This is a genomic window from Kitasatospora sp. NPDC057965 (genome assembly GCF_042887135.1).
Taxonomy (GTDB): Bacteria; Actinomycetota; Actinomycetes; order Streptomycetales; family Streptomycetaceae; genus Kitasatospora.
In genome coordinates this window covers 115,343-170,088 of the sequence record NZ_JBHVPZ010000021.1, presented here as the reverse complement: position 1 = coordinate 170,088, position 54,746 = coordinate 115,343, and the positions used below count along the sequence as shown (strand labels likewise).

Below are 54,746 nucleotides of genomic sequence, written 5' to 3'. Positions count from 1 at the left end.
GCGCGCACACCGCGCCGCCCGGGACCCGACGGGCCGCCAGGGCCCGTCCCGTGACCAGCCGCCAACCCGCGTCGTTGACCCGGCAGGAGGTGCGGTAGCGTCGCCGACACCTCCCGAATGGCGGTCGATAACGCGGAATCCGAAGCCCGTGCCGTCAGGATGGGGAGAGTCCCGTCCGTCTCGATCCGCCGGGGGATCTCCGTCATGCAACCGCGAGCCTTCGCGATCCTCACCGCCCTGCTGCTCGGGGTGCTCGGCCTGGGGTCGGTCGCCGTCACCGACTGGACGCCCGAGCCGGTCACCGCCGCGGTGGCCGAGCAGCCGGCCGCCCCCGGGGCCGGCACCGCGCAGCCGGCCGGCGGAGCCACCGCCGTCGGCGCCACGGCGACCGGGGACCCGGCGGTGTGGACCCGCTCGACGCTGCGCAACAAGCTGATGGCCGAGATGGACGCCAGCGACCCCGGCGTCGCGCTGGCCGACCTCGACCGGATCACCAAGCAGCTGCCCTACACCGTCCGGTTCTGCCACCCGATCGCCCACGAGCTCGGGCACGCGGCCGTCAAGCGGTTCAACGCCGACTTCCAGAAGGTCATCTCCTACCCGCACGAGACCTGCGCGGCCGGCTACCTGCACGGCGCCGTCGAGGAGATGCTCAACGCCTCCCCCCAGCCCGAGACCGACCTGGTCAAACTGTGCGCGCCCAAGAACAGCGGCCCCTGCATCCACGGCGTCGGCCACGGCACGATGTTCGTCGCCAAGCAGGACGTCGCCAAGGCCCGCGAGCTGTGCAACAAGTTCACCACCGACCAGAACCGGATCCGCTGCTCCGAGGGCCTGTTCATGCAGCTCTTCGGCCCCGACGAGGAGGACGAGAAGGCGAAGGCCAACCTCCCCGCCGACAAGCTCGCCCAGGACCCGCTCTACCCGTGCAAGGACCAGCCGTCGCTGTTCCAGTCCGCCTGCTACTTCTACGCGCCCACCTTCTACCTCTCCTCGCACGACTACCCGAACCACCCCGAGGTGTACGCCGAGGCCCTGAAGTGGTGCCTCAACGGCAAGGCCTCCGGCGGGGCGGTGGACTGCAGCCGGGGGGTGGGCTCGCGCACCATGAAGTACAACCTGGACCGTGAGGACTGGGCCGCCCAGCAGTGCGCGACCGCCGCGGACGGCTGGCAGCGCAAGGCCTGCGCGGAGGGCCTGGTCAGCTACTACACGGTCAACTACACCGACGCGGGGGCGGCCGGCCGGCTCTGCGCCAAGTTCACCGACAAGGAGATGCAGGGCTACTGCCGCTCGGCGAGCGGGCTCTCCGCCTCGCTCGACTGACCGCCGCCCGTCCTGCCTTTCGGGCCCGCGCCGCACGGCGCGGGCCCGTTTCCGTAGGATCACGGGGATTCGGGTGCGCCGAGGACGCCGCGCCACCAGGCCCGCACCACCCCCGGAGCCGCACATGACCTCCGACGCCCCCCGCACCGACGCCGCCGACACCGCCGACGACTTCCGCGCCGCCGCGCACACCGCCGCCGACCTGGCCGCCGACCACCTCGCCGGGCTGGCCGCCCGCCCGGTCTGGCAGCCGATGGACGACGCCGCCCGCCGCGCCCTGCTGGACGCCCCGCTGCCCGCGGCCGGCCGCCCGCTCGCCGAGCTGCTGGAGACCGTCGGCCGCGACGTGCTGCCGTACCCGATGGGCAACGGCCATCCCCGGTTCTTCGGCTGGGTGAACTCCGCCCCCGCCCCGGCGGGCGTGCTCGCCACCCTGGCCGCCGCCGCGATGAACCCCAGCTCGGCCGGCGGCGACCACGCCGACGTCCACCTGGAGCGGGCCGTGGTCCGCTGGATCGCCGAGCTGGTCGGCTTCCCGCACCCGCCCGGCGGCGGACTGCTCACCTCCGGCACCTCGATGGCGACCATCGTCTGCCTCGCCGCCGCCCGCGACCGGGCCGCGCGCGCCGGCGGGTGGGACGTCCGCGAGGACGGCCTGGCCGGGATGCCGCCGCTGGTCGGCTACGTCACCGGCGAGACCCACTCCTGCGTGCGCAAGGCCGCCGAGCTGCTGGGCCTCGGCAGCCGCTACCTGCGCACCGTGGCCACCGGCCCGGACGGCCGCCTCGACCCGGCCGACCTGCGCGCCGCCGTCGCCCGCGACCGGGCCGACGGACTGCTGCCCTTCCTGGTCGTCGCCTCGGCCGGCACCGTCGGCACCGGCGCGGTGGACGCCTTCCACCCGCTCGCCGACCTCTGCGCCGAGGAGCGCCTGTGGCTGCACGTGGACGGCGCCTACGGCGCGTTCGGCGTGCTCGACCCGGTGATCGCGCACCGCTACGCCGGGCTGGAGCGGGCCGACTCGCTCGCCCTCGACCCGCACAAGTGGCTCGGCGTCCCGGTCGACTGCGGCTGCGCGCTGGTCCGCGACCCCGAGGGGCTGCGCGCCGCCTTCAGCCTCGTCCCCTCCTACCTGCGCGACGAGACGGCCGGCGAGCTCGGCTGGTTCTCCGAGTACGGCACCGAGCAGACCCGCCCGTTCCGCGCCCTTAAGGTGTGGGCCACCATCGCCCACCGCGGCCGCGACGGCCTCGCCCGGGACGTCGCCCGTACCACCGCCCTCGCCCGCCGGCTCGGCGAACTCGTCTCCGCCGACCCCGATCTGGAGCTGCTCGCCGAGGTGCAGACCTCCATCGTCGCGTTCCGCCTCCGCCCGCCCGGCCTGACCGAGGCCGACCTGGACGCGCTCAACCGCGAGCTGCCCGCCGCCGTCCAGCGCCGCGGCCGCGCCTTCGTCACCGGCGCCCGGCTGGCCGGCCGCGAGATCCTGCGCGCCTGCCTGCTCAACCCGGCCACCACCGAAACGGACCTGCTGATCCTGCTCGACGAAGTGAAGGCTTCCGGTCGTGGGCCGGGCGATGCACGGCACCATTAACCGTCAGGTCACGGGGGATTCGTGATCGTGAAACACCGAAGCGGCAGATTGATGGCATGGAGCACCTGGAGAAGCCGAAGCCCGAGAACGTCCAGTCCCCGAACCCCTCCCGTGCCCAGCGCCGCGGCGGCCGTACCCACCGGTGGCGGCGCGACGCGGTGGAGCTCGCCGCCGTCTTCGTCTCGGTGACCACCGCCGACCTGGTGGCCAAGCTCGTGGTGCACGGGCCCGACGGACCGGTGGTGCTGGCCGCGTCCGCCACCGCCCTGCTCGCCACGGCGCTGTTCCACACCTGGTGGTCGCACCACCACCGGCTGCACGGACCGCCCGCACCGGACGCGCCCGCGCCACCGGCCGGGCCGGCCGTGCAGGTCGCGCCGGCCGCACAGGCCTCGCAGGCCTCGCAGGCCGAGCCGTTGAAGGGGCCGCTGCACGACTTCGAGGAGACCGCGCTGTGGCGGCTGCGCACCACGGTGCGGGACTCCCCCGGCAGCCTGGCCCGGATCTGCGCGGCCTTCGCGGCGCGGCAGGTGAACATCGTCTCGATGCAGTCCCACCCGCTGCCGTCCGGCGCGGTGGACGAGTTCTTCGTGCGCGCCCCGCGCTCGCTGGCCCGGGCCGACCTGGCCGCGCTGGTCGCCGGGGCCGGCGGCGACGACATCTGGACCGGCCCGGCCGACGCCCACGACCTGGTGGACCTGCCGACCCACGTCCTGGGGCTGGCCACCCGGACCGCGCTGGACGCCGCCGAGCTGCCGATCGCGCTGCGCCGGCTGTTCGGGCAGTGCGGCATCCGGCAGTACCCGGGCGCCGCCGCGCGGGCCGCCGCCGGGGTGGACGGGCACGTGATGCGGCTGCCGGTGCCCTCCGGGGACCTCGTCGAGCTCACCCGCCCGCAGCTGCCGTTCACCCCGACCGAGTTCGCCCGGGCGCAGGCGCTGGTCGAGCTGGACGCCCTGCTCGGGCCCCGGGTGCCGGACGTCCGGGCCCGGCTGAGCCTGCCGGCCGGCGCCGACCTGACCGTGCGGCGCGCCGACGCGGCGGACAAGGAGGCGGCGCTGGCGATGCACCACCGCTGCTCCCCCGACACGCTGCGCAAGCGGTACCACGGACCGGTCCGGGACGCCGACCGCTACCTGGACCACCTGCTGGACGCCCGGCACGGCCAGACCCTGGCCGTGGAGACGGCCGACGGTCGGATCGTCGCCCTCGGACACCTGATGTGGGACGACGAGGGCGCCGAGGTGGCGGTGTTGGTCGAGGACGCCTGGCAGCGGCGCGGGCTGGGCCTGGACCTGATGCGGCGGATGTCCGCGCTGGCCCTGGAGGCCGGGGTGGACACGGTGTACGCGGTCACCCAGTCCTCCAACTCCGGGCTGATCGCCACCATGCGGCGGCTGGCGGCGCCGCTGGACCACCAGGTGGAGGACGGGACCCTGGTCATCACCGCGCACCTGGCGGAGGCGGCCGAGGAGCTCCCGGTGCCCTGGCAGACCCGCCCGGGCCGGTAATCATCTGGTCATTTCTTCACCACACCCTCACCAAGGGCTCCTCCCGCCCCGGCGGCCGGAACCGCCGCACCCCGGCGGTGCGTCCCCGACGGCGAACGGCCCCTCCGTACACCGCCGGCCCCGACCCCGTGTCAGGACCGCCCGGACGGGCTCTCCGGGCGCTCCACAGCAGGCGGCACGGGGTCCGGGGCGCCGAGCCGGGCAGCGGAGTCGGTAGGCTGATCCCGTCCCCGCCGCCCGACGGCCCGTAGTCCGGCCCCGGGCGGTGCCGCAGCAAGGAGGAACCACTGAGCATGGCAGGCACCGAATCGGAGCCCACAGGCGCACGCGACGCCTCGCTGCCGGCGCGCGCGAAGATCGCGGTGACCGCCGGCAAGGTGGCCGCCGCCGTCTCCCGCAAGGCCGGGCGCGGCAGCGGATCGGTGATCGGCGGCAAGGTCGCCCTGAGGCTCGACCCCGATCTGCTCGCCACCCTCGCCGAGAACCTCGACGTGGTGCTGGTCAGCGCCACCAACGGCAAGACCACGACCACCCGTCTGATCGCCGAGGCGCTGCGCGCCGCCGGCCCGGTCGTCTCCAACGCGCTCGGCGCCAACATGCCGGCCGGCATCACCTCCGCCCTGGCCGGCGGCTCCGAGGCCCGCTTCGGCGTCATCGAGGTCGACGAGAAGTACCTGGCGATGGTGGCCCGGGACACCCGCCCCAAGGCGATCGCCCTGCTCAACCTCTCCCGCGACCAGCTCGACCGCGCCGCCGAGACCCGCATGATGGCGGAGAAGTGGCGCGAGGGCCTGCAGGACACCGAGGCCGTGGTGATCGCCAACGCCGACGACCCGCTGGTGACCTGGGCCGCGTCCTCCTGCAAGAAGGTGGTCTGGGTGGCCGCCGGACAGGCGTGGAAGGAGGACGCCTGGTCCTGCCCGGCCTGCGGCGGCGTGATGCAGCGCCCCGGCGACGACTGGTTCTGCCAGGAGTGCGGCTTCCGGCGCCCCAACCCGCACTGGGCCCTGCAGGGCACCCACGTCATCGACCCGCAGCGCGGCGCCTGGCCGATCCAGCTCCAGCTGCCCGGCCGGGCCAACCTGGCCAACGCCACCAGCTCGGCCGCCGTCGCCGCCGTGTTCGGCGTCTCCCCGCAGGTCGCGCTGGAGCGGATGCGCTCCGTCACCGCGGTGGCCGGCCGCTACGACGTCGTCCAGTACCAGGGCCGCGACATCCGGCTGCTGCTGGCCAAGAACCCGGCCGGCTGGCTGGAGACCTTCTCGCTGATCGACGGCCCGCCGACCCCGGTGGTGCTCTCGGTCAACGCCCTGGACGCCGACGGCACCGACACCTCGTGGCTGTGGGACGTGGACTACGAGCGGCTCGCCGGGCACCCGGTGTTCGTGCTGGGCCAGCGCAAGCTGGACCTGGCGGTGCGCCTGGAGGTCGCCGGCCTGCAGTTCCACGTCGTGGACTCGCTGGAGCAGGCCGTCCGGATGGCGCCGCCCGGCCGGATCGAGGCGATCGCCAACTACACCGCCTTCCAGCAGCTGCGGAAGGTCGTGGCCGGCTGATGCCGGCCACCCGCCCAGCAGCCCCAGCAGCCCACCGCACGTACGTCATGGAAGGCCTTCGAGGATGAGTGAGAGCAGCCTGCGCGTGGTCTGGGTCTACCCCGACCTGCTCAGCACCTACGGCGACCGCGGCAACGCCCTGGTCGTGGAGCGCCGGGCCCGGCAGCGCCACCTCAACGTGACCCGGATCGACGTCCGCTCCGACCAGGCGGTGCCCACCAGCGGCGACATCTACCTGATCGGCGGCGGCGAGGACCGTCCGCAGCGGCTCGCCGCCGAGCGGCTGCGCAACGACTCCGGGCTGGTGCGGGCCTCCGAGAACGGCGCGATCATCTTCGCGGTCTGCGCCGGCTACCAGATCCTCGGCCACGAGTTCATCAACGACCTCGGCCAGCGCGAGCCGGGCCTCGGCCTGCTGGACGTGTGGACCAGCCGCGGCGAGGGCGAGCGCTGCGTCGGCGACGTGCTGGCCGACGTCGACCCGGCCCTCGGCCTGCCGCAGCTGACCGGGTTCGAGAACCACCAGGGCGTGACCCACCTCGGCCAGGGCGTCAAGCCGCTGGCCCGGGTCACCGCCGGCCGGGGCAACGGCACCGGCGACGGCACCGAGGGCGCCTGGCGGGACACCGTCTTCGGCACCTACCTGCACGGCCCGGTGATGGCGCGCAACCCCGCCGTCGCCGACATGCTGATCAAGCTGGCGCTGGACGTGAACGCCCTGCCGCCGGCCGACACCACCTGGTACGACGCGCTGCGCTCCGAGCGCATCGCGGCCACGACGCGCCCCGCGTAGCACGTCCCGGGCCCGTCCGACCGGGTGCCCGCGATGCGGTCACCCGGCCCACGGGCGGGCCGGAACGTACGACAATGGGGCTGCCCCTTCCCGGGGCTGCCGGCTGCACACCCTCCTCGGCAGCAGGCTGCACTTCCACGCGGGGGCGCCGACGGCGCCGCTCCCGCGTCGGCTCCTGCCCGGCCGGACGCAGGGGCCGTATGCTCGACACCCACGGCCGGTTTCGGATGTTCTGTCCGAATCGGCCGGTCCTTCACCCGGCGGCCATCTCCGCGTCAACCCGGCGCGGGAACGGCTCGCTACGGTGGCGGTCCGTCGTCCCAGCCTGTAGTCCGGCCGTTCCTCGGTTCTGCTCGGGAGTTGCAAAGCAATGCGTATTGGAGTGCTGACCAGCGGCGGTGACTGCCCCGGCCTGAACGCGGTGATCCGCTCCGTGGTCCACCGGGGGGTGGTCGACCACGGCGACGAGATCATCGGGTTCGAGGACGGCTGGCGCGGTTTCCTGGAGGGGCACCACCGGCCCCTGACCCTCGACTCGGTGAGCGGGATCCTCGCCCAGGGCGGCACCATCCTCGGTTCCTCCCGGGTCCAGCCCAGCCACCTGCGCGACGGCGTCGAGCGCGCCAAGCAGTACTGCGCGGACCTCGGCCTGGACGCGGTGATCCCGATCGGCGGCGAGGGCACCCTGAAGGCCGCCAAGCTGATGAGCGACGCGGGCCTGCCGATCGTCGGCGTGCCGAAGACCATCGACAACGACATCGCCTGCACCGACGTCACCTTCGGCTTCGACACCGCCGTGTCGGTCGCCACCGAGGCGCTGGACCGGCTGAAGACCACCGCCGAGTCGCACCAGCGCGTCATGGTCGTCGAGGTCATGGGCCGTCACACCGGCTGGATCGCGCTGAACGCGGGCATGGCCGCCGGTGCGCACGCGATCGTCGTCCCGGAGCGCCCGTTCCACATCGAGAAGCTCACCGCCGTCGTCCGGGAGCGCTTCGACCGGCAGAAGAAGTTCGCGATCGTGGTCTGCGCCGAGGGCGCCAAGCCCGAGCCCGGCACCATGCACTGGGAGGAGGGCACCAAGGACATCTACGGCCACGAGCGCTTCACCGGCATCGCGACCCAGCTCTCCCGCGAGCTGGAGCACCGCCTCGGCAAGGAGGCCCGCCCGGTGATCCTCGGCCACACCCAGCGCGGCGGCACCCCGACCGCCTACGACCGGGTGCTCGCCACCCGGTTCGGCTGGCACGCCGTGGAGGCCGTCCACCAGGGCGCCTTCGGGCACATCACCGCCCTGCAGGGCACCGACATCAACCTGGTGCCGCTGGGCGAGGCGGTGGCCGAGCTGAAGACCGTGCCGGCCGACCGCTACCTGGAGGCCGAGACGGTCATCTGACCGCCTCGCTCCCCCGCTTCGCCGTTCACCACTTCACCGCGGAGCCCCGCCCCCCGAGCGCGCGAGCCTCGGGGGGCCGGAGCCGTTCTCGGCAGCCGCCCTGCCGGGAGCGGGACCGCCGGATCAGAAGCCGGTGTTCGGAGTCGGTCATCTTTGCTTGGTCTTGATCAGTGGGCCAGAGTGGACGACACCGTGGACCGGCCCCCCAACGGAAGGACACCAAGGCGATGGAGATCCTCGCGTACGGCGTGCAGGCGGATGAGCGGCCGCTGATGGAGGAAGCGTTCGCGGGCCGGTACGGGCTGCGCTGCCTGTCCGTCTTCCTCAACCGCGACACCGCCCCGCTGGCCGCCGGCTACCCCGCCGTCAGCAGCAGCGTCAACGACGTCCTGGACGCCGGGACCCTCGCCGTCCTCGCCGCCGGCGGCACGAAGCTGATCGCCCAGCGCTCCACCGGCTTCAACAACATCGACCTGGACGCCGCCGCCGAACTCGGTCTCACCGTCGCCCGGGTCTCCCACTACAGCCCGTACTCAGTTGCCGAACACGCCTGGACCCTGGCCCTCGCCGTCAACCGGCGCCTCACCCGCGCCGCCAACCGCTCCCGCGAGTTCGACTTCCGCCTCGACGGCCTGCTCGGCCGCGACATCCACGGCATGACCGTCGGCGTCATCGGCACCGGCAAGATCGGCGAGTGCTTCGCCCGCATCGCCGCCGGCTTCGGCACCCACCTCCTCGGCTGGGACATCACCCGCAACCCCGCCTGCCTCGACCTCGGCATGGCCTACACCGAACTCCCCGAACTGCTCACCCGCGCCGACCTCATCAGCCTCCACGTTCCCCTCCTCCCCGCCACCCACCACCTGATCGACAGCGCCGCCCTCGCCCGCATGAAGGACGACGCGATCCTCGTCAACTCCAGCCGCGGCGGCCTCATCGACAGCGCCGCCCTGGTCGAGACCCTGCGCGCCGGACGCCTCTCCGGCGTCGGCCTCGACGTCTACGAGGAGGAGACCGGCGTCTTCTTCACCGACCGCTCCATCCACGGCATCACCGACGACACCCTCGCCCGCCTCGTCACCTTCCCCCAGGTCCTGGTCACCAGCCACCAGGCCTACTTCACCCACACCGCCGTCGGCCAGATCATCGACGCCACCGTCCGCAACATCGACGACCACGCCAAGGGCCGCACCAACGAGAACACCCTCGTCCCCAGGAGCTGACGACCGTGCTCCCGCTTCTCACGGGCCTACGGGCGGTGTGACGGTCGGGGTGACGGGCAGTCGGCGTCTTGGGCGGGGAGGACGCCGTCGAGGAGGTAGCGGTCGACTGCGGCGTCCACGCAGGTGTCACGCGGGGCGAACAGGCCCGCGTAGACGGTGTGGCGGAAAGCGCCGCGCAGGGTCACCAGGCGGGAGCCGGTCAGCGCGCGGTGGGCGGAGAGCTGGCCGGGGTAGGTGGCGGCCGGGTCGCCGTCGGCGCCGACCAGCAGGACCGGGACGGCGTTGCGCACCCGGGTGGGCGGCTCAGCGGGGTCCGTGGGCCAGTAGGTGCAGGGCGTGAGATTGCGGGTGAGCGGGCCGAACAGCGGCTCGTCGGCGCGGTGGGCCCGGATGTCCCGGTAGTAGGCGAGCGGGTCGCGCGAGGCGGCGCGGTCCGCGCACATGATCGCGGTCTGCACGGCGGCGTAGCCGCCGGTGTCGGGGGCCTCCAGTCCGGCCAGTACCGCCTCCAGCAGTGCGGTCGGCGGGGTCGGCCGGCCGTCGGCGACGTCGGCCAGGACGTGCACCAGGGCGGAGAACTCCTCGTAGGCGGCGTCGTCGTCGCCGGCCGACACCGTCCACAGCACCTGCGGCAGGGCCCGGGCGTCGACCCGGTGGGCACCGACCGCCAGCGGGGCGCGCTCGGCGGCCAGGCGCACCCGCTCGACCGAGGCCAGCACCTCGGCGGTGGTCACGCCCAGGTGGTGGCGGTCGTCGTGGCCGGCCGCCCAGGCGGCCCAGGCGGTGAGCGCGGCCCCCATCGCGGGGCCCTGGGTGGCGGTCAGGTCGGGGCCGAAGCGGTCCGGGTCCATGGCCGCGTCGAACACCGCCCGCCCGACCCGGTCGGGGAACATCTGGAGGTAGACCTCGCCGAGGTAGCTCCCGTAGGACGAACCGAGATAGGCGACCGTCGGCTCGCCGAGGACGGCGCGCACCAGGTCCATGTCCCGGGCGGTGTTGCGGGTGGAGGCGTGCGGCAGCAGGGCGCGGTACGGGGCGCAGCGGGCCGCGAGGTCCTTGGCGACCTCGGCGGCCCGGTCGAAGCCCAGCCGGTCGGGGCCGGCCGAGCCGGGGCCGGCCGTCGGCCAGCCGCAGTCGAGGGGGGTGCTGGCACCGACGAAGCGCGGGTCCATGCCGACGATGTCGTACCGGGCGCCGACGGCGGGGGCGGCCTGGCGCAGGGCGAGGGCGAGCCCGCGGGCGGGGACGCCTGGGCCACCGGGGTTGTAGAACAGGGTGCCCAGCCGGTGGGCGGGGTCGGTGGCGGGCAGCCGGGAGAGGGCGACGCCGATCGTCCTTCCCTCGGGACGGCGGTAGTCGAGGGGGACGGTCACCTCGGTGCAGCGGGCGCCGGCGGCGTCGAGTTCGGCGCCGGCGGCGTCCTCCGGGCCGGTCGCGCAGGGGTGCCAGACCGGCTGCCGGCCGCGCAGCGCGGCGAGCGGGTCGGCGGCGGCCGGCGCGGTGACGCCGAGTGCCGATGCCGGTACGGCCGACGCGGTGAGGACGGACAGGGCCAGCGCCGCCACAGCGGCGGCCGACTTGGCGGCGCGGATCACGGTGTTTCCCCTCGGGTGCCTCGGTGGACCGTCGGGGCGACCGTAGGCGCCCGCGACGGCCGGGCGCGTCCACCACCGGTACCGGCCTCCCCCGCCGAAGTGCCGCTACGGATCTGCTACTTCAGGACCATCCGCGGCCGCGCGCCAGGCGCGGTGCACCGCCGGGCGGAGGTCGTTTCCGGACGAAGGGCACAGCCGCGGGCGCGGTTCCTCGCCGATCGAACCCGTACTGGCGAGCGGCTCGGCGGACGGCCCGGCGGACGGCCCGGCGGGCGGCGGTCCCACCCGACCGGGGGGACGGAACGGGGGCCGGGGAACCGGCCGGGGTAAGGCCCGCCTAGGCTGTATGCCGAAGCAAAACGGGCGAACCGGACCCGTCCAGGGTCCGGGACGAGGGAAAGCGGGACTCGCCGATGGGCGACGGAATGTCAGGCATGCACCACCACGGCGGGATGACCGAACTCGGCCCCTTCTCGCTCTCCAACGTGCTCACCTGGTCTCCCGACTGGGTGTTCCTGATCGGCAGCCTGGCCGCGCTCGCGCTGTACCTCACCGGCGTGGTCCGGCTGCGGCGGCGCGGCGACAGCTGGCCGATCGGACGCACGGTGGCCTGGGTGCTGGGCGTCGGCTCGGTGATCCTGGTCACCTGCACCGGGCTGAACGACTACGGCATGGTGCTGTTCAGCGCGCACATGATGCAGCACATGGTGCTCTCCATGCTGTCGCCGATCCTGCTGCTGCTCGGCGGGCCGATCACCCTGGCGCTGCGCGCACTGCGGCCGGCCGGCAAGGGACGTCCGCGCGGACCGCGCGAGCTGCTGGTGGCGCTGCTGCACTCGACCTACATCAAGGTGGTCTCGCACCCGGCCTTCACCATCCCGCTGTTCATCGCGAGCCTCTACGGGGTCTACTTCACCCCGCTGTTCGACTTCCTCATGCAGTACCGGCTCGGGCACATCTTCATGATGGTGCACTTCCTGGCGACCGGCCTGGTGTTCTTCTGGCCGATCATGGGCGTGGACCCGGGCCCGCACCGGCCGGGCCACGTGATGCGGATCATCGAGCTGTTCATGGGCATGCCGTTCCACGCCTTCTTCGGCGTCGCGGTGATGATGGCCAACCACCAGCTGGTGAACACCTTCACCACCGAGATGGCGCCACCCGGCACCGATCTGCTGGCCGACCAGAAGCTCGCCGGCGGCATCACCTGGGCGTTCGGCGAGATCCCGACCGCGATCGTGCTGATCGCGCTGGTCTACCAGTGGATGGGCTCGGAACAGCGGCTCTCGCGCCGCCGCGACCGCGCCGAGGACCGCAGCGGTGACGCCGAGCTGGCGGCGTACAACGCCTACCTGGCCTCGCTGGACCAGCGCAGCCGGCGCCCCGCGGCCGACGCCGGCTGAGCCCCGGCGGCAGCGCCGAAGGAGCCCCCGTCCGATCCGGACGGGGGCTCCGGCGTTTCCGGAAACGTTTCCAGGAGCGTTCGCGGGAGCGTTCGCGGGAGCGTTCGCGGGAGCATTTCCGGAAGCGCTCCCGCCCGGGCGCCCGGGCCCCGCGGGGAAACGCCGGGAGGCCCCGGAGGTCCGCTGTCGGACCTCCGGGGCCTCCCGGGTTCAACCCCTGTGCCCCCGGGCTCAGCCGAGGTTGGCGAGCGCCTCGTTGAGGGTCTTCGACGGGCGCATCACGGCCGCGGCCTTGGCCGGGTCCGGCTGGTAGTAGCCGCCCAGGTCGACCGGGGAGCCCTGCACCGCGATGAGCTCCTCGACGATCGCCTGCTCCTGCTCGGTGAGCGTCTTGGCCAGGCCCTCGAAGGCCTGGGCGAGCTCGGCGTCCTCGGTCTGGCCGGCCAGCTCCTGGGCCCAGTACGTGGCCAGGTAGAAGTGGCTGCCGCGGTTGTCGATGCCGCCGAGGCGGCGGCTCGGCGACTTGTCCTCGTTGAGGAAGGTGCCGGTGGCGCGGTCCAGCGTGTCGGCCAGCACCTGGGCGCGGGCGTTCCCGGTGGTGCGGGCCAGGTGCTCGAAGCTGGCGGCCAGCGCGAAGAACTCGCCCAGGCTGTCCCAGCGCAGGTAGTTCTCCTTGACCAGCTGCTGGACGTGCTTCGGGGCGGAGCCGCCGGCGCCGGTCTCGAACAGGCCGCCGCCGTTGATCAGCGGGACGACCGACAGCATCTTGGCGCTGGTGCCCAGCTCCAGGATCGGGAACAGGTCGGTCAGGTAGTCGCGCAGCACGTTGCCGGTGACCGAGATGGTGTCCTCGCCGCGGCGGATGCGCTCCAGCGAGAACGTGGTGGCCTCGACCGGGGACTTGATCTCGATCTGCAGGCCGTCGGTGTCGTGCTCCGCGAGGTAGGTCTTCACCTTCTCGATCAGCACGGCGTCGTGGGCGCGGGTCTCGTCCAGCCAGAAGACGGCCGGGGTGCCGGAGACGCGGGCGCGGGTGACGGCCAGCTTCACCCAGTCGCGGATCGGCAGGTCCTTGGTCTGGCAGGAGCGGAAGATGTCGCCCGGCTGGACGGCCTGCTCCAGGACGACGTTGCCCTCGGTGTCGACCAGGCGGACGGTGCCGGCCGCGGCGATCTCGAAGGTCTTGTCGTGGCTGCCGTACTCCTCGGCGGCCTGGGCCATCAGGCCGACGTTCGGGACCGAGCCGATGGTGGCCGGGTCCAGGGCGCCGTGGGCGCGGCAGTCGTCGATGACGGCCTGGTAGACGCCCGCGTAGCTGCTGTCCGGCAGCACGGCGAGGGTGTCGGCCTCCTGGCCGTCCGGGCCCCACATGTGGCCGGAGGTGCGGATCATGGCCGGCATCGAGGCGTCGACGATGACGTCGCTCGGCACGTGCAGGTTGGTGATGCCCTTGTCGGAGTCGACCATGGCCAGGGCCGGGCCCTCGGCCAGCTCGGCCTCGAACGAGGCCTTGATCTCCGCGCCCAGGTGCGGCACGTTCTCCAGGCCGGCCAGGATGCCGCCGAGGCCGTTGTTCGGGTTCAGGCCCGCGGCGACGAGCACGTCGCCGTACTTGGCGAAGGTCTGCGGGAAGAAGGCGCGGACCACGTGGCCGAAGATGATCGGGTCGGAGACCTTCATCATGGTGGCCTTCAGGTGGACCGAGAACAGCACGCCCTCGGCCTTGGCCCGGGCCACCTGCGCGGCCAGGAACTCGTTCAGCTCGGCGGCGCGCATGACCGAGGCGTCCACGACCTCGCCGGCCAGCACCGGGACGGACTCGCGCAGCACGGTGGTGGCGCCGTCCTCGGCGACCAGCTCGATGCGCAGCGCGCCGTCGGCGGCGATGACGGCCGACTTCTCGGTGGAGCGGAAGTCGTTCTCGCCCATGGTGGCGACGTTGGTCTTGGAGTCGGCCGACCAGGCGCCCATGCGGTGCGGGTGGGTCTTGGCGTAGTTCTTGACCGACGCGGGGGCGCGGCGGTCCGAGTTGCCCTCGCGCAGGACCGGGTTGACGGCGCTGCCCTTGACCTTGTCGTAACGGGCGCGGACGTCCTTGTCCTCGTCGGTCTGCGGGTCGTCCGGGTAGTCCGGCAGCGCGTAGCCCTGCGCCTGCAGCTCGGCGATGGCCGCCTTGAGCTGGGGGATCGAGGCCGAGATGTTCGGCAGCTTGATGATGTTGGCACCCGGGGTCTTGGCGAGCGCGCCCAGCTCGGCGAGGGCGTCGCCGATCCGCTGGTCCTCGGTCAGACGCTCCGGGAAGCTCGCGATGATCCGCCCGGCGAGGGAGATGTCGCGAGTCTCCACCTTCACGCCGGCCGTCGAGGCATAGGCCTGCACCACCGGCAGGAACGAGTAGGTGGCCAGGGCCGGCGCCTCGTCGGTGTGCGTATAGATGATGGTCGAGTCAGTCATCGGTACTCCGCTTCACGTCTCCAACGTCTTGACGTCAAGATATCTCGTGACCGCCCCTTCGCTCCACCTCCCCCCGGGCACGGATCAGCTCCACCGTCGTCCCGGCGCGGTCGCGGGGCAACCGGAGCGGGCCGGGCGGCGCCTCAACGGGCCCCGCGGAGGACGGCGAGACGGGCGTCGGACTCGGCCTCGTCGGCCGCCGGCGGTCCGGGTGCTCAGGGTGCTCAGGGTGAAGAACTCCACACCGAAAGGGAAGGCCGTCCGGTGAGCGGTGCACCCGGCCGTCAGGACTTCGTCAACACGGTGCGGCATTCGGTCAACGCTGTGTCAGGACTGTTCACCGTGCGCCCGCGCCCGCCCTAGCTTCGGAGGAGCGGTCACGAGCGATCGCGCGCAGCACCGAGCAGCACCGAGCAGTTCCGGCAGGCCCCACTCCACCACTCGGGAGCACCCGCATGGCCCGCGTCGTCGTCTGGCACGTCCCGGTCACCGTCACCGGACGCACCACCTCCCTGCGCCTCTTCCGTCTGCGCGACGGCAGCCGCTGCGCCGTCGGCTTCAGCTCGGCGGAGGCGCTCGCCGAACTGCTCGGCCCGGAGCAGGCCGCCGTCGAACTCGGCGAACCGGCGCTGCGCGCGCTGACCGCGCCGCTCGGCATCGACGACCTGGTGCTGGATCCGCGCCTGGTCGCCCCGTCGGTGAACGGCCCGTCCGGCGCCGACGCCGCCCGCCCGGCCGCCGGGCAGCCCGCCGCCCGCTCCGGCGCGCACCTCCAGCACCGGTGAGCGCACTCCACCTGGTCCCGGACGCGCCGCAGCCCGAGCCGGCCCGCACGCTGCAGGCGCTGGCCCGGGTGAGCTACGGTCCGGTCCCGCTCGACTTCGAGCGGCTGGCCGCCGAGATCCCGGCGGTGCAGAGCGGGCTGGCCCTGGCCGGCGACGCCGACCTCGAACTGCGGCTCGCCTGCACCGGCCCGGAGGAGTTACGCGCCGTCTCCGCCGCCCTGCTCCGGGCCGGCGCCGCCCACGTCCGCGTCGACCTGGTCCTGCGCGCCCTGGTCCCCGCCCGGCCGGCCCTGCGCCCGGTGCCCTGACACCCCCGGACGCCCGTGCCCGCCCGCCGGCCTCCACGACGGGGTGCCGGGCGGGGCCCGGCCGGATGAAGTCCACCGGTGGTACGGGCGGCGCTCATCGGCCCGGGAACGGCGGAGCCGCCGGGCTTGGTGCGTGGAGTGGGCCGCCCGCTAGCGGACGGGCGGCGGCAGGATCCGGGAACGCATGGGGTCACCCTACGCGATCCGGGAACGACTGCATCTTTATACGAACGGTCTGATTCCTATGATCCAATCGCCCAGCCATCCTGCACGAGTACGAACCAATGCTCAAATCGGGCTCAAATGGCGGAACTACTCATGAGTCACGTAACGGGCGCATGAACAGATCGCCGCCTACCTGCGGAAATATCCTGCGAAGTAGGTAAACATTCAGTAATGAAATCTGTGCAGATGTCTCTGAATACGCCTACCGTGTGGCAACTCTCCGCGCTCCGCACGACCGGAGCCCCCACAGCACAGAGAGATTGCGCATGGCCTCCCTCAACCAGCTCACCCCGCCCGGCACGGGCACCGGTTCCGGCACCGGAACCACCACCCACCGGTCACTCCGCCGCGAAGTCGGCCTCATCGGCCTCATGTGGGCCTCGGTCGGTTCGATCATCGGCTCGGGCTGGCTCTACGGCGCCAAGAACGCCGTCGTCGTCGCCGGACCGGCGGCGCTCGTCTCCTGGGGCATCGGCGCGGTCGCCATCGTCCTGCTCGCCTTCGTGCACGCCGAGCTCGGCGGCATGTTCCCGGTCGCCGGCGGCACCGCCCGCTACCCGCACTACGCCTTCGGCGGGCTGGCCGGCATGTCCTTCGGCTGGTTCTCCTGGCTGCAGGCCGCCACCGTCGCGCCCATCGAGGTCGAGGCGATGATCGGCTACGCCGGGCACTGGGAGTTCGCGCAGGGCTTCCTCAACGCCAACGGCACCCTCACCCCGAGCGGCATGGTGGTCGCCGTCCTGCTGATGGGCCTGTTCGTCGCGGTCAACTTCCTCGGCGTCCGGGTGCTCGCCCGCACCAACAGCGCCGCCACCTGGCTGAAGATCTTCGTCCCGCTGTTCGCGATCTTCGTGCTGTCCGTGACCAACTTCCACGGCTCCAACTTCAGCTCGCACGGCTTCGCCCCGTTCGGCATCAAGGGCGTGCTGACCGCGGTCAGCGCCAGCGGCATCATCTTCGCCCTGCTCGGCTTCGAGCAGGCGATCCAGCTGGCCGGCGAGAGCCGGAACCCCAAGCGCGACATCCCCCGCGCCGTGCTCGGCTCGGTCGCCATCGGCACCGCGATCTACGTGCTGCTGCAGGTCGTCTTCATCGCCGCGCTGCCCGCCTCCTCCTTCGCCAACGGCTGGGACAAGCTCGACTTCCCCGGCATCGACGGCCCCTTCGCCGGCCTCGCCACCGTGGTCGGCCTGGGCTGGCTGGCCTGGGTGCTGTACTTCGACGCCATCGTCTCCCCCGGCGGCACCGGCCTCATCTACACCACCTCCACCTCGCGCATCGCGTACGGCCTCAGCAAGAACGGCTACGCGCCGCAGCTCTTCGAGCGGGTCGACAAGCGCGGCGCCCCGTGGTTCGGCCTCATCATGTCGTTCGTCACCGGCGTCATCTGCTTCATGCCCTTCCCGAGCTGGCAGGAGCTGGTCGGCTTCATCACCTCGGCCAGCGTGCTGATGTACGCCGGCGCCCCGCTCGCCTTCGGCGCGCTGCGCCGCCGGCTGCCGGAGCGCGAGCGCTCCTACCGCCTGCCCGGCGGCGCGGCCGTCGCCCCGGCGTCCTTCATCGTCTCCAGCCTCATCATCTACTGGTCCGGCTGGCACACCCTGTCCCGCCTGGGTGTCGCCATCGTCATCGGCTACCTGCTGCTCGGCGGCTACGCCACCTACGCCATCCGCAAGGGCCTGCCGAACGCCCCGCACATGGACTGGCGGGCGGCCCAGTGGCTGCCGGCCTACCTGCTGGGCCTCGGCCTGATCTCCTGGCAGGGCGGCTTCGGCGACGGCACCGGCCGGATCCCGATGTGGTGGGACATGGCGGCGGTCGCCGTCTTCTCCCTGGCCATCTACTACTGGGCGATCCGGGTCGCCCTGCCGGCCGACATCATCGAGCGGAACATCGAGGACGTCGAGGTCGTCGACGAGGGCGGCCACTGACCCCGCGACGGACATGACGAAGGGCCCGCCGGCCATGTGCGACCCGGCGGGCCCTTCCGTTGCTCGCCCGCCCGCCCCCGCTACAGCGACAGCACCGTGCGCAGCGCGTGCTCGACGGCGGCCTCGGGGTCGTCGGCCGGGTGCTCGGAGCGCCAGGCGACGAAGCCGTCGGGGCGCACCAGCAGGGCGCCGTCGGGGCGGATGCCGTGCAGGGCGGCGAAGTCGGCGCCCGGTTCGGGGGCCAGGTCGTCGTCCGCGCCGTCGCCGATCCGGTAGGCGTCCAGCGGGACGGCCAGCCGGTCCGCCGCCCGGCGGGCGGCGTCCTGCCAGGCGGTGCCGGCCGAGCCGGTCAGCAGCACCATCGCCTGCTCGTACAGGTCGAGGGTGGACAGCCGCACGCCCGCCCGCAGCAGCCACTGGTGCGGCGCCCGGCTGCCCGGCTCGCCCGTGGACTCGAAGGACTCCGGGACCACCGGGCCGGCCGGGTCGGTGCCGAGCACCGCGCCCTCCCGGTAGCGGTAGCCGAGCGCCACCGCCAGCACCCCGGCCTGCCGGCCGACGCCCGGGACGACGGCGTACCCGGGGTGGCTGTGCTCGGCGGAGCGGGCCGAGGCGCGCTCGCTCGTCACCTGCGCCACCGGCCGGCGCTCGTGCCCGTAGGTCTCCAGCAGGCCCGGGCCGGCCCAGCCGCAGAGCACCGCGGCGAGCTTCCAGGCCAGGTTGTGCGCGTCCTGGATGCCGGTGTTGGAGCCGAACGCGCCGGTCGGCGACATTTCGTGCGCGGAGTCCCCGGCCAGGAACACCCGCCCGCCCGAGTAGCGCTCGGCGACCCGCTCGGCGGCGTGCCACGGGGCCTTGCCGGTCACCTCGACGTCGAGCTCGGGCATCCCGACGGCGGCCCGGATGTGCCGGGCGCAGCGCGCGTCGGTGAACGCCTCCAGCGGCTCGCCCAGCTCCGGGTGCCAGGGCGCGTGGAAGACCCACTCCTCCCGGTTGTCGACCGGCAGCAGGGCGCCGTCCGCCTCCGGGTTGGTGAGGTAGCAGGCGATGAAGTGGCGGTCGCCGACGGCCTCGGCCAGCCGCTTGGCCCGGAAGGTGATGCTGACGTTGTGGAACAGCTCGCCCTTGCCGCTCCGGCCGATGCCCAGCCGGTCGCGGGCCGGGCTGCGCGGGCCGTCCGCCGCGATCAGGTACTGCGCCCGGACGACCCGCTCCTCGCCGGTCTCCCGGCTGCGCAGCAGCGCGGTGACGCCGTCGGCGTCCTGCTCGAAGGAGACCAGCTCGGTGCCGAAGCGGATCTCCGCGCCCAGCTCGCGGGCGGTCCGGCGCAGCACCGGTTCCAGGTCGTTCTGGCTGCACAGGCACCATGAGCTGGGGCTGAAGCGGGCCAGCCGTCCGCCGGGGTCGATCTCCCGGAACAGCCACTCCTGTTCCTCGCCGGTCAGCGAGGGTGCCTGCAGGATGCCGTGGTTCGGGGCCAGGACGGACGCCGCCTCGCGGATCGCCCCCTCGATCCCGGCCACCCGGTACAGCTCCATCGTCCGCACGTTGTTGCCTCGGCCACGCGGGTGATGCGAGGTGTCGGCGTGCTTCTCGACGAGCAGGTGCCTGACACCCAGTCGGCCCAGGAAGAGCGAGGCCGACAGCCCGACCAGCGAGCCGCCGACGATCAGGACCGGCACCCGGTCGTCCACCTTCGGATTCATCAATTGCTCCAGCCTGTACGGGAGTTCGTGGCCTGGCGCGGGCCTCGGCGGGGCCCTCTCGGGGGCCCGCGGACGCGGTGGCCCGTTCCTACCGTCCCCCGCGCCGGGCGCGTTGTGCCGTCTCGTCGCCCGGATGGCCCGCATATCTCGCGCCGCCCGGAAGCGCCGCGCACGATCGACCTCAGGCCTGGTGGCCGACGGCCACCGCCGCACCCCTCCCGCCGGGGGCCGCCCGGCCTCCTCCGGCACCGGCGCCGCCGCACGCGGCCCCCGACGCGCGCGGCCCAGAAGCAGAAAGTGGACCATGACGACTCTGTCCGAACCGCCCGCCCGGCAGCACTCCCCCTCCGAGACGCGCCTGCGGGTGGTGCTGATGCTGGAGATCCAGGACGGCGCCCAGCAGCGCTTCATGGACGTGTACGAGCAGCTGCGCCACCAGGTCGCGACCGTGCCCGGCCATGTCAGCGACCAGCTCTGCCAGTCGATCAACGACCCCCGCCAGTGGCTCATCACCAGTGAGTGGGAGGACCAGGAGACCTTCCTGCAGTGGGTGGACAGCCCCGCCCACCGGGAGATGGTCAAGCCGATGCACGGCTGCGTCAGCGACACCTTCCGTTCCCTGCGCTACGCGATCCTCCGGGAGACCTCCGCCGCCGGCGCCACCGGCAGCCGGCCGCCGCTGGAGGTGCCGGCCGACCTGCCGCGTTCCGCCCCCGCCGGGCAGGCCGGTCCGCCCAAGGCCGACCCGGGACCGGACGGCGTCGTGCGCCACGCGCTCACCTTCACCGTCAAGCCCGGCAGCGAGCCGGAGGTGGCCCGGATCCTGTCCGGCTACGCCTCCCCGCGCGCGGAGGTGGACGAGACCACCCGGCTGCGCCGCACGTCGCTGTTCATGCACGGCAACCGGGTGGTCCGCGCGGTCGAGGTGATCGGCAGCCTGGGCGAGGCGCTGCGGCACGTCGCCATGCAGCCCGAGGTGCGGGCCGTCGAGGAGGCGATCAACCCGCACCTGGAGGAGGCCCGTCAGCTGGGCGACCCGCAGGCGGCACGCGCCTTCTTCGCCCGGGCCGCGCTGCCGGCCGCCAACCAGGCCGTCGCCGGCTCCCCGGCCTCCGGGCGGCTGCACCGGCACGCCGTGCTGTACCCGGTGAAGCCCGGCAAGGGGAAGTCGGTCACCGACGTGCTGGCCGAGTACGACGACCTCGCCACCGCCGACCCGACCGGCCCGGTCGCCGCGAGCACCGTCTTCCACCGCGGGGACGTCGTGGTGCGGCTGGTGGACCTGCGGCTGCCGCCGGAGGCGGACCCGGCGGCGGCGCTCGGCGTGGCCGGCGAGCGCGAGGCCACCGTGCTGGGCCGGCTGCTCGACCTCGGCCCGGAGGGGGACCTGCGGACCGAGGCCGGACTGCGCGCCTTCCTCGCCGCCCGCAGCATGAACCCGGTCACCGACCGGACGTCCCAGGACTCCTGACCACCACCGCACTCCGGCAAGTTCCGGCAAGCCCCGGCAAGACTCGGCAAGAAGGAAGAAACCATGTCCACGCAGTACCCACGGATCGTGAACGTCTCCGAGGCGCCGGAGAACCGCCGGCGCGGCGGCGACCTGCGCGCCATGCTCACCCCGACCACCTGCGGCGCCACCAGCGGGTTCATGGGCCTGGCCATCGTGCAGCCCGGCGAGCGGATCGGCGAGCACTACCACCCGTACTCCGAGGAGTTCGTGTTCGTCGTCACCGGCGACCTGGAGGTGGACCTGGACGGCGAGACCCGGGTGCTCAAGCCCGAGCAGGGCCTGATGATCCCGATCGACATGCGCCACCGGTTCCGCAACGTCGGCGACACCGTGGCCAAGATGGTCTTCCACCTCGGCCCGCTGGCGCCGCGCCCCGAACTCGGCCACGTCGACACCGAGGAGACCGGGCCGGTGGTCAACTCCGGCCCGCCGGAACACGCCAAGGTGAGCTCGTGAGCCGCCGTCGGGTCGCCGTCACCGGAATCGGCGTGGTCGCGCCCGGAGGGGTCGGGGTCCCGGCGTTCTGGGACCTCCTCACCGCCGGGCGGACGGCGACCCGGGGCATCACGCTCTTCGACCCCGCCGGGTTCCGCTCCCGGATCGCCGCCGAGTGCGACTTCGACCCGGCGGCCCACGGGCTCGGCCCGGACGACGTCCGACGGGCCGACCGCTACGTGCAGTTCGCCATGGTCGCGGCCGACGAGGCGATCACCGACGCCGGACTCGACCTGGCCGCCGAGGACCCGTGGCGGATCGCCGTCTCGCTGGGCACCGCCGTCGGCGGCACCACCCGGCTGGAGCACGACTACGCCCTGGTCAGTGCCGGCGGCGCCCGCTGGGACGTCGACCACCGGCTCGCCGAACCGCAGCTGCACCGGGCGTTCGCGCCCAGCACGCTCGCCTCGGCGGTCGCCGAACGGACCGGCGCGCACGGCCCGGTGCAGACCGTCTCCACCGGCTGCACCTCCGGCCTGGACGCCATCGGGTACGGCTTCCAGGCGGTCGAGGACGGGCGCGCCGACATCTGCGTCGCCGGCGCCTCCGACTCGCCGATCTCGCCGATCACCGTCGCCTGCTTCGACGCCATCAAGGCCACCAGCGAACGCAACGACGACCCGGCGCACGCCTCCCGCCCGTTCGACGCCCACCGGGACGGCTTCGTGCTCGGCGAGGGCGGCGCCGTCCTGGTCCTGGAGGAGCTGGAGCACGCCCGCCGGCGCGGCGCGCGGATCTACGGCGAGATCGGCGGGTTCGCGACCTTCGGCAACGCCTACCACATGACCGGCCTCACCCAGGAGGGGCTGGAGATGTCGCGGGCGATCGACCACGCGCTCGACCACGCCCGGACCGACCGCACCGACGTCGACTACGTCAACGCGCACGGCTCGGGCACCAAGCAGAACGACCGGCACGAGACGGCGGCCGTCAAGCGCTCGCTCGGCGAGCACGCGTACCGGACGCCGATGAGCTCGATCAAGTCGATGGTCGGGCACTCGCTCGGCGCGATCGGCGCCATCGAGGTGGTCGCCTGCACCCTCGCGCTGGACCGCGGTGTGGTGCCGCCGACCGCCAACTACGAGACGCCCGACCCGGAGTGCGACCTCGACTACGTGCCGCGCGCCGCCCGGGAGCTGCCGCTGCGCAACATCCTGTCGGTCGGCAGCGGATTCGGCGGATTCCAGTCCGCTGTCGTACTCACGAGAACGGGGTGAGATCCATGACGTCACGTCAACAGGAACGCCGGGCGGTGATCACCGGCCTGGGCGTGGTGGCACCCAACGGGGTCGGGGCCGACGCCTTCTGGAAGGCCACCCGACAGGGCGTGAGCGTCCTGGACCGGATATCCCGCGAGGGCTGCGTCGACCTCCCGCTGCGCATCGCGGGCCAGGTGCGGGACTTCGACCCGCGGGCCGTCGTCGACAACCGCTACCTGGTGCAGACCGACCGGTTCACGCACTACGCGATGGCCGCCGCCGACCAGGCGGTGGCGGACGCCGGCTTCACCGCCGACCCCGAACAGCCGTACGCGGTCGGCGTGGTGACCGCGGCCGGCTCCGGCGGCGGCGAGTTCGGCCAGGGCGAGCTCCAGCAACTGTGGGGCAAGGGGCCGCAGTTCGTCGGCCCCTACCAGTCCATCGCGTGGTTCTACGCCGCCAGCACCGGCCAGATCTCCATCCGCGGCGGCTACAAGGGCCCGTGCGCGGTGGTGGCCAGCGACGAGGCCGGCGGCCTGGACGCCATCGCGCACGCCGCCCGGGCCGTCGAGCAGGGCACCGACGCGGTGGTGGTCGGCGCCGCCGAGGCCCCGCTCGCGCCCTACTCGATGGTCTGCCAGCTCGGCTACCCCGAGCTGAGCCTCGCCGACCGGCCGGACCGGGCCTACCTGCCGTTCTCCCCCGACGCGGCCGGCTTCGCCCCCGCCGAGGGCGGCGCGATGCTGCTGCTGGAGGACGAGGCGACCGCCCGCCGGCGCGGGGCCGCCGTCCGGGCGCACATCGCCGGCCACGGCGCGACCTTCACCGGTGCCTCCCGCTGGGCGCAGTCCCGGGAGGGCCTGGCCGCGGCGATCCGGATCGCCCTGGACCGGGCCAGGATCGCGGCGGAGGAGATCGACGTGGTCTTCGCCGACGCCCTCGGCGTCCCGGCCGCCGACCGCGCCGAGGCGCTCGCGCTGGCCGACGCGCTCGGCCCCTACGCCGAGCGGGTGCCGGTCACCGCCCCCAAGTCCGGTACCGGGCGGGCCTACTGCGGCGCGCCCGCGCTGGACACCGCCGCCGCCGTGCTCGCCATGGAGGACGGCGTGCTGCCGCCCACCCCGAACGTCACCGAGGTCGCCCACGACCTGGCCCTGGTGACCGACCGCGCCCGCCCGGCCGAACTGCGCACCGCGCTGGTGCTCAGCCGCGGGCTGATGGGCTCCAACGCGGCGCTGGTGCTCCGGCGCGGCGAGCCGTCCTGAACTCCCCGCTCCGCCCTGCTCCGCCCCGATCCATCCGTTCACCCCTCGCTCACCACTCGCTCGTTACGAAGGGAAACCCCGTGAGCAACACCCTCAGTTATCCCGAACTCGCGGCGCTGATCCAGGCCCGGGCCGGCGTCGTCATCGACCCGGCCGCGCTGGAGCGCCCCGGCGCCGCCTTCGACGAGTTCGGCGTGGACTCCCTCGGCCTGCTCGGCGTGGTCGGCGAGCTGGAGAACCGGCACGGCGTGAAGGTCACCAACGGCGCGGAGTCGGCCAAGACCCCGGCCGAGTTCCTGGAGCTGGTCGACTCCGCGGTCACCACCGCGAAGGCGGGTGCCTGAGATGCCCGGACACACCGACAACGAGATCGTCATCGCGGCCCCGCTCGACCTGGTCTGGGAGATCACCAACGACCTGGAGAACTGGCCGCAGCTGTTCAGCGAGTACGCCTCCGTCGAGGTCCTGGAACGCGAGGGCGACCGGGTGCGGTTCCGGCTGACCATGCACCCCGACGAGGACGGCAAGGTGTGGAGCTGGGTCTCCGAGCGCACCACCGACCGCTCCGAGCTGGCGGTCAGCGCCCGGCGGGTCGAGCCCGGCCCGTTCGAGTTCATGGACATCCGCTGGGAGTACGCCGAGGTGCCGGCCGGGACCCGGATGCGCTGGGTGCAGGACTTCGCGATGAAGCCCACCGCGCCGGTCGACGACGACGGCATGGTCAACCACATCAACCGCAACTCCCGGATCCAGCTGCAGCTGATCCGCGAGAAGGTCGAGAAGAAGGCGGCGGAGGTCTGACCATGGTGTCCCCCGTGACCAGCCCCGGGAGCGTGCCCGGGACGGCGCACACCCACCGCGCCCTGATCGTCGCCCGGATGAAGCCCGACGCGGCCGGCGGCATCGCCGAGGTCTTCGCCGAGTCCGACAACCGGGGCGAACTCCCGCACCTGATCGGGGTGACGGGGCGCAGCCTGTTCCAGTTCGGCGACGTCTACCTGCACCTGATCGAGGCGGACCGCCCGCCGGGCCCGGCCGTCGCCCAGGTGACCGGCCACCCCGAGTTCCGGGCGATCAGCGACGCGCTCACCGCGTACGTCCGGGCGTACGACCCGGCCACCTGGCGGGGGCCGAAGGACGCGATGGCGCGCGAGTTCTACCGCTGGGAGCGGCGGGGCTGAGCGCGCGCCGCCGGCACGGCGGACACCCCGGGACCGGAAGGCCCACGGGGTGTCCGCCGTGCCGGCACGCGCTCAGCCGGCGGCGCCCGGACGGCGCCCGTCCCCTCGGCCGCCCTGCGCGGGGGCGGCCTCCTCGGCCTTGAGCAGCGCGGCCCGGTCGATCTTGCCGTTGGCGTCCAGCGGGAAGGCCTCGACCGGCCGCAGGACGCCCGGCACGGCCTGCTCGGGCAGCCAGGGCCGCACGGCGGCCAGCAGCGCCTCGCCGTCCACCGGCTCGCCGGCGGCGGCCGTCGGCTGGACGAAGGCGAGCAGCTGGGCACCGCCCCCGGCCGGGGCCGGGCGGGCGACGACGACGGCGCGCCGCACCCGGGGGTCGCGTTCGAGGGCGGCCTCGACCTCGGCCGGCTCGATCCGCACACCGCCGACCTTGACCTGGTCGTCCAGCCGCCCGAGGAACTCCAGCACCCCGTCCGGGCGCATCAGCACCCGGTCGCCGGTGCGGTAGACCCGGTCGGTGCCGTCGACCTCGTCGGGCGCGGAGACGAAGCGCTCGGCGGTCGCCCCGGCGTCGAGGTAGCCGATGGCCAGGCCCTGGCCGCCGATCCGCAGTTCGCCGGCCTCCCCGTGCGGCAGCGGGCGGCCGTGCTCGTCGGTGACCAGGACGATCGCGCCCGGGATCGGGCGCCCGATCGGCGGCGCGCCGGCGCCGTGGTCGACGCCCGGGGCCATGGTGTGCACCGTGGTGACGACGGTGGCCTCTGCCGGGCCGTAGGCGTTGTGGACGGTCGCGGTGACGTCCGCCCCGGGGGCCCGGCGCAGCCGGTCGCCACCGATCATCAGATGGCGCAGCGGCAGGTCGCCGGGCCAGGGGCGGTCGAGGACGGGTTCGGCGAGCGGGGTGGGCAGCACGCCGACGGTGACACCGGCGGTGCGCCACCAGCCGGTGAGCGCGGCCGGGTCCCGGCGGACGACCTCGGGGGCGACGCAGAGCGCCGCGCCGGAGCCGAGAGCGGCCCACAGCTCCATCGGGTGCGGGTCGAAGGCGACGCCGACGAGCAGGCTGTGCCGGTCGCCGGGGCCGAGGCCGGTCAGCTCGCGGTACCAGGTGAGCAGGGCGCCGAACGCGGTCTGGCCGACGGCGACGGCCTTGGGCAGGCCGGTGGAGCCGGAGGTGAGCACGGTGTACTGGGCGCCCTTGGGGGCGTGGACGGCGGGCGCTCCGCCGGCCGCGGGAGCGGCGAAGGCGGCCACGGTCCCGGGCGCGCCGGGGGCGGCGAGCGGGCGGTGCCGGCCGTCCCGGTGGGCGGGCGGCAGCAGCGCCGGGTCGCCGATCAGGCAGGCGGGGCGCAGCTGCTCGGCGACGGCCCTCAGCCGGCGCTCGCCGGGGCGCGGGCCGAGCGGCAGGTGGACGGCGCCGATCCTGGCGACGGCCAGGGTGGCGGCGACCAGGGCGGCGGAGTGGTCCAGGCAGAGGCCGACCAGGTCGCCGGGCCGCACCCGCTCGGCCAGCTGCTCGGCGACGTCGTCGGCGAGGCGGTCGAGTTCGGCGTAGCCGAGGGTCAGCTCGCCGTCGATCAGCGCGGGGGCGTGCGGGGTGCGGCGGGCCCAGCTGGTGAACAGGTCGAGGACGGCGCCGTCGCGGTGCGGGCGGCCGTGGGCGAGGGAGAGGCCGGGCAGGAGTCCGGGCACGGGGCGGGCCGGGGTGCTGGTCATGGTCGGTCCTCCGAACGTCGGTCGAGGGTCGTCGGTACGTGGCCGGCCCGGACCCGTGGCCCGGGCCACGATCACCTTCCGGACCTCGGAGGTCCCCTTGATGATGGTCGTCATCCGGACGCGGCGGTAGGGGCACTCCGGCGGGTGGCCGCGCACCCGGCCGCCGGCACCGTGCGCCCGCCCTCCGCCGGCGCCCGGTCCCGCGAGGTCCCGACACGGGACGGGAGAGGTGTGCCGTTCATCGAACGACTCTCGGTCACCGCTTCACCGCCGGGCAACCGGCTGGCCGGATTCCGGCCCTCGCGCGGACCGGCCGGATGCCGCCGGCCCCTCGGCCCTGACGCACCGGCGGCCCGCGTCGCCGGCTGCGGCCCGGTTCCCGGGCGGGCGGGCACGACCAGCGGTGACGCGGGGACCGTCCCCCGGGCGCCGCCCGTCGACGCCGCGCCCGCCGTCCGGCCGGCGGCGACCACGGCGGCGGACGGCCTCCTTCAACTTGGCCGGAACGCTGGATCCATTGACGTTCCGTCACCGTCGCCCGCCGGGAGCTGCGGGTCAGGCCGGGTCGAGCCCGGCGTCCGGGGTGCGGCCCGCCTGGGCCTGCTCGATGCGCTTGACCAGCATCGCGGCGAGCCGCCGGGTACCGGCCAGGTCCACCGGCCCGCCCTCGGTGGTGACGGTCGCGACCAGCGTGCCGGAGCGCAGCACGATCGCCACGCCGTCCCGGCCCGCCAACTGGCCCTGGAACGCCCGGCTCTCCGTGCCCAGCGGGCCGATGTCCGCGGGGCCGTACTTGGTGGTGTCGCCGTAGGAGGCGTACGCCTCCTTGAGGCGGTCCTGGGCCTGGGCGCGGTTGGGCAGGGTGTCGACGCCGAAGCGCACGGTCGTCTCGCCGGCGCTGAACCGGGCCTGCCCGCTCAGCGGCCTGCCGGTGCACGGTGCGGCGATGGAGCAGGTGGTGGCGTGGTCGGCGGTGTCGACCCGCCGCTTCTCCTCCTCCCAGCCGGTCATCGCCTTCTGGTCGGGCAGGAGCTGGGCGACGAGCGCGGAGTCGAGCAGCGGGGTGTCGGAGTCGGGTCCGGCGGCCGGCTGCCCGCCACCGGCCGTCGCGCCGCCCGCCGTCGTCCCCGCCGTGGCACCTGCTGTGGCGCCGCCGCCCCCGGACGTTCCCCCGGGCGTTGCCCCGGCCGCGGTCCCGGACGGGCCGCCCGCTGACGCTCCGGCGCCGGCCGACGGGCCCGGAGCCGTCGCCCCGGCCGCCGCACCGCCCACCGTCGCGGCCTCCGGCGTGCCGGCCGGGGCCGCGCTCCCGTCGCCGGGCGCCGGGGTCGTGGCGGCGCTCCCGGCGGCCGCCTCCGCCGTCGCGCCCGGGCTCGCCGACACCACCGGGGCGCCCTTGGCCGCGTCCCCGGAGTGCCCCGAGCTCCCCGAGCCGCAGGCCGCCACCGCCGCCAGCAGTACACCCGTCGCCGCCGCAGCGGCCACCTTCCGACCGGCCCCGCCCATGTCCCGCCCCTCTCGTGTCCGTGGCCCCTCAAGATAGACGCGCCCCGGAGCGACCGGTTCCCCGGGGCGCGGCCTCACGGACCCTCCGGCTCAGACACCGTCCGGCGGGGCGGCTCCGGGGGCGCCCGGCGGCAGCGGCTCGACACCGGTCACCCGGCTCACCCTGGTCGGCTCGATCAGCACCACCACCCGCCGCTCCCCCGGGATCCCCCAGCCGAAGCGTTCGACGCCGAGGTAGGTGCGGGCCAGCCGGTCGATGTTCCGCTCGGCCTCCTCGCCCTCGACGAAGCGCACCACCTGCCCCCGGATCTGCACCCGGTCGTACGGGTCGGCGGGGCCGGCGAGCGCCAGACACACCCGCGGGTCCCGCCGCAGGTTCCGCTCCTTGACCCGCCCGACGGCGGTGTTGAACAGCAGCAGGTCCCCTTCCATCCCCACCCACATCGGGCTCACGTGCGGCGACCCGTCGGCGTTGACCGTGCCGACGTACCAGATGTGCCCCGCCTCGATCCGTTCCCTGACGTCCTTCGAGATCTCGACCATGCGCCGAGTCTGCCCGCCCCCGTCCGGCGCACTCCGCACCCCGAGCCCGGCGGTCACCCGGACCGCCCAGGGCGATCGGGTGAACACGCCCGGGACTTCCACCCGAAGGGCTCACCGACCGCGCTGCCGTTGCCACCTTCCGGTGGCACCTGCCGCCACCGTGGTTGACGTTGGATCAGGCGCCCGCCCGTGAATCCCCTGGCCGACGACGTGTCGGCGATCACGGATACCGCGCCGGAAGGATCATCATCATGCGTTCTGCACGCACGCTGCTCGCCGGGGCCGCCGTGGCCGCGGCCCTGACCGTCGGCACCCCGCTCGCCTTCGCCGACGGCGCCTCCGACCAGGGCAAGAACCTGACCTGGCAGGAGAAGCAGGAGAAGGCGGCCAGCCCCGAGGGCCAGAAGACCTGGGAGGAGAAGCAGCAGGGCTCCTCCGGCACCGAGGAGCACAAGGCCGAGGGCAAGGGCTCGGAGAGCAAGGGTTCCGAGGGCAAGGGCTCGGAAGGCAAGGGCCACGAGGGCAAGGGCGAGGAGAAGGCCCCGCACGGCGGCGTGCACACCGGCGGCGGCGGGCTCGCGCTCTCCGGCGGCGGCCTCGCCTCCGGCGCGGTCCTGCTGCTCGGCGGGCTCGGGGCCGGCGCCATCGCACTGCGTCGCGGTCGCCGTACCGCCGGCGCCGCCGTCTGACCTCGCGCCGTTCCCGCCGCCTCCCTTCGTGGCCCGCGTCCGGTCCGCCGGGCGCGGCGGAGGCGCGCGGGGCGGCGCTTCGCCGTATCGGGCCCGCGGCCTCGGCGGCGCGGGCCACGGAGAGGAGTACCAGCGACGATGGCCGGTCCGATCCCCGGTACGTCCCGGCTGCTGCGCACCGGCATGGGTGCCGCGGCGCTCGGCCTGCTGCTGATCTACAACTCGGTGGACACCCTCCCGGCGGACGGGTCCGTCCCGGGCCCGGCCGCGCCCCCGGCCGCCGGCGCCGCCACCGCGCCGGCCGACGCCGAGCCGGCGGCGCCCGCCCCCGCCGCACCGGTCAAGGCGGCGCCGCCGCTCAAGCGGTCCAAGCCGGTCCGGCTGCGCATCCCGCAGATCAACGTGGACGCGCCCGTCGGCGAGCTGACCCTGAACCCCTCCGGGCAGCTCAACGCCCCGCCGCCGGACGACAAGAACCTGGTCGGCTGGTACCGCGACGGCGTGACGCCCGGCGAGCGCGGCGCCGCCGTGGTCGCCGGGCACGTCGACACCACCAAGGGGCCCGCGGTGTTCCTGCTGCTCAGCCTGATGCTGCCGGGCAACAAGGTGGAGGTCCAGCGGGCCGACGGCACCGTCGCCGTGTTCACCGTCGACGCCGTCGAGACCTTCGCCAAGGACGCCTTCCCCGACCAGCGGGTCTACGGGAGGACGCCCGACGCGCAGCTGCGGCTGATCACCTGCGGCGGCGCCTACGACAAGAAGCGCAAGGACTACCTCGACAACGTGGTGGTCTTCGCGCACCTGGAGTCCTCGCGCCCGGCGTGAGCGCCTCCCGCGGCGCGCCGGCGGTCGGCGCGGGCGGGTCAGCCCCGGACGACGGCCTCGAAGGCGTGCAGGTACGGGTTGACCGGGCGGACCTCGTGGACCTCCAGGCCGGCCGCGGTCATCAGCCGGACCATGCTCGACTCGGAGTGCTTGGCACCGCCGACGTTGAGCATCAGCATGAGGTCCATGGCGGTGGTGAACCGCATCGAGGGGCTGTCGTCGACGAGGTTCTCGACCACCACGACCCGGGCACCCGGACGGGCCACCGCGACCACGTTCGCCAGGGTGCGGCGGGTGCTCTCGTCGTCCCACTCCAGGATGTTCTTGATGATGTAGAGGTCGGCGAGCACCGGGATCTCGACCCGGCAGTCACCGGGGACCAGCCGGGCCCGGTCGGCGAACGCGCCGCCCGCGCGCAGCCGGGGGTCGGCGCCGGCGACCACCTTGGGCAGGTCGAGCAGGGTGCCGTGCAGCGCCGGGTGCTTCTCCAGCAGGCTGGCCAGGACGTGGCCCTGGCCGCCGCCGATGTCGACCACCGAGTCGATGCCGGTGAGGTCGAGGTAGGCGGCGAAGTCGGCGGCGGACTGCCGGCTGGAGGTGGTCATCGCCTTGTCGAAGACCTTGGCGGACTCTCCCCCGTCGCTGTGCAGGTAGTCGAAGAACTCCTTGCCGAACAGCTCGGGGAAGACGTTGCGGCCCGAACGCACCGCCTCGTCCAGCCTCGGCCAGGCCTCCCAGGTCCACGGCTCGGTGCACCACAGGGAGATGTAGCGCAGGCTGTTCGGGGCGTCCTCGCGCAGCAGCCGGGACATCTCGGTGTGGGCGAAGCGGTCGCCGTCGAGCTCCTCGAAGATGCCGTAGCAGGTGAGGGCCCGCAGCAGGCGGCGCAGCTGCCGGGGCTCGGTGCCGAGGTCGGCGGCGAGGTCGGTGACGGTGGCGGGGGTGTCGCCGAGCGCGTCGGCGGCGCCGAGCCGGGCCGCCGCGCGGACGGCGGCGGCGCAGGCGGCGCCGAAGACGAGCTCCCGCAGGCGCATGGCGGCCTGTGGGGTGGTGGCGGGTGCGGTGGTCATGGACCGTTTCTCTGCTTTCTGCGGGAGCGGGATGGCGCGGGGGCCTCGATCGGCTTCGGGTGCGGTGCGGCGGGCGGACCGGTCAGCAGCGGCCGGCCGGCTCGGAGACCGCGCACTGGTTGCGGGTGAAGGCGTTGTCGGTACCGGTGTCGCGGTCGGCGAGATCGGCCGGGCCGTTGCCGAGCACGAGGTTGTCGGCGACGGTGTTGCGGGCGTTGGGCACGCCGACCACGCTGTGGACGAGCACGATGCCGCCGGAGAACGGCGAGGCGCCGACGTTGTCGCGGACCTCGTTCTCCGTCACCGCGGTCTCCTCCGCGCCGGTGAGCACGATGCCGGCGCCCTGGATGTGGTCCAGCCGGGGGTTGGGCGGGCAGTAGCGGTTGTTGGCGACGACCTGGTTGCGGTGGACGGTGAGCGCACCGGCCCGTGGCACGCCCTCGTCGCCGACGATGAAGACGCCGCCGCAGTTGCCGTGGATCCGGTTGCGCTCGATGCTCAGGTCGCGCAGCCGGCGGACGGTGACGCCGATCCGGTTGTCGGTGAGCAGGTTGCCGGTGACCAGGGTGCCGTCGGTGGAGAGGGCGCCGCCCTCGCTGTCCACCGTGTTGGCGAGGAAGACGCCGGACTGGCCGTTGCGGGCGGACTCGTTGGCGGTGATCACGCCCCGGGTGGACTTCTCCTGGCTGATGCCCTGCTGTCCGTTGTCGTGGACGTAGGTGGCGCGGACGGTGAGGCCGGTGGTGCCGGTGGCGTTGATGCCGTTCTTGCGGAAGCCGGAGACGGCGAGCGCCTCGACGGTGACGCCGTCGAGCGGCCGGTCGTCGGTGCCGACCACGCAGAGGCCGTGGCCGGCGGCGGAGCAGGCCGCGGCGGCGTCGGCGGCGGACGTGGCGGCCTTGGTGGCGGGTGCCGTGGCGGGCGCCGCGGAGGTGTCGAGCGCCGTCGCGCTGTCGGCGGGGAGGATCACGCTGTCCGGCCCGGCCCCGCGCAGGGTGAGGCCGGGCGTGGTGATCCGGACGCTGCCCCGGTACTCGCCGGGGAGCAGCTGCACGGTGTCGCCGGGGCGGGCGGCGTCGAGGGCCTGCTGGATCGACCCCCCGGGCTGGACCACGTGCAGCTCGCCGGCGGCGTGCGCGGGCGCGGCGCCGACGGCGGTGAGGACGGTGGTCAGGGCGGTCGTGGCGGCGGCGGTGGCCGCGGCGAGGTGGTGGACCCGTCGCGTGGGCATGGGTGATGACCTGCTTTCTGGCACGCCTCCGCGCGGGAGCCCCGACGCGCTCGTTCGCGGGGGCCATCGGCGCGGTGACGCAAGGTGAGCGGGGGATGACGGCCGGTGGGTGTCGGCCGAACCGACGCTAGGTGCGCTGCGGTGCCCGCGCCACCAGGGTTGGGCTGCCGGGCTGACGGGGCGTCGGAAGCGGCGGCGCCACCCGCGTCGTCCCGGGGCGGCCGGGCCCGCCGACCGGGTGGCGGCGACCGCCGTCGGGAGTCCCGCCGCCGGCGTGCCATGCTCGGAGCCATGAGCACCGCCACCACCAGCGCCATCACCGCCGCCCCCGTCACGCCTACCGCCCCCGGGGGCCCCGGACCGGCCGGCCGCAACCCGGTCGGCGCCCATGTGCCGGTGGCGGCCCGGGGCCTGGCGGGCACCGGCCTGGCGTACGCCCGGCGGGTGGGCGCCGAGACGGTGCAGGTGTTCGTGGCGAACCCGCGCGGCTGGGCGACGCCGCCCGGCAACCCGGCGCAGGACGAGGAGTTCCGCGCGGCCTGCGCCGAGCAGCGGATCCCCGCCTACGTCCACGCGCCGTACCTGATCAACTTCGGTTCGGACAATCCGGCCACCCGTGAGCGCTCGGCCGTCTCGCTGCGCCACTCGCTGCTGCGCGGACACGCGATCGGCGCGCTGGGCGTCGTGCTGCACACCGGTTCGGCGGTCGGCGCGGCGGCGGACGGCGGCTCGCGCCGGGCCGAGGCGATGGCGCAGGTCCGGGCGGACGTGCGCCCGCTGCTGGAGGAGCTGGACGCGCTCGGCGACGACGCGCCGTGGCTGCTGCTGGAGCCGACCGCCGGTCAGGGCCGTTCGCTCTGCTCGCGGATGGAGGACCTCGCCGAGTACGTCGACGCGCTGGACGGCCACCCCAAGGTCGGGGTCTGCCTGGACACCTGTCACGCCTTCGCGGCCGGCCACGACCTGGCGGCGCCGGGCGGCGTGCGCGGGACGCTGGACGCGCTGGTCGCGGCCGCCGGTCCGGACCGGCTGCGGCTGATCCACGCCAACGACTCCGAGGACGCCGTCGGCGCGCGCAAGGACCGGCACGCCAACATCGGCGACGGCCTGATCGGCGCCGAGCCGTTCCGCGAGCTGTTCGAGCACCCGGCGACGGCCGGCGTCCCGCTGCTCGTGGAGACCCCGGACCGCAAGCACGGCGGCGACGGCACCGGCCACGCCCGGGACATCGCCGCGCTCAAGGCACTGCGGGCCCGCGCCGGACGGCCGGCGTCGGCCGACCCGGCCCGCGGCGCGGTCCCCGGCCTGTAGGCCACCCGGCCCGCACCGGGCTGCCGGGGTGCACCCCCGGTGGGACGCTGGAGCGAATCACGCGCCCCAGGACGGGGGATCTCCCGATGAGCCCGACCCGGAAGTTGGCCGAGCTGCCGTGCGGCCGCCGCGGCAAGTGGGTGGTACTGGCCCTGTGGCTGGTGCTGCTGGTGGTGGCGGGCCCGCTGGCGGGCAAGCTCACCGGTGCCGAGGACAACCAGGCCTCCAGCTGGCTGCCGAGCAACGCCGAGTCCACCCGGGTGCTGGACGAGCAGCGGGCCTTCCAGCCGGTGGACACCGCCCAGGCGGTGGTGGTCTACGTGCGGGAGAGCGGGATCACCCCCGCCGACCGGGCCGAGGCGGCCCGGGACGCCGAGGCCTTCGCCTCCGCCCCGCACGTGCTCGGCCCGGTGCAGGGGCCGGTCCAGTCGGCGGACGGCCAGGCGCTGCAGACCATCGTGCCGATCGACATCGGCACCGGCGGCTGGCAGGACCTGCGCCCGGCCGTGGACAGTCTGCGGGCCACCGCCGCCGCCAACAGCCAGGGCATGACCACCCATGTCACCGGCCCGGCCGGGGTCGGCGCCGACCAGGCGGAGGCCTTCGCGGGGATCGACTCCACCCTGCTCGCGGCCACCGTCACCGTGGTGATCGTCCTCCTGCTGCTCACCTACCGCAGCCCGGTGCTGTGGATGCTGCCGCTGTTCTCGGCGGCCGGGGCGCTGGTGGTCGCGCAGGCGGTGATCTACCTGCTGGCCAAGCACGCCGGACTGACCGTCAACGCGCAGAGCGCCGGCATCCTCATCGTGCTGGTGCTCGGTGCGGGGACGGACTACGCGCTGCTGCTCACCGCCCGCTACCGGGAGGAGCTGCGCCGGCACGAGGACCGGCACGAGGCGATGGCCTTCGCGCTGCACCGGGCCGGGCCCGCGATCCTGGCCTCCTCGGCGACCGTGATCGTCTCGATGCTCTGCCTGCTGGTCGCCGAGATGAACTCCACCAGCGGCCTCGGTCCGGTCTGCGCGATCGGTGTGCTGGTGGCGCTGCTGGCGATGCTGACCCTGCTGCCGGCCCTGCTGGTGATCGTCGGCCGCTGGGTGTTCTGGCCGGTGCGGCCGGCGTTCGGGACGCCCGAGCCGACGCGGACCGGCCGCTGGGCGCACGTCGGCGCATGGATCGCGCGCCGTCCGCGCAAGGTCTGGATCGGCACCACGCTGGCCCTGGGGGCCTGCTGCGTCGGGCTGGTCTCGCTGAACGCGACCGGTCTGAGCACGGCCGGCACCTTCACCGGCAAACCGGACTCGGTGGTCGGCCAGGAGGTGCTGGCGGCGCACTTCCCGGCCGGCACCGGGGCGCCGCTGACGGTCGTCTCCGCGGCCGGCGAGGCGGAGACGGTGCGCGCGGTGACCCAGCAGACGGCCGGGGTGTCGGGCACCACCCAACCGGTGACGCACGAGGGCCGGGCGATGTTCCAGGCGACGCTCACCGACCCGCCGGACAGCCAGGCCGCCAAGGACACCGTGGACCGCTTGCGGACCTCCGTGCACGCCGTGCCGAACGCCGACGCCCAGGTGGGCGGCTCGACGGCGGTGATCCTGGACGCGGGCCGGGCCGCGACCTCCGACAACCGGACGATCATTCCGCTGGTGCTGGGCGTCGTCCTGGTGATCCTGGCGCTGCTGCTGCGCGCGGTGACGGCGCCGCTGGTGCTGATCGCCACCGTCGTGCTCTCCTACGCGGCGGCGCTCGGCATCAGCGCGTTCTTCTTCGCGCACGTCTTCCACTTCGAGGGCCAGGACAACGCCTTCCCGCTGTTCGTCTTCGTGTTCCTGGTCGCGCTGGGCATCGACTACAACATCTTCCTGATGACCCGGGTCCGCGAGGAGTCCGCCCAGCACGGCACCCGGCCGGGCGCGCTGGCCGGGCTGGCCGCCACCGGCGGTGTGATCACCTCGGCCGGTCTGATCCTGGCGAGCACCTTCGCCGTGCTGGGCACCCTTCCGATCGTCGGCTTCGCCGAGATCGGCTTCGCGGTGGCGCTCGGCGTGCTGCTGGACACCCTCGTGGTGCGCTCCGTGCTGGTCACCGCGGTGACCCTGGACCTGGACCACCGCATGTGGTGGCCGAGCGAGTTGTCCAGGCAAGTTCCTCCGCCCAAGGAGGAGTTGGTCAGACAGCTTTAAGTTACCGATGCGTTCATATGGTTATCGTTCACCGTCTGGACGAACGTGGCCCTGCGTCGCTTCACTGCGGGCATGCCAACTCCCTCCGCGCGCCTCGCCGCCGTCTGCACGGCCGCCGCAGCCCTGCTCGCCCCCATCGCCGCCGCGCCGGGCGCCCACGCCGCCACCACCGGGAACGCGTCCGTCCCCGCGCTCAAGGTGCTGACGTACAACGTCTTCCTGATGAGCAAGAACCTCTACCCCAACTGGGGCCAGGACTACCGGGCCAAGGCCATCCCCGCCGCCGACTTCTTCCAGGGCCAGGACGTCGTGGTGCTCCAGGAGGCCTTCGACAACGCCGCCTCCGACGCGCTGGTCGCCCAGGCCTCGGCCGCGTACCCGTACCACACCCCGGTGGTCGGCCGCTCGACCAGCGGCTGGGACGCCACCTCCGGCAGCTACAGCTCCGCCACCCCCGAGGACGGCGGCGTCACCCTGCTCAGCAAGTGGCCCATCCTGCGCAAGGAGCAGCATGTGTTCAAGGACGCGTGCGGCTCGGACTGGTGGTCGAACAAGGGCTTCGTCTACGCCGTGCTGAACGTCAACGGCCTGCGCACGCACGTGATCGGCACCCACCTGCAGTCCACCGACACCGGCTGCTCCGCCGGCCGGCCGGCGGCGGTCCGGGCCGCCCAGCTCAAGGCGATGAAGGCCTTCGTCGACGCCAAGAACATCCCGGCCGCCGAGCCGATCGTGCTCGCCGGTGACCTCAACATCGACTCGCACGGCGCCGAGTACCCGGCGCTGCTGGCCAACGCGGGCGTGGCCCCGGCCACCGCCCGCGACGGCTGGGCCGACTCCTTCGACACCGCGGACAACTCGATCGCCGCCTACCGCTACCCGGGCGAGCCGAAGGAGGACCTCGACTACGTCCTCTACCGGGCCGACCACGCGCGCCCGGCGAGCTACACCAACACGGTGGTCCGCTTCCACAGCGCGCCGTGGACGGTGAGCAGTTGGGGCACCGGCTACACCTACAACGACCTCTCCGACCACTACCCGGTCACCGCCGGCTGACCGGCCGGCCGGCTCGCCGGTTGGGCGGTTGCGGCGACCGCGGCGGTTCACCCGGGTCAGCCGGCCCCGGTGAACCGCCGGTAGGCGGCGGCCAGCGCGGCGTCCAGCGGGCGCCCGCGGGAGGTCGGGCCGGTGGGACCCAACTCGTCGAGAGCGGTGGAGACTTCGCCCCGCGGATCGTCGACCGGGGCGGGGACGGAACCCTGCCAGAAGGCGTCGATCAGCTCGGCCAGGGGTCGGTCCGGTTGTTCCGGATGCTCCGGATGCTCCGGATGCTCCGGCCGCTCCGGCTGCTCCGGTCGTTGCTCGAAGTCGGCCACGGGTCACTCCCCGATCGCGTCGGCGGACAGGGTCAGCAGTTCGCGCAGCCGCTCGGCGGGCAGCTCGGCGAGCCACTGCTCACCGTCGCCGACCGCCGCCTCGGCCAAGGTGCGCTTGGCGTCGAGGAGTTCGCCGATCCGTTCCTCCACGGTGCCGGCGCAGACCAGCCGGCGGACCTGCACGGCCCGGCGCTGGCCGATCCGGTGCGCGCGGTCGGTGGCCTGGTCCTCGACCGCCGGGTTCCACCAACGGTCCAGGTGCACCACCTGGTTGGCGGCGGTCAGGTTGAGCCCGGTGCCGCCCGCCTTCAGCGAGAGCAGGAACACCCGCGGCCCGTCCGGCGACTGGAAGCGCGCGACCATCTCCTCGCGCCGCCCGCGCGGCACCCCGCCGTGCAGATAGAGCACCTCCTCGCCCAACTTCCGCCGCAGGTAGGGCCGGAGCATGGTGCCGAACTCCGCGTACTGGGTGAAGACCAGCACCCGGTCGCCCTCGGCCAGCGCCTCCGTCAGCAGCTCGACCAGCCGCTCCACCTTGCCCGAGCGGCCGGCCACCGCCGTACCGTCGTGCAGGAGTTGGGCCGGATGGTTGCAGACCTGCTTGAGCCGGCCGATCGCCGCCAGCACCGCGCCCTTGCGCTCGACGCCGCGCAGCCCGCCCAGCCGCTCCAGCAGGTCCGCCACCACCGCCCGGTAGAGCCCGGCCTGTTCCGCCGTGAGCGCGCAGCGGACGGTGAACTCCTGCTTGGCGGGAAGGTCCTGGACGATCAGCGGGTCGGTCTTGCGCCGGCGCAGCAGGAACGGGCCGGTGACCCGGCGCAGTCGGGCCGCCGCGTCCACGCTGCCGGTCTGCTCGACCGGGATCGCGAACCGCTCGCGGAACGCCTCCGGGCCGCCGAACAGCCCGGGGTTGGCGAAGTCCAGCACGGCGTGCAGATCGGCCAGCCGGTTCTCCACCGGGGTGCCGGTGAGCGCGATCCGCGGGCCGGAGCGCAGCGAGCGCAGGGCCCGGGACTGCCGGGCCGACCGGTTCTTGACCTGCTGGGCCTCGTCGGCGACGATCCGCCGCCAGTGGACGCGGCGCAGCTCGGCGGCGTCCCGCTGGACCAGGCCGTAGGTGGTGATCACCAGGTCGGCGGTGGCGTCCGGCGCGGTGCGGTCGGGGCCGTGGTGGACGTGCACCCGCAGGCCGGGGGCGAACCGGGCGGCCTCGCGCTGCCAGGTGCCGACCATCGACATCGGGCAGACCAGCAGGACCGGACCGCGGGCCCCGCGCTCCTGCTCCAGGGCGAGCAGGGCGAGGGTCTGCACCGTCTTGCCGAGGCCCATGTCGTCGGCCAGCACGGCACCGAGGCCCAGCCGTCCCAGCGCGTCCAGCCAGGCCAGCCCGCGCCGCTGGTAGGGGCGGAGGGTACCGGTGAAGCCGGCGGACGGCTGCGGGGCACGCTCGGCGGGGCCGGGCCGGCCGGCCAGCAGGTCGCCGATCGGGCCGGTGGCGTGGACGGCGGTGACCGGCAGTCCGTCCACCACAGCGGTGTCGTCCACGGCCAGCCGCAGCAGTTCGACCGGCTCCATGGTGCCGCTGCCGTGCTCGGCCAGGAATCGTACGGCGGCGGCGAGTTGGGCCTGGTCGACCTCGATCCAGCGGCCGCGCAGCCGGACCAGCCCCTGCTGGGCGGCGGCGAGGTCGGCGAGTTCCCGCTCGGTGAGCGTGGACTCGCCCAGGGCGAGGCGCCACTCGAAGGCCAGCACGGCGTCCCGGTCGACCTGTGCGGTGCGGGCCACGGCGGACGGGTCGCCTGGCGGGGTGCCGGCCGTCAGGACCAGGCCGAGCCGGGGGCGGCGCTGCCACCAGGCGGGCAGCAGGACGCCGAATCCGGCGCGGGCCAGCGCGGGCGCGCCCTCGCGCAGGAAGCGCAGGGCACCCGCCCGGTCGAGCCGGGCCTCGGTGGCGAAGGCGCCCGGGAGCAGCGCGCGCAGCCCGGGGTCCACCCGCAGGGCCCGGGCCAGCTCGGCCCGGTAGGCCTCGGCCGGGTCGCCCGCCTCGGCGGGGACGGCGCCGGCCAGCGCCTGGTGCGCCGGGTCGGCGGTGCCCGGCCACAGGGCGGCGGCGGGGACGACCAGGGAGGGGCGGTCGATGGCGCGGACCAGCAGGTCGAGCCGCCAGGTCTCGGCGCGCACCCCGCCGTCGGGGTCGTCCTGGTCGGGGCCGAGCGGTTCGGTGAGGCGGAAGTCGAGCCGCAGCGGCGCGTCGGCCGGGCGGGCGCCCTGCCAGGCGGCCAGCCGGTCGGGCAGTGCGGCGGGCGGGGCCTGGTCGAGCCGGCCGTCGGGGCCGTGGAGGGCGGCGAGGAAGGGGTCGGCGGGCGGGTCGAGGTCGGCGAGGGCGACCCGGGCCTCCTGGTCGACCAGGGCGTCGAGCAGACCGGCGAGCAGGGCGGTGGCGGGGGGCGCGCCTGCGGAGGGCCCGCCCGCCCCGGACGCGCCCGCCGGGTGCTCCGCGCGGCAGACCGGCGGGCAGCCGGCGGCCAGCGCGGCCGTCTCCCGTCCGGCGTACGCGTCCGGGGCGGGCCGCCAGCGCGCGTACCACCGCCCCGCCTCCTCGACCAGCACCGGCAGCAGCCGCCCCCGCCCGACCAGCCGCCAGGCCAAGTCGTGCACGGCGGCCAGCCAGCGCACCGAGGCGCCGTACGCCAGCTCGGCCGGGGTGCCGTCGGGCAGCTGGACGGTCGCGCCCGGCCAGTGCGGATCGTGCAGCGCGCCGAGCAGCTGGGCGGCCTGCGAGCAGTCGAAGAGCAGCGCGGGCACCCGCCACGGGCTCAGCGCCACGCCCCGCGACACGGCGCCCACCGGAAGGTCCGGGGACGGCACGGGCCGGGCGGCGAGGGTCGGCAGCAGCAGCCCGGTCCACCGCTCGGCGGCCTGCTCGGCCAGCCATCCGAGGCCCGGCCCGACCGCTGCCAGCAGCCGCGCCACCTCGGCGGCGGGGCAGGCGAACGGGTGCGCCGTCCCACCGCGCTCACCGCGGGCGGGCGCCTCGCCCCGGTACACCGACGCGTCCTCCGCCCAGACGGCGAGCCGGCCGTCGGCCCGCCAGAGCGCGTGCAGGGCGTACATCGGCGGGCGGCACCTCTCCGGGGCGGGGACGGGCGGAACGGGACGGGTGGAACGGGACGGGCAGAGCGGGCTTCCCACCCTAGTCCGCGCCACCGACAGAGCCCGGAACACCGGAACGGCCGGACGGTCCGAGGACCGACCGGCCGTTCCGCGAGGGCGCGGAGGTCACCGCGGGGTGATCTCGCCCATCTCGCCCCAGCCGTCCATGCCGGGGATCTCGATCGAGACGATCCGCGGCTTGGCGGCCACCGCGTAGGACATGTCCTCCATCGCCTTCACGAAGTGCGCGGACTCCACGTGCTCCTTGCCCGCGTCGCCGTCGCGGAACGCCTCGACCAGGACGAACTCGTGGGGGTCGTCGACGCTGCGCGACCACTCGAAGAAGAGGTTGCCGGGCTCGTTGCGGGTGGCCCGGGTGAAGTCGTCGACGAGGCTGAGCCATTCGTCGGCGCGCTCGGGGCGGACCGCGAACTTGACGGTGATGAAGATCATGGGACTTCCTTTCGTTCCACGCCCGTCCGCGACCACCTTGGGAGCGGCGGCCTCTCAACGAGCGCAGTGGTCATTGTCCCAGGTCGGACGGGGTACCGGGGATCGCAGTGGTCCACCGGGCGGGCACACCCGGCGGCCCCGTACCCGGATGGTCCATCTGGCGCGCGTGGCAAGGGATTTGCCCCTACGGTGCGGTTGCGAGGGGGCTTCCTGAACGAGAGGTGTCAACTGCCATGGCGGGAAAGTTCGAGCTGTACACCGATGAGCACGGCATGCACCGGTTCCGGCTCAAGGCGAGCAACGGATCGATCGTGGTGACGGGCGACCCGGAGGAGAGCCGGGACGACTGCCTCAAGAGCATCGAGTCGATCCGCAAGCTCGCGCCCTACGCCGAGCTGAAGGAGGCGGCCGCCGGGCCGGCCTGAGGACTTCGGCGGCGCCCCTCACCGGGCGGGACGCGGGTCGGCGGGACAATTCGCCGACCCGCGTTCGTTTGTACGACAGATCCCTTTGGCCGCGTGCACGCCGGGGGTGGAGAGAACACGGACATGCGTGTCGTCATCGTCACCGAATCCTTTCCCCCCGAGGTCAACGGCGTCGCCCACAGCGTGCTGCGCACCGCCGAGCACCTGCTGCGCCGGGGACACCAGCCACTCGTCGTCACGCCGGCGCCCGCGCGCGGCGCGCAGAGTCCCTCGCACACCTTCGGCGCCGGCGGCGTGCCGGACGAGCTGCCGGTGGTGCGCGTCCCCTCCGTCCCGCTGCCCGGCTACCCCCAGGTCCGGATCGCGCTGCCCAGCAGGCAGCTGGCCGCCGCGATCCGCGGCCACCGGCCCGACCTCGTCCACCTGGCCAGCCCGTTCGTACTGGGCGCGCGCGGGGCGCAGGTCGCCGCCCGGCTCGGCGTGCCCGTCGTCGCCGTCTACCAGACCGACCTCGCCGGGTACGCGCACGCCTACCGGGCCGGGCGCGGGCTCGGCGAGACGGCCGCCTGGCACCGGATCCGCGCCGTCCACGGCCTCGCCGCCCGCACGCTCGCGCCGTCCACCCCCGCCGCCCAGGACCTCACCGCGCACGGGGTAGCCCGGGTCCAGCTGTGGCCGCGCGGCGTGGACTCGGTGCGCTTCCACCCGCGCCACCGCGACGAGGCGCTGCACCGGGCGCTCGCCCCCGGCGGCGAGGTGCTGGTCGGCTACGTCGGGCGGCTCGCGCCGGAGAAGCGGGTCGACCTGCTCGCCGAGACCGCCACGCTGCCCGGGGTTCGGGTGGTGGTCGTCGGCGACGGGCCGTCCGCGCCCGGGCTGAAGGCCGCCATGCCCGGTGCCGTCTTCCTCGGCCGGCGCACCGGCGAGGAACTGGCCCGATGTTTCGCCACCCTGGACGTCTTCGTGCACACCGGACCGCTGGAGACGTTCTGCCAGACCATCCAGGAGGCGATGGCCAGCGGGGTCGCGGTGATCGGCCCGGCGGCGGGCGGCCCGCTCGACCTGGTCGCCCACCACCGCACCGGTCTGCTCGTCCCGCCCCGCGACGGCGCGGCGGTGGCCCGGGCGGTGACCGCCCTGGCCGGGGACGCGGAGCTGCGCGCCGGGTACGGGCGCGCCGGGCGGGCGGAGGTGACGGCCCGCACCTGGGAGGCCGTCGGGGACCTGCTGCTGCGCCACTACGCCGAGGTGCTCGCGGAGCACCACGGGGTGGCGGCCTCCCCGGCCTCCCCGGCCTCCTCCGACTCCTCCGACTCCTCCGGCTCCTCCGGCTCGGGCGCCTCGGCCGCCTCCGCCGCCGGCTCGCAGGCTCCGGCGCCCGCGGCCGGGCCCGGCCGGCCCACCGCCCCGCTGACGGAGGACCTGCCCGCATGACCGCCGCACCGCTGCGGATCGTCCGGGTGGCGAACTTCGTCACCCCCGTCTCCGGCGGACTGCGCACCGCGCTGCGCCACCTCGGCGCGGGCTACCGGGCCGCCGGGCACACCCCGGTGCTCGTCGTGCCCGGGGAGCGCCGCACCGTCGAGCAGGACGACCAGGGGCTGGTCGTCACGCTGCCCGGCCCCGTGCTCCCCGGCAGCGGCGGGTACCGGCTGCTCACCGACCGCCGCACGGTGGCCGCCGAGCTCGAACGGCTGGCCCCCGACCGGCTGGAGGTGTCCGACCGCACCACCCTGCGCTGGACCGGCGCCTGGGCCCGGCGGCACGGGGTGCGCTCGGCGATGGTGTCGCACGAGAGCGCCGTCGGCGTGCTGCGCACCTGGGGCGCGCCCGGCCCGGTCGCCGACGCGGCCGCCGACCGGCTCAACGGCCGCACCGCCAGGTCGTACGACACGGTGATCTGCACGACCGACTGGGCCGCCGCCGAGTTCCACCGCCTGGGCGTGCGGAACCTCGCGCGCGCCCCGCTCGGCGTGGACCTCGCCGCCCTGTGCCCGCCGTCCCGCGACGACCGGGCGGCGGAGCGGGCCCGGTACGCGGCCCCCGGGCAGGTGCTGCTGGTGCTCTGCTCCCGGCTCTCCACCGAGAAGCGCCCCGCGCTCGCCCTCGACGCCCTGGCCGCGCTGCGGGCCGCCGGGGTCGACGCGGTGCTGGCCGTGGCCGGCACCGGCCCGCTGCGGTCACGGCTGGCCGCCCGGGCCGCGCGGGAGCGGCTTCCGGTGCACCTCCTCGGCCACCTGGCGGGACGCCCGGCCGTCGCCCGCCTGCTCGGCTGCGCGGACGTGGTGCTGGCGCCGGGGCCGGTGGAGACCTTCGGGCTCGCCGCACTGGAGGCGCTCGCCTGCGGCACACCGGTCGCCGTCCACCGCGGCTCCGCCCTGCCCGAGCTGGTCGGCACGGCCGGCGTGGCCGCCGAACCGACCGGCGCGGGGTTCGCGGAGGCGGTGCGCGAAGTCCTCGCGCGCCCCGAACCGGCCCGGCGCGCCGCCGCGCGCGCTCAGGCCGAACGGTACGGCTGGCCGGTGGCCGTGGCGGCCTTCCTCGCCGCCCACGGCGCGGCACCCGTCACCGCCCACTGAGCGCGGGTCCCGCCCGCCACGGCCGGGCGGCAAGGGAGGAACGGAACAGCAGGGAACGGGTGGGAGGTCCGATGAACACCATCACCACAGTGGACGGAGGAGGCGGCACCGTACCGGGAGCCGCACACGGCGCGACCCGCGGGGGCGGGAGGCGGACCGGCGAGCCGGTCCGCTTCGTGGCCCTCGGCGACTCACTCACCGAGGGCGTCGGCGACCCGATCGCCGACGGCTGGCGCGGCTGGGCGGCCCTGCTCGCCCGGTCCCTGGCCCCGCCGCAGCCCGGCGTCGAGTTCACCAACCTCGCGCGCAGCGGCGCGCTCACCACCGACCTGACGGCGGAGCAGCTGCCCGCGGCGCTCACCCTGCGCCCGCGGTTCGCCGCCGTGGTGGCAGGCGGCAACGACACCCTGCGGTCCGGCTTCGACGTCGGCCGCACCACCCTGGCCCTGGACACCGTCCTCGGCCGGCTCACCGACAGCGGCGCCGTGGTGCTGACCGCCTGCCTGCCCGACCCGGGCGCCCTGCTGCGCCTGCCGCGTCCGCTCGCCCGGCCGCTGGCCCGGCGGATGCGCGCGGTGAACACCGTCGTGCACGCGCTCGCCGTCCGCCACGGGGCCGTCCACCTGCACATCGCCGAGCTGCCCTGGACGGCGGAGCGCCGGCTGCTGAGCGTCGACCGCCTCCACCCGAGCGCCGAGGGCCACCACTTGATCGCCCGCGGGTTCCACGACCTGCTCACCGCCGCCGGCCGCCCGCTCGGCCCGGCGCCCGCCCCGGAACCGGCCGAGCCGCCGCCCGGCACCCTGGCCGACGTCTGGTGGATGGCCACCAAGGGCACCCGCTGGGTCGCCGACCGCAGCACCGACCTGCTGCCGGGCCTGGTCGCCCTCGCCGCCGTGGAGGGCTACGCCCGCCTCCGCGGCACCACCGACCACCACGACCGCCGAATGGCCCACGCCACCACCACCGCCCTCGCCACCCTCCCAGCCCCCCGCCACTGACCCCGCCGACTCCCAACACCCTCCCCGGCCGCCCACGGAACCGAAAGTCGAACCCGCCGACTTCCCGCTCCGCATGGCGCCGACCAGCGGCTTCCGGAGCAGGAAGTCGAAGCCGCCGACCTCCGCGCTCGGCCGCGCGGGGAACCGGTGGGGCAGGGTCGGATCCCTTCCAGACCCGGACACCGCGGCGGAAGTGCGCTCAGCGGGCCGGAAGTTGCCGGCGGCAGCAAGGGCGCTACTCCCGAACGAGCCGCACAGGAAGTCGAACCCGCCGACTTCCCACTCCGCATCGCACTCGGCGGGGCAGGTCGGATCTCCTCCACACCCGGCTCTCGCGGCGGGAGTTGCCGATGCAGGAGGTCGAACCCGCTGGATGTGGGGAACCGGTGGGGTGGGGTGGGGTGTCTTCCAAGGTCCGGATGGCGTGGTGGAGGGAGTGCGGGTGACGGGGCGGGAGTTGTTGGCGGCGGCGGGGGTGCTGTGTCCGGACGAGCGGGGGCGGGTGCTGGTGGTGCGGTTGCCTTACGACCGCAGGCATCCGGTGGCGGTGCCGGGCGGTGGGTGGGATCCGCAGGACGTCTCGCCGCGCCGCACGGCGGTGCGGGAGATCGAGGAGGAGCTGGGCTTCACGCCGCGGCTCGGGCCGTTGGCCTGCCTGGACTGGACCCTGGACCATGACCGCCCTCCGATCGCCGCCCACCTGTACTGGTCCGAGCCGCTGACACCGGAGCAGGCGGCGGCGTTCACGCCGGACCGCGCCGAGGTGGGCGGCTGGGCGTGGCTGACGCCCGAGCAGGCGGGCCGCGCGCTGCCGCCGAGGCTCTCCCGACGGGTGACGGCCTGCCTGCGGGCGCCCCGCGCGGCCGGGCCGCTGGAACTGGAGGACGGTCTGCCGGTCGGACACACGCTCGACCACCTGACGCCGGGACCGGCCCCCGCGTACACGGGCACGGCGGGGCTGTCCGAACTGTCCGAGCACTGGCCGCCCCCGGGAACGGCGCCCGAGCCGCCCGCCGACGCCCCGCCGTTGCTGGACCGGGAGGCGTACATCGCGAGCCGTCCGCGGATCCGGGCCAAGGCCCGCACGGTGTTCACGGACCGGGCGGGCCGCGTGCTGCTGGTGCGGCAGCGGCCGTGGGACCTGCCGGGCGGCGACGTGCCGTACTGGACGCTGCCCGGCGGCGGGGTCGAGGCGGACCGTGAGCTGCCCCGGGCGGCGGCCGGTCGTGAGATCCGTGAGGAGCTGGGCTGGTCCGGCGAACCGGGGCGGCTGCTCGCGCTGGACTGGATGCCCGGCCGGGCCGCGGACCCGGCGGCGGTCCGCGACACCGCTGTCCTGGTGTACCTGTTCGACGGCGGCACGGTGGCCGACGAGCGGTTCGCGTCGATCACGCTGGCCGAGGACGAGCTGGCCGAGTGGCGGCTCTGCGACCCGGTGGAGGCGCGGGCGCTGTTGACGCCGGCGTCCTGGGCCCGGACGGCGGCCGCGCTGGCGGCGCGGGAGCGGCCGGGCGGCCCGGCCGAGCTGGTCGGCGGCCACCCGGCCGACTGACCGGCGCCGGACACACGGCCGGACACGCGCCGCCGGCGCGGCCGGGCGCGCGGCGGGACAGGCGGCGTCCCGCCGGTCCACACTGGCCGCATGCAGAACACGCAGCACGCTCCGCGCGCCGGGGACGGCCTCGCCGCCGTCCTGGCCGGTCGCCGGGTGACGGCGGTCCGCGGCGGCGACCGGCTCGACCTCGAACTCGACGGTCCGGTCCTCGTCCGGGTGGCACAGGAGTTCCGGCTCACCGGACCCGCCGGGGTCGCGATCTTCTATCCCGAGCTGACCTTCCGGCCCACCGGACCACTGCTCGCTCTGGTCGGCCGGACGGTCGGCACCGCCCTGGTCACCCCGGCCGGAGGGCTGGAGCTGACCTTCGCGGGCGGGGACGAGGGCGAGGACGACGACGGCGGGACGCTGTCCGTCCCGCCGCACGCGCTGCTCGCGCCGTGGCGGGTGGTCACGCCCGACGGCACGGCGTGGGCGGGGCTCCCCGGCGGCGAGGTGGCCGGGTCCGGGGAGCCGGCCCCGGTCAGACCTCCAGGTCCGCCTCGATCCTGGTGAGCTGGTGGCGGGCCATCGCCAGGTTGGCCCGGCCCTTGTCCAGCGCCAGGTAGAGGAACAGACCCTTGCCGCTGCGGCTGGTGAGCGGGCGGATCAGGTGGTACTGGCTGCTGAGGGTGATGAGGATGTCCTCGATCCCGTCGGTGAGGCCCAGCATGTCCATGGTGCGCATCTTGGCCCGGACCACGTCGGTGTTCCCGGCGGCGGCCACGTTGAGGTCGAGGCCGCCGGGGCCGTCGAGGGTGGCCAGCGCCATGCCGCTGTTGTAGTCGACCAGGGCCGCGCCGATGGCGCCCTCGATCGCGGTCATGGCCTGCTTCAGCGCGCCTGCGGCGTCGGTCATGGTGGTATCTCCCGTTCGTCGGTGAGTCGGTCGTTCGGTCGTTCGGTCGCTCGGTGGACAGGTCGTGCGGTCACAGGTGGGACGAGCCGGGCCCGTCAGAGCTCCCGGGTCTCCTTGGTCTGCAGCGCCTCGTTGAGGAGTGCGGCGATGCGCTGGGCGGAGCGGCGGGCCTCCAGGTGCAGGCGGCCGATGTTCGCGTCCGGGTGGGCGAGCAGGGTGAGCACGCAGCTGCCGCCGGCCGCGTAGGTGGCGACGTAGCCGTGCTCGCCGCGGACCAGCGACTCCCGGAACTCGCCCTGGCCGGTGCTGTCGGCGAGCCGCTGGGCCAGGCCGAGCGAGGTGGCGGTCATCGCCGCCAGGCCCGAGGGTTCGGTCCCGTGGGTGTCGTGGGCGATCAGCAGTCCGTCCACACTGGCCACCAGGCCGCCCGCGAGGTGCGGCATCCGGTGCTTGATGGCGCGGAGTTCGGCCAGCAGATCGGTCTCCAAGGCGATCAGTTGTCTCCTTCCGACACGCTGCTTGAGCGCCCGCCTCATGACCGTGAGGCCGGGGTCGCGGGCGGAGCGTGGTTCAAAGTCGGGCCTCCAGAAGGGTTCGGACCCGGATCAGCAGGGCGATGTCCGGATCGGTGTCGGTGGGCGGGACGGCGGCTCCCCGCAGGACAGCGGCGCCCGGCGGGACGGCGGCGGGGTCCGGCCCGCGCGGATCGCCGGCGAGGGCGGCGAGCGCCGCGCCGGGCACCCGCCGGTGCAGCCCGCCGGAGGCCTGCCGCGGCGGTCCCCCGCCAAGCGCCCCGTGCGCCGTACCGGCAGCCGTACGCCCGGTGTCGGGACCGGCCAGCAGACCGGCGGCGGCGAGCCGGCGCACGTCCGCCGTCGTCGCGAACGCGGAGCGGCCGAGCAGTCGGGCCAGCTCCGCCGGGGTTCTCCGGCCGTCCGCGTGGTCGAGCAGCTCGCGCTGGCAGCGGGTCGGCGGGCGCAGCCGGCGGGCGTGGCGCGCGGGGGCCGGGGCGGCGGTCGGGGCGGCCCGGCACAGCGGCGCGGTGTCGAACTGCGCCGAGGGCCAGATCCGGTCCAGCAGGTGCTGCCGCCGGGCGGCCTCCCGGCGCAGCCGGTGGGCGCCGACCGAGGTCACCGGGCCGAGCCAGTGCCGTACGCCGGGAGTGAAGGTCCAACAGGCCGGAGCCGGATGCCCGTTGGGAACACCGGGCGCGCCGGATGCGTCAGCCGCGTCGAACAGGAAGCAGGCGGCGTCGTAGAGCGCGCCGAGGTGGCAGAGTTCGAGCTCGCCCCTGGTCAGCCGGCCCTGTTCGACCAGGCCTTCACCGACCCGGGCGTGCGGGCCGAACCGGTGGACCGCCTCCTGCCAGGTCTCGCGGGTGAGCCGCCCGCAGGCGGTGAGCAGGGTGGCGAGGTCGGGGGCCCGGTCGGATTCGGCGTGGGCGACCAGGCCGTCGACGAGGTAGACGGTGCCGGCTGGGCCGCGCAGGGCGCCGGTGGCGCGTTCCCCGGCGAGCCGTTCGACGGCCGCCCCGGGCGTCCAGCCGGGGCCGGCACCGGTGACCGGGTGGACGAGGGCGCCGCCCGGTGGCCGGAACCCGACGGCACCGCGCACTCCCGGAGCTCCCTCGGCTCCCGGAGCCCGCTGGCCCCTCGCGGCGGGATTCGCACCGGAGTTCGTCATCCGAGCACCAGTTCCTCGGCGATCGACTGCAGCCGGAACCGGGCGACGGCGAGGTTGCCCTCGGCGCGGTCGAGCCAGAGGTGCAGCACGAGCCGGCTGTCGAAGACGGTGTCGATGAAGCAGAGCAGGTGGTAACTGTGGCCGGCGGTCAGGATGATGTCCTGCATCGGCGCCGCGCGACCCTCCCCCGCGGTGAAGGTCGCGGCCTCAACGGCCGCCCGTACCAGGTCGGTTGCCTCCGCGGCCGTGGTGTCGTGGTCGCCGGTCGGACTGACTCCGACACTGCCCAGGGCGAGCCCGCTGCTCCAGTCGATCAGACTGGCGGCGCGGGCCCCGGCGATCGCCATCGCCCGGGACAGGCACTCGTCGATACCCGGCACTCGGGCTCCTTCGGAGGGGGGTTCGGGGAGGAAACGGCGCGGCGGGGCATGGCCGCCGGACGCCGGCCGGACTGCCACGACCCGTGGCGGGCTCGACACGGAAGGCTACTGATGGAATCCATGCAGGGAACGTTCCAATGGCATAGTCACACCACAGCGGCGTGTTTTCGGCCATCCTTTGACGCTGCGTCAGCTACTCCCACCCGGAATCACCGCTGACCGCACAACCGTGCGCGACACGAACGAACGATCCACCTGGGATGCCACCTTGGCCGATTGTCGGCCGCTCCCATGGGTTTCGGGGCCGTGTTTGCGATAGAACCGGTGCGCCCCGAACCGGTGTGCCTGGAGGAACGGCACAACGACGAAGCGGCCGCCCCCCGCAGGGGAACGGCCGCTTCCGATGGAGCGCCAGGCCCGGGTTGCACGGACTCTTCCTACTGAAAGTAGGACGTGCTCTGGTAGCACCGCTGACGCCTGGTCGGCCCGGTCCCGATCCCCGCTCCGCGAAGATCGCTCCCTTCCGACGAAAAGAACACTAGCAGGCCGTCACGCCTGGTCAGAAATCGGATCCCCGACACCCTCGCCCCGCCCGCGACCGGCGGGCAGCAGCGTCCGGTAGCCGGCGATCAGCGCCGCGAGCCCGATCTCGAAGGCCTGGTCCGCGCGGCGGCGCCCGGCCGGGACGGCGGCCAGCGCGTCGGCCAGCCGCGGGGTGGCGGCCCGGTCGACGGCGTCGACCATGACGGCGGGCGCGACGAGGTCCAGTGCCGAGCCGAGGATGAAGCTCTCCAGTGCGGTGATCATGCCCATCACCTCCTCCGGCGCGAACCCGGCGGCCTCCAGGGTGCCCACGGCCCGCTCGTACACCTCGTGCATGAACGGTTCGGCGAGCGGCGCGGTGGCCAGCAGCCGGATGATGCCGGGATGCTCGGCGAAGGCCTCGCGGTAGGCGCGGGCCCAGCCGCCCAGCGCCTCGTCCCACGGCCGGTCCCAGAGCGACCGCTCACCGATGGAGCGGACGAGCTCGGCGCGCATCAGGGCGACGATCTCGGCCCGCCCGGAGACGTGGTGGTACAGCGCCGAAGGGCTGACCTTGAGCGCACCCGCCAGGGCGGGGATGGTGAGGTCGCCGGCCTCGTCGACCAGCCGCAGCGCGCTCTGCACGATGCGCTCACGGTCCAGCAGGGGTGTGCGCGGCCTGGCCATGGGGGCTTCCGTCCTTGTCGGCTCGTCGACTCGTCGGCGACGACGATCGCGGTGTCGCCGCGCGGCACGGCTCGGCGGCGCGGCCCTACGATCATCGCGCAAGATCATCGTGATGAAAACGTAATCGAATGACTTTCAATAAAAGCCTTCCGCGTTCCGGGCGGCCGCACCTACGGTTACCGAATCCCATTCAGTTAACCAGGTCACACCAGACCGCACCGGGAGAGGACGCACCCGCATGCGCGCCGACACGATCTTCACCGGGGGCCGGATCCACACCGGCGACCCGGCCCACCCCGTCACCGACGCCCTCGCCGTCACCGCCGGGCGGATCACCGCCCTCGGCGCCGCGGCGCACGCCCTGCGCGACGGGCGGACCGAGACCGTCGACCTGGCCGGCGGCGCCCTGCTGCCGTCCTGGGGCGACGGCCACGTCCACCCGCTGCTCGGCGGGCTCGGCCTGCGCGGGGTCCCGGTCCGGGACTGCGCCAGCCTGGCGGAGGTCGTCGAGGCGGTCCGCGTCTGGGCCGATCGGCACCCCGAGGCCGAGTGGATCACCGGCGACGCCTTCGACCCGTGGCTCGCCGAGGGCGGACTGTTCGACGCGGCGCTGCTCGACGCGGTCGTGCCCGACCGTCCGGTGCTGCTGCGCACCATGGACCACCACACCGGCTGGGCCAACAGCGAGGCGCTGCGCCGGGCCGGGTACACCGCCGACACGCCCGAGCCGGCCCACGGCGAGATCGTCCGCCGCGCCGACGGCAGCCCGCTCGGCACGCTGCGCGAGTTCGGCGCGCTCAACCCCGTGCTCGCCCTGGTACCGCTGCCCGACCTCGCCGAGCAGGTCGACGCGCTGCGCGGGACGGCCCGGATGCTCGCCTCCGCCGGGATCACCTGGGTCCAGGACGCCTGGGTCGAGCCGGCCCAGGTCGACACCTGGATCGCCGCCGTCGCCGACGGCCGGGACGACGAGGCCCTCGCCGTGCGGGCCAACCTCGCGCTGCTGCTGGAGCCGGACGGCTGGCGCGAGCGGCTGCCGGGGCTCGCCGCCGACCGCGAGCGGGTCGACGCCGCCGGACGCGGCCGGCTCACCGCGCGGGCCATCAAGTTCTTCGCCGACGGGGTCCTGGAGTCCGGCACCGCCGCGCTGCTGGAGCCGTACACCGACTGCCCGCACTCGCACGGCGCCGCCAACTGGACCGCCGAGGAGCTCGCCGACGCCGTCACCGCCGTCGACGCGCTCGGCTTCCAGCCGCACATCCACGCCATCGGCGACCGCGGTGTGCGGATCGCCCTGGACGCGATCGAGGCCGCCGCACGCCGCAACGGGCCCCGCGCCCGCCGCCCGGTGATCGCGCACGTCCAGCTGGTCGACCCGGCGGACCTGCCGCGCTTCGCCGAACTCGGCGTGATCGCCAACTTCGAGCCGCTCTGGGCTCAGCCCGACCCGCTGATGACCGAGCTGACGCTGCCCCGGATCGGCCCCGAGCGCGGCGCCCGGCAGTACCGGATCGCCGCCCTGCTGCGCGACGGCGCGCGGGTCTCGTTCGGCAGCGACTGGCCCGTCACCCGCTACGAGCCGCTGGCCGGGCTGGCCACCGCCGTCACCCGGCAGACGCCCGAGGGCCTGCCGGAGGGCGGCTGGCTGCCGCAGGAGCGGATCGGCCTCGCCGAGGCGCTCGCCGCCTACTCCGCCGGCGTGGCGCACCAGGCGTTCGAGGAGGACGTCTGGGGGGTGCTGCGGGTCGGCCTGCGGGCGGACCTGGTGCACCTGGCCGCCGACCCGTACGCCGTCCCGGCGGGCGAGCTGGCCGGGGTCGCCGTCCGCGGCACCTGGCTGGGCGGCCGCCGCACGCACTGAGCACCCGCGCCCCGACCCGATCGACGGCACGCGCGCCGGGCGCGTCGAAGGCGCGTACCAGGCGCATGCCGAAGCCGTCCGCGCCCCCACCCGGACGGTCTGCCCTACCCTCGACCGCACGACCCCAGGAGAGCTCCCCCATGCACCTGCCCTCCGAGACGGCCGCCCCCGCGGCCGCGCCCACGGCCCGGTCCTCGACCCCGACCCCGACCCCGACCACGGACCAGTCCCCGGCCTCGGCCCCGTCCTCGGCGCCCGGGCTGGAACGCGGTGTCCTCGGCACCGGCGACATCGTCTTCTTCGTCGTGGCCGCCGCCGCCCCGCTCACCGTGATGGCCGGGGTCGCGCCCTTCGCCATCGCCTTCGGCGGCATCGGCGCCCCGGCCGCCTACCTGGCCACCGGCCTCGTCCTCGCCCTGTTCGCCGTCGGCTTCACGACCATGGCGGCGCACGTGCGCAACGGCGGTGCCTTCTACGCCTACATCACCCGCGGCCTCGGCCGCCCCGCCGGGCTCGGCGCCGCGCTGCTGGCGGTGCTGTCGTACAACGCGATCCAGATCGGCATGTTCGGCGCCTTCGGCTACTTCGCCAAGGAGACCGCCGGGGACCTGCTGGGCGTGGACCTGCCCTGGCCGCTCTGGTCGCTGCTCGGGGTCGCGGCGGTCTGGTTCCTCGGCTACCGCTCGATAAACCTCGGCGCCAAGGTGCTCGGCGCGCTGCTGATCGCCGAGACCGGCATCCTGCTGGTGCTCGCCGTCGCGATCCTGGCCAGGGGCGGGGCGCACGGCCTCTCACTCGCCTCGTTCTCGCCCGGGAACATGGCCACCGGCGGCATGGGCGGCGTGCTCGGCCTGTCCTTCGCCGCGTTCGTGGGCTTCGAGGCCACCGCGATCTACCGCGAGGAGGCCCGCACCCCGCACCGCACGGTGCCCCGGGCCACCTACGCCGCGATCGCCTTCCTCGGGCTGTTCTACACCTTCATCACCTGGACGATCGTGCAGGCCTTCGGCGACGCCGGGGCGGTGGCCGCCGCGACCGAGGACCCGGCCGGGATGTTCTTCACCGCGATGACCGAGTACGTCGGCGGCTGGGCGACGGACCTGCAGCGCGTCCTCATCGTCACCAGCCTGCTGGCCGCGCTGCTCGCCTTCCACAACACCATCACCCGCTACGGCCACGCGCTGGCCTCCGAGGGCGCCGCACCGGCCGCGCTCGGGCGGATCCACCCCCGGCACCGCTCGCCGTGGATCGGCGGGATCGTCCAGAGCCTGCTCGCGGCGGGCGCCGTCGTGGTGGCCGCGCTGATCGGCGCCGACCCGTACAACCAGTTCTTCCTCTGGGTGAACTCCCCCGGCGTGGTGGGCATCCTGCTGCTCCAGGCACTGGCCGGGCTGGCCGTGTACGCGTTCTTCCGGCGCGAGCGGGCGGCCGCGGCGAGCGCGGGCCGGCTGCGCACGGCGGTCGCGCCGCTGCTCTCCACGGCGCTGCTGTGCGGTGCGACCGCGCTGGTGGTCTGGCGCCTCGACCTGTTCACGGCGGCCGGACCGGAGGTCAACTGGCCGCTGGTGTCGGTGGTCCCGGTGGTGTTCCTGGCCGGCGTGGGCCTCGCCCTGCGGCTGCGCTCGCGCCGCCCGGAGGTGTAC

Annotated in this window: 47 protein-coding genes (1 of these 47 cut by a window edge); 31 read left to right on the top strand and 16 right to left on the bottom strand. The window is 74.7% G+C overall.

The genetic code is table 11. The features are described 5' to 3' along the window. Window positions 1-204: 204 nt before the first annotated feature. The 7 genes from ACFVVU_RS26430 (at window position 205) to ACFVVU_RS26400 (ending at window position 9,399) form a co-directional block, all read left to right on the top strand. A complete protein-coding gene (locus ACFVVU_RS26430; protein ID WP_380684609.1) occupies window positions 205-1,326 on the top strand; it encodes a hypothetical protein in 1,122 nt (373 codons plus the stop codon). Between the two features lie 124 nt (window positions 1,327-1,450). After that, the gene (locus ACFVVU_RS26425) at window positions 1,451-2,920 is read left to right on the top strand and encodes a pyridoxal phosphate-dependent decarboxylase family protein (RefSeq protein WP_387792589.1); all 1,470 of its coding nucleotides are present in this window, start codon (window positions 1,451-1,453) and stop codon (window positions 2,918-2,920) included. A 56-nt stretch (window positions 2,921-2,976) separates the two neighbouring features. Continuing rightward, window positions 2,977-4,431, top strand: coding sequence for a GNAT family N-acetyltransferase (locus ACFVVU_RS26420; RefSeq protein WP_380684607.1), 1,455 nt, complete (start codon window positions 2,977-2,979; stop codon window positions 4,429-4,431). A gap of 293 nt (window positions 4,432-4,724) precedes the next feature. Further along, window positions 4,725-5,987 (top strand): MurT ligase domain-containing protein, encoded by a 1,263-nt coding sequence (locus tag ACFVVU_RS26415; protein ID WP_355371978.1) that lies wholly within the window; start codon window positions 4,725-4,727, stop codon window positions 5,985-5,987. Window positions 5,988-6,051: 64 nt separating this feature from the next. Continuing rightward, a complete protein-coding gene (locus ACFVVU_RS26410) occupies window positions 6,052-6,780 on the top strand; it encodes a glutamine amidotransferase (RefSeq protein WP_355371976.1) in 729 nt (242 codons plus the stop codon). 370 nt (window positions 6,781-7,150) lie between these two features. Beyond that, window positions 7,151-8,176, top strand: coding sequence for a 6-phosphofructokinase (locus ACFVVU_RS26405; RefSeq protein ID WP_355371973.1), 1,026 nt, complete (start codon window positions 7,151-7,153; stop codon window positions 8,174-8,176). Window positions 8,177-8,403: 227 nt separating this feature from the next. Further along, a complete protein-coding gene (locus ACFVVU_RS26400; protein WP_380684606.1) occupies window positions 8,404-9,399 on the top strand; it encodes a 2-hydroxyacid dehydrogenase in 996 nt (331 codons plus the stop codon). Between the two features lie 26 nt (window positions 9,400-9,425). Here the strand turns inward: ACFVVU_RS26400 and ACFVVU_RS26395 are convergent, their stop codons facing one another. Further along, a complete protein-coding gene (locus ACFVVU_RS26395; protein ID WP_380684605.1) occupies window positions 9,426-10,994 on the bottom strand; it encodes an alpha/beta hydrolase in 1,569 nt (522 codons plus the stop codon). A gap of 434 nt (window positions 10,995-11,428) precedes the next feature. Between ACFVVU_RS26395 and ACFVVU_RS26390 the strand changes: the two genes are divergently transcribed. After that, on the top strand, window positions 11,429-12,397 hold the full coding sequence (locus ACFVVU_RS26390; protein WP_380684604.1) for a cytochrome c oxidase assembly protein: 969 nt from the start codon (window positions 11,429-11,431) through the stop codon (window positions 12,395-12,397). A gap of 231 nt (window positions 12,398-12,628) precedes the next feature. Here ACFVVU_RS26390 and ACFVVU_RS26385 read toward each other — a convergent pair whose 3' ends face one another. Then, window positions 12,629-14,851 (bottom strand): NADP-dependent isocitrate dehydrogenase, encoded by a 2,223-nt coding sequence (locus tag ACFVVU_RS26385; RefSeq protein WP_387792586.1) that lies wholly within the window; start codon window positions 14,849-14,851, stop codon window positions 12,629-12,631. A gap of 455 nt (window positions 14,852-15,306) precedes the next feature. Here ACFVVU_RS26385 and ACFVVU_RS26380 point away from each other — a divergent pair, with 455 nt between their 5' ends. The 3 genes from ACFVVU_RS26380 to ACFVVU_RS26370 all read left to right on the top strand — a co-directional run bounded on the left by ACFVVU_RS26380 (window position 15,307) and on the right by ACFVVU_RS26370 (window position 18,100). Next, window positions 15,307-15,636 (top strand): SAV_915 family protein, encoded by a 330-nt coding sequence (locus ACFVVU_RS26380; protein ID WP_387792585.1) that lies wholly within the window; start codon window positions 15,307-15,309, stop codon window positions 15,634-15,636. Beyond that, on the top strand, window positions 15,633-15,944 hold the full coding sequence (locus ACFVVU_RS26375; RefSeq protein WP_380684432.1) for a hypothetical protein: 312 nt from the start codon (window positions 15,633-15,635) through the stop codon (window positions 15,942-15,944). Before ACFVVU_RS26380 ends, ACFVVU_RS26375 begins: the two co-directional genes overlap by 4 nt. A 491-nt stretch (window positions 15,945-16,435) precedes the next feature. Further along, entirely contained in the window at window positions 16,436-18,100 is a 1,665-nt protein-coding gene (locus ACFVVU_RS26370) for an APC family permease (RefSeq protein WP_380684431.1), read from the top strand. A gap of 80 nt (window positions 18,101-18,180) precedes the next feature. Here the strand turns inward: ACFVVU_RS26370 and ACFVVU_RS26365 are convergent, their stop codons facing one another. Further along, window positions 18,181-19,806, bottom strand: a complete 1,626-nt coding sequence (locus tag ACFVVU_RS26365; protein ID WP_380684430.1) for an FAD-dependent oxidoreductase — start codon at window positions 19,804-19,806, stop codon at window positions 18,181-18,183. A gap of 304 nt (window positions 19,807-20,110) precedes the next feature. Here ACFVVU_RS26365 and ACFVVU_RS26360 point away from each other — a divergent pair, with 304 nt between their 5' ends. From ACFVVU_RS26360 to ACFVVU_RS26330, 7 genes are all read left to right on the top strand, one after another. Then, the gene (locus ACFVVU_RS26360; protein WP_380684429.1) at window positions 20,111-21,277 is read left to right on the top strand and encodes a SchA/CurD-like domain-containing protein; all 1,167 of its coding nucleotides are present in this window, start codon (window positions 20,111-20,113) and stop codon (window positions 21,275-21,277) included. 63 nt (window positions 21,278-21,340) lie between these two features. After that, window positions 21,341-21,775, top strand: coding sequence for a cupin domain-containing protein (locus ACFVVU_RS26355; protein ID WP_355373990.1), 435 nt, complete (start codon window positions 21,341-21,343; stop codon window positions 21,773-21,775). Next, window positions 21,772-23,031, top strand: a complete 1,260-nt coding sequence (locus ACFVVU_RS26350) for a beta-ketoacyl-[acyl-carrier-protein] synthase family protein (RefSeq protein ID WP_380684428.1) — start codon at window positions 21,772-21,774, stop codon at window positions 23,029-23,031. Before ACFVVU_RS26355 ends, ACFVVU_RS26350 begins: the two co-directional genes overlap by 4 nt. A gap of 5 nt (window positions 23,032-23,036) precedes the next feature. Next, a complete protein-coding gene (locus ACFVVU_RS26345; protein ID WP_387792581.1) occupies window positions 23,037-24,278 on the top strand; it encodes a beta-ketoacyl synthase N-terminal-like domain-containing protein in 1,242 nt (413 codons plus the stop codon). Window positions 24,279-24,358: 80 nt separating this feature from the next. Next, window positions 24,359-24,622, top strand: a complete 264-nt coding sequence (locus ACFVVU_RS26340) for an acyl carrier protein (protein ID WP_380684426.1) — start codon at window positions 24,359-24,361, stop codon at window positions 24,620-24,622. A 1-nt stretch (window position 24,623) separates the two neighbouring features. Then, window positions 24,624-25,079 carry an SRPBCC family protein gene (locus ACFVVU_RS26335; RefSeq protein WP_355374001.1) on the top strand — a complete coding sequence of 152 codons (456 nt, stop codon included), beginning with the start codon at window positions 24,624-24,626 and terminating at the stop codon, window positions 25,077-25,079. A gap of 14 nt (window positions 25,080-25,093) precedes the next feature. After that, window positions 25,094-25,459: a TcmI family type II polyketide cyclase gene (locus ACFVVU_RS26330; RefSeq protein WP_380684425.1), complete on the top strand. Its 366-nt coding sequence runs from the start codon at window positions 25,094-25,096 to the stop codon at window positions 25,457-25,459. Between the two features lie 72 nt (window positions 25,460-25,531). Here the strand turns inward: ACFVVU_RS26330 and ACFVVU_RS26325 are convergent, their stop codons facing one another. From ACFVVU_RS26325 to ACFVVU_RS26315, 3 genes are all read right to left on the bottom strand, one after another. After that, window positions 25,532-27,172: an amino acid adenylation domain-containing protein gene (locus tag ACFVVU_RS26325; protein WP_387792577.1), complete on the bottom strand. Its 1,641-nt coding sequence runs from the start codon at window positions 27,170-27,172 to the stop codon at window positions 25,532-25,534. Window positions 27,173-27,727: 555 nt separating this feature from the next. Then, a complete protein-coding gene (locus tag ACFVVU_RS26320) occupies window positions 27,728-28,678 on the bottom strand; it encodes a hypothetical protein (protein ID WP_387792575.1) in 951 nt (316 codons plus the stop codon). A 90-nt stretch (window positions 28,679-28,768) separates the two neighbouring features. Then, entirely contained in the window at window positions 28,769-29,221 is a 453-nt protein-coding gene (locus tag ACFVVU_RS26315; protein ID WP_387792573.1) for a PPOX class F420-dependent oxidoreductase, read from the bottom strand. Between the two features lie 251 nt (window positions 29,222-29,472). Here ACFVVU_RS26315 and ACFVVU_RS26310 point away from each other — a divergent pair, with 251 nt between their 5' ends. Beyond that, a complete protein-coding gene (locus tag ACFVVU_RS26310; RefSeq protein WP_387792571.1) occupies window positions 29,473-29,910 on the top strand; it encodes a hypothetical protein in 438 nt (145 codons plus the stop codon). A gap of 138 nt (window positions 29,911-30,048) precedes the next feature. Beyond that, window positions 30,049-30,735: a class F sortase gene (locus ACFVVU_RS26305; RefSeq protein WP_387792569.1), complete on the top strand. Its 687-nt coding sequence runs from the start codon at window positions 30,049-30,051 to the stop codon at window positions 30,733-30,735. A 38-nt stretch (window positions 30,736-30,773) separates the two neighbouring features. Here the strand turns inward: ACFVVU_RS26305 and ACFVVU_RS26300 are convergent, their stop codons facing one another. Both ACFVVU_RS26300 and ACFVVU_RS26295 read right to left on the bottom strand, forming a co-directional pair. After that, complete coding sequence (locus tag ACFVVU_RS26300) at window positions 30,774-31,805, bottom strand: methyltransferase (RefSeq protein ID WP_387792567.1); 1,032 nt, start codon at window positions 31,803-31,805, stop codon at window positions 30,774-30,776. A gap of 82 nt (window positions 31,806-31,887) precedes the next feature. Continuing rightward, a complete protein-coding gene (locus ACFVVU_RS26295) occupies window positions 31,888-33,036 on the bottom strand; it encodes a right-handed parallel beta-helix repeat-containing protein (RefSeq protein ID WP_387792565.1) in 1,149 nt (382 codons plus the stop codon). A 291-nt stretch (window positions 33,037-33,327) separates the two neighbouring features. Between ACFVVU_RS26295 and ACFVVU_RS26290 the strand changes: the two genes are divergently transcribed. From ACFVVU_RS26290 to sph, 3 genes are all read left to right on the top strand, one after another. Continuing rightward, window positions 33,328-34,347, top strand: coding sequence for a deoxyribonuclease IV (locus ACFVVU_RS26290; RefSeq protein ID WP_387792563.1), 1,020 nt, complete (start codon window positions 33,328-33,330; stop codon window positions 34,345-34,347). Window positions 34,348-34,433: 86 nt separating this feature from the next. Next, window positions 34,434-36,530 (top strand): MMPL family transporter, encoded by a 2,097-nt coding sequence (locus tag ACFVVU_RS26285; protein ID WP_380683617.1) that lies wholly within the window; start codon window positions 34,434-34,436, stop codon window positions 36,528-36,530. 72 nt (window positions 36,531-36,602) lie between these two features. After that, window positions 36,603-37,586 (top strand): sphingomyelin phosphodiesterase, encoded by a 984-nt coding sequence (gene sph, locus ACFVVU_RS26280; RefSeq protein WP_387792561.1) that lies wholly within the window; start codon window positions 36,603-36,605, stop codon window positions 37,584-37,586. Between the two features lie 56 nt (window positions 37,587-37,642). On the opposite strand, the gene ACFVVU_RS26275 is transcribed toward sph, so the two are convergent. From ACFVVU_RS26275 to ACFVVU_RS26265, 3 genes are all read right to left on the bottom strand, one after another. Beyond that, complete coding sequence (locus tag ACFVVU_RS26275) at window positions 37,643-37,906, bottom strand: hypothetical protein (RefSeq protein WP_387792558.1); 264 nt, start codon at window positions 37,904-37,906, stop codon at window positions 37,643-37,645. A gap of 3 nt (window positions 37,907-37,909) precedes the next feature. Continuing rightward, window positions 37,910-41,020: an SNF2-related protein gene (locus ACFVVU_RS26270; protein ID WP_387792556.1), complete on the bottom strand. Its 3,111-nt coding sequence runs from the start codon at window positions 41,018-41,020 to the stop codon at window positions 37,910-37,912. 165 nt (window positions 41,021-41,185) lie between these two features. Continuing rightward, window positions 41,186-41,512 (bottom strand): putative quinol monooxygenase, encoded by a 327-nt coding sequence (locus ACFVVU_RS26265; protein WP_380683613.1) that lies wholly within the window; start codon window positions 41,510-41,512, stop codon window positions 41,186-41,188. A gap of 233 nt (window positions 41,513-41,745) precedes the next feature. Between ACFVVU_RS26265 and ACFVVU_RS26260 the strand changes: the two genes are divergently transcribed. The 6 genes from ACFVVU_RS26260 to ACFVVU_RS26235 all read left to right on the top strand — a co-directional run bounded on the left by ACFVVU_RS26260 (window position 41,746) and on the right by ACFVVU_RS26235 (window position 47,627). After that, window positions 41,746-41,937 (top strand): YegP family protein, encoded by a 192-nt coding sequence (locus ACFVVU_RS26260; protein WP_380683612.1) that lies wholly within the window; start codon window positions 41,746-41,748, stop codon window positions 41,935-41,937. Window positions 41,938-42,060: 123 nt separating this feature from the next. After that, on the top strand, window positions 42,061-43,371 hold the full coding sequence (locus tag ACFVVU_RS26255) for a glycosyltransferase family 4 protein (protein WP_387792553.1): 1,311 nt from the start codon (window positions 42,061-42,063) through the stop codon (window positions 43,369-43,371). After that, window positions 43,368-44,516 (top strand): glycosyltransferase, encoded by a 1,149-nt coding sequence (locus ACFVVU_RS26250; RefSeq protein ID WP_387792550.1) that lies wholly within the window; start codon window positions 43,368-43,370, stop codon window positions 44,514-44,516. Before ACFVVU_RS26255 ends, ACFVVU_RS26250 begins: the two co-directional genes overlap by 4 nt. A 71-nt stretch (window positions 44,517-44,587) precedes the next feature. After that, entirely contained in the window at window positions 44,588-45,517 is a 930-nt protein-coding gene (locus tag ACFVVU_RS26245) for an SGNH/GDSL hydrolase family protein (protein WP_387792548.1), read from the top strand. Window positions 45,518-45,941: 424 nt separating this feature from the next. Next, complete coding sequence (locus tag ACFVVU_RS26240; RefSeq protein WP_380715356.1) at window positions 45,942-47,069, top strand: NUDIX domain-containing protein; 1,128 nt, start codon at window positions 45,942-45,944, stop codon at window positions 47,067-47,069. A 90-nt stretch (window positions 47,070-47,159) separates the two neighbouring features. Continuing rightward, window positions 47,160-47,627 carry a DUF6188 family protein gene (locus ACFVVU_RS26235; RefSeq protein ID WP_387792546.1) on the top strand — a complete coding sequence of 156 codons (468 nt, stop codon included), beginning with the start codon at window positions 47,160-47,162 and terminating at the stop codon, window positions 47,625-47,627. Here the strand turns inward: ACFVVU_RS26235 and ACFVVU_RS26230 are convergent. The 5 genes from ACFVVU_RS26230 to ACFVVU_RS26210 all read right to left on the bottom strand — a co-directional run bounded on the left by ACFVVU_RS26230 (window position 47,596) and on the right by ACFVVU_RS26210 (window position 51,242). Then, window positions 47,596-47,970, bottom strand: a complete 375-nt coding sequence (locus ACFVVU_RS26230) for a hypothetical protein (protein WP_380684530.1) — start codon at window positions 47,968-47,970, stop codon at window positions 47,596-47,598. The genes ACFVVU_RS26235 and ACFVVU_RS26230 overlap by 32 nt on opposite strands. A 95-nt stretch (window positions 47,971-48,065) precedes the next feature. Further along, complete coding sequence (locus ACFVVU_RS26225) at window positions 48,066-48,458, bottom strand: roadblock/LC7 domain-containing protein (RefSeq protein ID WP_380684529.1); 393 nt, start codon at window positions 48,456-48,458, stop codon at window positions 48,066-48,068. Between the two features lie 82 nt (window positions 48,459-48,540). Continuing rightward, window positions 48,541-49,584 carry a transcriptional regulator gene (locus tag ACFVVU_RS26220; RefSeq protein ID WP_387792543.1) on the bottom strand — a complete coding sequence of 348 codons (1,044 nt, stop codon included), beginning with the start codon at window positions 49,582-49,584 and terminating at the stop codon, window positions 48,541-48,543. Window positions 49,585-49,649: 65 nt separating this feature from the next. Further along, window positions 49,650-50,033: a hypothetical protein gene (locus tag ACFVVU_RS26215; protein ID WP_387792541.1), complete on the bottom strand. Its 384-nt coding sequence runs from the start codon at window positions 50,031-50,033 to the stop codon at window positions 49,650-49,652. 549 nt (window positions 50,034-50,582) lie between these two features. Continuing rightward, window positions 50,583-51,242 carry a TetR/AcrR family transcriptional regulator gene (locus ACFVVU_RS26210; RefSeq protein WP_387792539.1) on the bottom strand — a complete coding sequence of 220 codons (660 nt, stop codon included), beginning with the start codon at window positions 51,240-51,242 and terminating at the stop codon, window positions 50,583-50,585. A 238-nt stretch (window positions 51,243-51,480) separates the two neighbouring features. Between ACFVVU_RS26210 and ACFVVU_RS26205 the strand changes: the two genes are divergently transcribed. Next, window positions 51,481-53,103 (top strand): amidohydrolase, encoded by a 1,623-nt coding sequence (locus tag ACFVVU_RS26205; RefSeq protein WP_387792537.1) that lies wholly within the window; start codon window positions 51,481-51,483, stop codon window positions 53,101-53,103. Window positions 53,104-53,243: 140 nt separating this feature from the next. Further along, a protein-coding gene (locus ACFVVU_RS26200) for an APC family permease (RefSeq protein ID WP_387792536.1) crosses the window boundary here: on the top strand, window positions 53,244-54,746 show its 5' portion. It continues 66 nt past the right edge of the window; only the first 1,503 of its 1,569 coding nucleotides appear in the window; the start codon lies at window positions 53,244-53,246; the stop codon falls past the right edge of the window.

Bases quoted from the DNA above. Each gene is read 5' to 3' on its own strand.
- ACFVVU_RS26290 (WP_387792563.1), top strand. From the start codon at position 33,328: ATGAGCACCGCCACCACCAGCGCCATCACCGCCGCCCCCGTCACGCCT.
- ACFVVU_RS26245 (WP_387792548.1), top strand. From the start codon at position 44,588: ATGAACACCATCACCACAGTGGACGGAGGAGGCGGCACCGTACCGGGA.
- ACFVVU_RS26255 (WP_387792553.1), top strand. From the start codon at position 42,061: ATGCGTGTCGTCATCGTCACCGAATCCTTTCCCCCCGAGGTCAACGGC.
- ACFVVU_RS26320 (WP_387792575.1), bottom strand. From the start codon at position 28,678: ATGGGCGGGGCCGGTCGGAAGGTGGCCGCTGCGGCGGCGACGGGTGTA.
- ACFVVU_RS26370 (WP_380684431.1), top strand. From the start codon at position 16,436: ATGGCCTCCCTCAACCAGCTCACCCCGCCCGGCACGGGCACCGGTTCC.
- ACFVVU_RS26385 (WP_387792586.1), bottom strand. From the start codon at position 14,851: ATGACTGACTCGACCATCATCTATACGCACACCGACGAGGCGCCGGCC.
- ACFVVU_RS26210 (WP_387792539.1), bottom strand. From the start codon at position 51,242: ATGGCCAGGCCGCGCACACCCCTGCTGGACCGTGAGCGCATCGTGCAG.
- sph (WP_387792561.1), top strand. From the start codon at position 36,603: ATGCCAACTCCCTCCGCGCGCCTCGCCGCCGTCTGCACGGCCGCCGCA.
- ACFVVU_RS26430 (WP_380684609.1), top strand. From the start codon at position 205: ATGCAACCGCGAGCCTTCGCGATCCTCACCGCCCTGCTGCTCGGGGTG.
- ACFVVU_RS26355 (WP_355373990.1), top strand. From the start codon at position 21,341: ATGTCCACGCAGTACCCACGGATCGTGAACGTCTCCGAGGCGCCGGAG.
- ACFVVU_RS26335 (WP_355374001.1), top strand. From the start codon at position 24,624: ATGCCCGGACACACCGACAACGAGATCGTCATCGCGGCCCCGCTCGAC.
- ACFVVU_RS26390 (WP_380684604.1), top strand. From the start codon at position 11,429: ATGCACCACCACGGCGGGATGACCGAACTCGGCCCCTTCTCGCTCTCC.
- ACFVVU_RS26205 (WP_387792537.1), top strand. From the start codon at position 51,481: ATGCGCGCCGACACGATCTTCACCGGGGGCCGGATCCACACCGGCGAC.
- ACFVVU_RS26250 (WP_387792550.1), top strand. From the start codon at position 43,368: ATGACCGCCGCACCGCTGCGGATCGTCCGGGTGGCGAACTTCGTCACC.
- ACFVVU_RS26360 (WP_380684429.1), top strand. From the start codon at position 20,111: ATGACGACTCTGTCCGAACCGCCCGCCCGGCAGCACTCCCCCTCCGAG.
- ACFVVU_RS26230 (WP_380684530.1), bottom strand. From the start codon at position 47,970: ATGACCGACGCCGCAGGCGCGCTGAAGCAGGCCATGACCGCGATCGAG.
- ACFVVU_RS26400 (WP_380684606.1), top strand. From the start codon at position 8,404: ATGGAGATCCTCGCGTACGGCGTGCAGGCGGATGAGCGGCCGCTGATG.
- ACFVVU_RS26315 (WP_387792573.1), bottom strand. From the start codon at position 29,221: ATGGTCGAGATCTCGAAGGACGTCAGGGAACGGATCGAGGCGGGGCAC.
- ACFVVU_RS26380 (WP_387792585.1), top strand. From the start codon at position 15,307: ATGGCCCGCGTCGTCGTCTGGCACGTCCCGGTCACCGTCACCGGACGC.
- ACFVVU_RS26345 (WP_387792581.1), top strand. From the start codon at position 23,037: ATGACGTCACGTCAACAGGAACGCCGGGCGGTGATCACCGGCCTGGGC.
- ACFVVU_RS26325 (WP_387792577.1), bottom strand. From the start codon at position 27,172: ATGACCAGCACCCCGGCCCGCCCCGTGCCCGGACTCCTGCCCGGCCTC.
- ACFVVU_RS26285 (WP_380683617.1), top strand. From the start codon at position 34,434: ATGAGCCCGACCCGGAAGTTGGCCGAGCTGCCGTGCGGCCGCCGCGGC.
- ACFVVU_RS26425 (WP_387792589.1), top strand. From the start codon at position 1,451: ATGACCTCCGACGCCCCCCGCACCGACGCCGCCGACACCGCCGACGAC.
- ACFVVU_RS26305 (WP_387792569.1), top strand. From the start codon at position 30,049: ATGGCCGGTCCGATCCCCGGTACGTCCCGGCTGCTGCGCACCGGCATG.
- ACFVVU_RS26365 (WP_380684430.1), bottom strand. From the start codon at position 19,806: ATGAATCCGAAGGTGGACGACCGGGTGCCGGTCCTGATCGTCGGCGGC.
- ACFVVU_RS26270 (WP_387792556.1), bottom strand. From the start codon at position 41,020: ATGTACGCCCTGCACGCGCTCTGGCGGGCCGACGGCCGGCTCGCCGTC.
- ACFVVU_RS26295 (WP_387792565.1), bottom strand. From the start codon at position 33,036: ATGCCCACGCGACGGGTCCACCACCTCGCCGCGGCCACCGCCGCCGCC.
- ACFVVU_RS26310 (WP_387792571.1), top strand. From the start codon at position 29,473: ATGCGTTCTGCACGCACGCTGCTCGCCGGGGCCGCCGTGGCCGCGGCC.
- ACFVVU_RS26265 (WP_380683613.1), bottom strand. From the start codon at position 41,512: ATGATCTTCATCACCGTCAAGTTCGCGGTCCGCCCCGAGCGCGCCGAC.
- ACFVVU_RS26420 (WP_380684607.1), top strand. From the start codon at position 2,977: ATGGAGCACCTGGAGAAGCCGAAGCCCGAGAACGTCCAGTCCCCGAAC.
- ACFVVU_RS26405 (WP_355371973.1), top strand. From the start codon at position 7,151: ATGCGTATTGGAGTGCTGACCAGCGGCGGTGACTGCCCCGGCCTGAAC.
- ACFVVU_RS26260 (WP_380683612.1), top strand. From the start codon at position 41,746: ATGGCGGGAAAGTTCGAGCTGTACACCGATGAGCACGGCATGCACCGG.
- ACFVVU_RS26235 (WP_387792546.1), top strand. From the start codon at position 47,160: ATGCAGAACACGCAGCACGCTCCGCGCGCCGGGGACGGCCTCGCCGCC.
- ACFVVU_RS26410 (WP_355371976.1), top strand. From the start codon at position 6,052: ATGAGTGAGAGCAGCCTGCGCGTGGTCTGGGTCTACCCCGACCTGCTC.
- ACFVVU_RS26415 (WP_355371978.1), top strand. From the start codon at position 4,725: ATGGCAGGCACCGAATCGGAGCCCACAGGCGCACGCGACGCCTCGCTG.
- ACFVVU_RS26300 (WP_387792567.1), bottom strand. From the start codon at position 31,805: ATGACCACCGCACCCGCCACCACCCCACAGGCCGCCATGCGCCTGCGG.